Raw genomic sequence first — 56,439 nt, 5'->3', positions numbered from 1 at the left:
TCCTCGAACGTGGTGCCGTCGACGCGGTACCGGGTGCCCACGGCGAACGACGAGTGGCCGTAGTGGCGCACCACCTTGGCCTTGGCGCCGATCCACCAGTCGTTGGTGGTGGAGGAGCCGGGGAACGCGCGCTGGAACACGATGTGCGGCCCCTCGGCGGTGTCCACCTCGACCCGCACCACCACCGGCAGCTGCCGCTGCTCGGCCAGCGCCGCGACGGTGGCGCCGAGCCGCGCGGCGTCGTCGTACGTCAGGTGCGGCAGCACCAGCCGCTCCTCCTGCGCCTCGAGCTCGGCCAGCAGCGCGGGGTCGGAGAACCTCACGGGCGCGGGGGTCGCCTCGGCGGCGGACTGGGTAGCGGCGTCGTCGGTCACGCCGCGACGGTACCCCGACCGGGCACCCGGCCCGTCAGCGGGCGGCGGCGACGGCGATCCGCAGGTCTGCCACCGGGCTGCTCGCCGACCAGCACCAGCGGCGCGTCCGGGTCGCCGGACGAGAAGACGACCTGCGTCGCCGGCGCCCACAGCTCGCAGCCGCGGCAGCCCGGTGCCGCGGCACGCAGCGCCGGGACGTCGCCCTCGGGCGGCACCCACTGCTGCGCGCCGGGTCGCTCCGGCTGCCGGGTCATCCGGCCAGCATCGCCGCCGTCAGGCCAGCACGCTCGGCGAGCCGGTGGTCACCGACAGGGTGCCGGTGTCGTCGCGGTCCACCACCACGGTGTCGCCGTCGTGCACCTGTCCCGAGAGCAGCGAGCGGGCGAGCCGGTCACCGATCTCCTTCTGCACCAGCCGGCGCAGCGGTCGGGCGCCGTAGGCCGGGTCGTACCCCTCGAGGGCCAGCCACTCGCGGGCCGCCGGGGTGACGTCGAGCGTCAGCCGGCGGTCGGCCAGCCGGCGGGCGAGCGCGGCCACCTGCAGCTCGACGATCTGCCCGATCTCGTCGATCGTGAGCGCGTCGAACAGCACGACGTCGTCCAGCCGGTTGAGGAACTCCGGCTTGAACGCCGAGCGGACGGCCGTCATCACGGCCTCGCGCCGGGCGTCGTCGGGCATCAACGGGTCCGCCAGGAACTGCGAGCCGAGGTTCGACGTCAGCACCAGGATCACGTTGCGGAAGTCGACCGTGCGGCCCTGGCCGTCGGTCAGCCGCCCGTCGTCCAGCACCTGCAGCAGGATGTCGAACACCTCCGGGTGGGCCTTCTCCACCTCGTCGAGCAGCACCACCGCGTAGGGCCGGCGCCGCACCGCCTCGGTCAGCTGGCCGCCCTCCTCGTAGCCGACGTACCCCGGAGGGGCACCGACCAGGCGGGCCACCGAGTGCTTCTCGGAGTACTCGCTCATGTCGATGCGGACCATGGCGCGCTCGTCGTCGAACAGGAAGTCCGCGAGCGCCTTGGCCAGCTCCGTCTTGCCGACGCCGGTGGGGCCCAGGAACAGGAACGAGCCGGTGGGGCGGTCGGGGTCGGAGATGCCGGCGCGGGCCCGACGGACGGCGTCGGAGACGGTGGCGACGGCCTTCTTCTGACCGATCAACCGCTCGCCCAGCACCTCCTCCATGCGCAGCAGCTTGGCGGTCTCCCCCTCCAGCAGCCGGCCGGCGGGGATGCCGGTCCACGCGGCCACCACCTCGGCGACCTCGTCGGGACCGACCTTCTCGGCGATCATCGGGGCGCTGCCGGCCAGGTCCTCGTCGACACCCTCCTCGGAGGACTCGGCGGCGGCGATCTCCTTCTCCACCGCGGGGATCTCGCCGTACATCAGGCGGCCGGCGGTGGCCAGGTCGCCCTCGCGCTGGGCGCGCTCGGAGTCGGCGCGCAGCTGGTCCAGGCGGGCGCGCAGGTCGCCGACGCGGTTGTGGCCGGCCTTCTCCTTCTCCCACCGGGCGGTCAGCGACGCGAGCTCCTCGCGGCGGTCGGCCAGGTCGGCGCGCAGCTTGTCGAGGCGGTCGCGGGAGGCGGGGTCGTCGGCCTCCGAGAGGACGACCTCCTCCATCTCGAGGCGGGTGACGGCACGCTGCAGGGCGTCGATCTCGATGGGGCTGGAGTCGAGCTCCATGCGCAGGCGGCTCGCCGCCTCGTCGACCAGGTCGATCGCCTTGTCGGGCAGCTGCCGGCCGGAGATGTACCGGTCGGACAGCGTCGCCGCGGCGACCAGCGCGGCGTCGGAGATCGTCACCTTGTGGTGCGCCTCGTACCGCTCCTTCAGGCCGCGCAGGATCGCGATGGTGTCCTCGACCGACGGCTCGCCGACGAACACCTGCTGGAAGCGGCGCTCGAGGGCCGGGTCCTTCTCGATGCGCTCGCGGTACTCGTCGAGCGTCGTGGCGCCCACCAGGCGCAGCTCACCGCGGGCCAGCATCGGCTTGAGCATGTTGCCGGCGTCCATCGCACCCTCGCCGCCGGCGCCCGCGCCGACGACGGTGTGCAGCTCGTCGATGAACGTGACGATCTCGCCCTCGGCACCGGTGATCTCGGCGAGCACCGCCTTGAGGCGCTCCTCGAACTCGCCGCGGTACTTGGCGCCGGCCACCATGCTGGCCAGGTCGAGGGACACCAGGCGCTTGCCGCGCAGCGACTCCGGCACGTCACCGGCGACGATGCGCTGGGCGAGGCCCTCGACCACGGCGGTCTTGCCGACGCCCGGCTCGCCGATCAGCACGGGGTTGTTCTTGGTGCGGCGGCTCAGCACCTGCACCACCCGGCGGATCTCGGCGTCGCGGCCGATCACCGGGTCGAGCTTGCCGTCGCGCGCCTGCTGCGTCAGGTCGACGCCGTACTGCTCCAGGGCCTTGAACGTGCCCTCCGGGTTGGGGCTGGTGACCCGTGCGTTGCCGCGGACGGTCGGCAGGGCCGCGACCAGCGCGTCGCGGGAGGCGCCGACGGCGGTCAGCGCCTCGGCGATGCCCGACTGACCGGTGGCCAGGCCGATCAGCAGGTGCTCGGTGGACACGTAGTCGTCGCCGAGGGCACGAGCCTCCTTCTCGGCGGCGTCCAGCGCGGTGACCGTCTGCCGGGAGGCGGACGGCTGCGACACCGAGGCGCCGCTGCTGGCCGGGAGCTTGACCAGCATCGCGCGCACCTGGCGGCCCAACGTCGCACGGTCGGCGCCGACGGCGTCGAGCAGCCCGTTGGCGACGCCGCCCTGCTGCTCGAGGAGTGCCGACAGGACGTGCGCCGGCTCGAGCTGCGGGTTGCCTGCGGCCGTGGCGTGCTGGATGGCGGCGCCGAGCGCCTCCTGTGCCTTGGTGGTGAACTTCGCGTCCACGGATCGTGCCTCCCTGGGCGGGGCTGGTTGTCGCCTGCTGGTGTGCCGTTCGGAGCAACTGGCGCGAAGTTGAGTGTATTCCGCTCAACTCTGAGCGCCAGTGCTCCCGGAGCGGCGCGAGGGAGACCTCAGGGTCGTGCGCCCCGATCGATGCGTCGGGGGTCAGCGCTCACCCTCCTCGACGTCAGTGGCCAGCGCCCCCACCGGGGCGAGCGGCATGCGAGAGACGTTGTGCACAGAGGCGCGAAGTAGCACGCGAGTCGAACGTATGTTCGATAGGCTGGTCACGTGAGGACGGGTGACGGTGTGGCGATCGGGGCTGGCGGCGTAACGCTGGCCGACGTCACCTCGTGGCGCGCCCGCCTGACCCGATGGGCTGGTGGGGCCGGCCGCGGGTCGCCGGCCGGTGACCCCACCGAGACATTCGGTGCCCGGGAGCTGGACCAGGCCGACCGCATCCAGCTCGTCGCAGCGCTCGAACAGCTCAAGGCCGCGGCGGCCGCGCTCCAGGCACAGCTGTCGGTGGACTTCGACGCACGTGAACGGCAGCTGCAGCGCGAGGCAGGCGTGCCGCGCGAGAGACGTGGACGCGGCGTGGCGGCCCAGCTCGGGATGGCGCGGCGCGAGTCTCCGCACCGGGCCACGGTTCTCCTCGGGGTGGCCAAGGCGCTCTGCGCCGAGCTGCCCTGCACCTTCGCTGCGCTGGCCGACGGGCGGCTCTCCGAGTACCGGGCGACGCTCGTCGTGCAGGAGACGGCGTGCCTCGAGCGTGAGGAGCGCGCGGAGGTGGACCGACTGCTGTGCGCCGATCCCGGCACCTTGGACGGGGTCGGCACCCGACGGCTCGTCGCGATGGCGCGCGAGCACGCGTACCGGGCCGACCCCGCCGCGTTCGTGTGTCGAGCGGCTCACGCAGAGAACGAGCGCAACGTGACCCTCCGTCCGGCGCCCGACACGATGACGTACCTCACGGCTCTCCTGCCTGTCGCGCAGGGCGTGTCGGCCTACGCCGCGCTGCGACGCGCGGCCGACTCGGCCCGGGCCACCGGCGACGGACGCGGGCGCGGCCAAATCATGGCCGACACCCTCGTCGAGCGGCTGACCGGTCAGGCGACGGCTGTCGCCGTGCCGGTCACCGTGTCGCTGGTGATGAGCGACACCACTCTCCTCGCGTCCGGCCACGGCGCCGCGGTGCTGGACGGTTACGGCAGGGTGCCGGCGCAGGTCGCACGGACGCTCGTCGCCAACGGGCTGGACGCCGACGCCGCCTGGCTGCGCCGGGTCTACACAGACCCGCGGGGCCGGGTGGTGGCCATGAGCTCGCGCGAGCGGTTCCATCCCGAGGGCCTCGCGTCGCTGCTGCGAGTCCGTGACCAGGGCACCTGCCGGATGCCGTACTGCGACGCGCCCGTCCGGCACCTGGACCACGTAGTCCCGGCGGAGCTGGGCGGACCGACGGACGCGGAGAACGGTCAGGGGTTGTGCGAAGCGTGCAACCACGCGAAGCAGGCGCCCGGCTGGCGCCAGGAGACGTCCGAGGGAGCGGTGCGGCACACGGTGGTCACGACGACCCCGACGGGACAGAGGTACCGCAGCGTCGCACCGGAGCCGCCGCCACCGCTGCGACGCTCGGGCGGCGAAGCCGCGGCCGTCGGCCGCCCGCCGGACCTGTGGGAAGCCGCGCGTCCCCCGGGTGGGATCGACGCTGCCTTCGCACGTCTCGTGGTGCTCGCCGCGTGACGGTGTCCGCCTTGCCGGGCCTCGGGCGTCCCGTTCCTGTCCGCTCTGTTCGCCGGACGCTCACCGGCTCGTCGCCGCGCGTCCATCGACCGGGGTTAGCGTCGTCGCGACGACACCTCCGAAAGGGCGACGATGACCCTCACGCTCACGCTCGTGCGACACGGGCAGACCCACTTCAACGCACGCCGGCTGCTGCAGGGCAGCTGCGACTCCCCGCTCACCCGCGTCGGCCGCGAGGGGGTGCGCACCACGGCCCGGCACCTGGCCGACGTCCCGTTCCTCGCGGCGTACTCCTCGCCGTCGGGCCGGGCGGTCTCCACCGCGGTGGAGATCCTGCGGCACCACCCGGACCTGCGGCTGCGCACCGACCCCGACCTGCGCGAGTACGACTTCGGCACGTTCGAACGGCATCCCGAGCGGGACCTCGAGGCGGTGCTGCCGTGGACCGAGCTGGTCCCGCAGGTGCTCGACGGCACGCACCCGGGCTTGCCCAAGGGCGAGCACGCGGCCGACTTCATGGCCCGCACCCGCCGGGCGTTCTCGCTGATCGCCGACCGGCACCCGGAAGGGCACGTGCTGGTGGTCGGCCACGGGCTGGCCCTCGGCGCGTGGTTGTCGACCATCCACCCGGAGGGGCTCGTCGCGCTGCCGAACGCGTCGGTGTCCGAGGTGGAGGTGGAGCCGGACGGGTCGGCCCGGGTGCTGCGCATCGGCGTCGACGTCGCCGGCCAGGGCCTGGTCGCCGCGCGCCCGGTCCCCGCGCGGGAGGATGCGCTGCCGCAGGCGGTGTAGCAGGATCCGGCGCATGGCGGACGACGACGTCACCAGCGAGGTCACCGACGTTCTCGGCGAGCCCTGGCTCGCCCGCACCATCCCGCTGCGACCGGACCGGGTGACCGCCCGCACCGGCATCACGCCGGTGGCCACGCTCGTGCGCCGCGACGAGCCGCCGCGGCGCCGGGCGGTGCTGTACGTGCACGGGTTCGTCGACTACTTCTTCCACCCCCACGTCGCCGCGGCGCTCGCCGAGCACGGCTACGACCTGTACGCCCTCGACCTGCGGGACTACGGCCGCTCCATCCGGCCTGGCCGTCCGCCGAACGACATCACCGACCTCGGCCTGTACTCGGAAGAGCTCGACACCGCCGTCCGGTTGCTGCGACCGCGGTACGAGCGGCTGGTGCTGCTGGGGCACTCCACCGGCGGCCTGATCGCGGCGCTGTGGGCGGACGCCCGGCAGGGGCTCGGTCTGATCGACGCCCTCGTGCTGAACAGCCCGTGGCTGGACCTGCGCGGCAGCTGGGCCCAGCGGCACGTGCTCACCCCGGTGCTCGACGTCGTCGGCCGCGTCGCGCCGACCGCCGTGGTCGCTCGTCTGGACCCCGAGTACGGCAAGGCCCTGCACTCGGCGACAGGCGGCGAGTGGAACTACGACCTGGCGTGGAAGAGCTCGGACTTCCCGGTCACCGCCGGCTTCATCCGCACCGTGCGGCGCGGGCACGCCCGGGTGGCGCGCGGTCTGCACGTCGACGTGCCGGTGCTGGTGCTGCGCTCCGACCGCAGCGGGCCCGACAAGGGGTGGCACGAGGAGCTGGTGACCACCGACTCGGTGCTCGACGTCGAGCAGATCGCCGCCCGCGCGCCGCTGCTCGGACCCGACGTCACCCTGGCGACGGTCCCGGGCGGCGCGCACGACCTGGCGCTGTCCCCCGCCCCGGCCCGTGAGCAGTACCTGCACGAGGTGACCGACTTCCTGGACCGGCGCCTGCCGGCGACGGCGGCACCCGCTACGGCAGCAGCGACGGCTCGTCCGGCTCCGACAACGACAGCACCGCCCCCACCACCGCCGGCCGCTCCCTGAGGGACGCCTCCAACCGGGCGAGGGCGTGCGACGCCTGCTCCTCCGGTTCGTCGCCCACCAGGTCGACCGCGCCGACGACGAGCACCTGGCCGGCCCCCATCACCTCGAGGCGCAGCGACGTCACGCGCGCCACCTCCGGCCGCTCGAGCAGCGCCTGCAGCACCATGCGGTGCACCTGCGGGTCGGCCGTCTCCCCCACCAGGAAGTCCCGGTTCCGCTCGATCAGCACCACGGCGACGACGCCGAGCAGCAGGCCGATCAGGATCGAGCCCACCGCGTCCGGCACCACCGACCCGGTCAGCTGGTGCCCCAGGATGCCTGCCGCCGCGATGACGATGCCGACCAGCGCCGCCGAGTCCTCGAAGAACACCGCCCGCACCGTCGGGTCGGAGGTGCGCAGCACGTGCTCGCGCAGCGTCCGCTGGCGCTTGGCGGCCTGCCCGCGCAGCTGCCGCCACGCCTGCGCGAACGAGGCGCCCTCCAGCACCAGGGAGATCGCCAGGACGGCGTAGGCGACCGTGAACGACGCCGCCGGTTCCGGGTGCATCAGCTCCTGGACACCGTGGGTGACCGAGACACCGGCCCCGACGGCGAACAGCCCGATCGCGGCGAACAGCGACCACACGTACACCTCGCGCCCGTAGCCGAGCGGGTGGCTCGCGTCCGGCGGCCGGTCCGCCTTGCGGTGCGCGATCAGCAGGAACACCTCGTTGCCCGTGTCCGCCCAGGAGTGGGCCGCCTCGGCCAGCATCGAGGCGGCGCCGGTCAGCACGGCGGCGACGGACTTGGCGATCGCGATGAGCAGGTTGGCCCCGAGCGCCACGACCACGGTGGTCAGGGACTCCCCGCCGGCGCGGGACTCGCGGGCCACCTCGTGCGTCATGCCCTCTGGTTAGCACAGCCTCTCCGGTGTCGCGCGTGCGGCGGCGGTGATGTGATGGCGCCATGACGACGCAGCAGGTGCCCTGGTCACCCGGTACGGCGTGCTGGGCGGACATCACCGTGCCGGACCTCGCACGGGCCACCGGGTTCTACGGTCCGCTGCTGGGCTGGCGGTTCGAGACGGGCGGTCCGGAGACCGGTGGGTACACCCAGGCGTTCGTCGGCGACCGGCAGGTGGTCGGTCTGACCGAGCCGATGGGCGAGGACCCGGCTCCGCCGGCTGCGTGGTGCGTGTACCTGGCGACGGACGACCTGGCGACGACCGTGCAGCGCGCCGAGCAGCTCGGCGGCCGCACGCTGCTGGGGCCGATCGACGTGATGGGCTTCGGGTCGATGGCCCTGCTGACCGACCCGACCGAGGCCGTCGTGGGGCTGTGGTCGGGTGGCTCGCACATCGGCTGGGAGGTGGTGGACGAGCCGGGCGCGGTGGTGTGGACCGAGCACATGTCCCACGACCAGGCGAAGGCGCTGGCCTTCTACGACGGCCTGTTCGGGTACGACGTGACGGACCTGTCCGCCCCGGACTTCGCGTACGCGTCGGTGGGCGTGGACGGCGAGACGGTGCGCAGCGGCATCGGCGGGTACGGCGCCGGCGCCGGGGAGCAGGTGCCCGCCGCGTGGACGGTGTACTTCCAGGTGCCGGTGGCCGACGACGCAGCCGCGCGGGTCACCGAGCTCGGCGGCACGGTGGTCAGCCCGCCGGAGGACACGCCGTACGGCCGGATGGTGCTGGTCAAGGGTCCGTTCGGCGAGGTGTTCGCGCTGATGGAGCCGCCGGCCGAGCAGCCGCCGACGGGGACGCCGCCCGCCTGAGGCCATGACCTGGGCCGCCGGGCGGCCGGGTAGCCTGCGGCGCGTGACCGGCGCCTCCCCCGACGACTTCCGCCACGTCGCGGCGGCCCCGCACGAGCCGCTGCGGACCTTCCACCCGCGGCGGGCGGCGCTCGGCCGCGACCGGGCCGACGCCCTGAACCGGCTGTGGTCGCGCTACGGCTTCTCGGTGCACGACGAGGCGCTCGGCCGCGGCCCCCGCACGCCGGACGGCCTGCTCGACACCGACGCCCTGTTCGGCCGGCACGCCCCGCTGGTGCTGGAGATCGGCCCCGGCATGGGCGAGGCCACCGTCGAGACCGCGGCCGACGACGCGGCCCGCGACTACCTCGCGGTGGAGGCGCACCTGCCCGGCGTCGCCAACCTGCTGTCCCTGGTCGAGCGTGCCGGGCTGACCAACGTCCGGGTGGGCCACGGCGACGCCCTGCAGCTGGTGCGCGAGTCGATCGCCCCGGGCAGCCTCGCGGCGGTGCACGCCTTCTTCCCCGACCCGTGGCCCAAGGCCCGTCACCACAAGCGCCGCCTGATCCAGCCGGACCACGTGCGGCTGCTGCGCGAGCACCTGGTGATCGGCGGCCTGCTCCACACCGCCACCGACTGGCCGGACTACGCCGAGCAGATGCGCGAGGTGCTCACCGCCGACCCGTGCCTGGCGGACGCCTCCGCCGACCCGCAGGCAGCACAGCGCCGCACGACGAAGTTCGAGCGGCTGGCCCTGGCCCAGGGCCGGACCGCCGTCGACCTCGTCGTGCGGCGCGTCTGCTGACGTCCCCCTCGAGGGCCTAGAACGAGTGCACCGGCTGCGTGTGCCAGATGCGGTCGATGTAGTCCTGCATCGACCGGTCGGACGAGAAGAAGCCGCTGCGCGCCACGTTGAGGATCGCCGACCGCGTCCACGCCTCGGTGTCGGCGTAGTGCTCGTCGACCCGGCTCTGCGCCTCGAGGTAGCTGTCGAAGTCCGCGAGCGCCATGAACGGGTCCTGGTGCATCAGGTTGTCCACCACCGCGGCGAACATCCCCGGGTTGCCGTTGCCGAACGCACCGGACGCGATCAGGTCGATCGCCGCCTTCAGCCGAGGGCTCGACTCGTAGAACGACATCGGGTCGTAGCCCTGCGCCACCAGCTTCTCCACCTCGGGCTCGAGCATCCCGAACAGGAAGAAGTTGTCGTCGCCCACCAGCCGGCGGATCTCGACGTTGGCGCCGTCGTCGGTGCCGATGGTCAGCGCGCCGTTGAGCGCGAACTTCATGTTGCCGGTGCCGGACGCCTCCTTGCCGGCGAGCGAGATCTGCTCCGAGAGGTCGGCGGCGGGGATCAGCGTCTCCGCGAGCGTCACGTTGTAGTTCGCGGGGAACGCCACGGTCAGCGCGCCCTTCACGCGGGGGTCCGCGTTGATCGTCGAGCCCACGTGGTTGATCAGGCCGATGATCTTCTTCGCCATCTTGTAGCCCGGCGCCGCCTTGGCGCCGAACGCGAACACCCGCGGGGTGATCGACGTGGGGTCGAGCTCACCGGACAGGATCCGCTCGTACAGCGACACGATGTGCAGCACCTTGAGCGTCTGCCGCTTGTACTCGTGCAGCCGCTTGACCATCACGTCGAGCATCGCGCCCTCCGGCAGCACGACGCCGTCGCGCTCCGCCAGGACGGCCGACAGCCGGGCCTTGTTCTCGGCCTTGACCGCGCGGAACCGCTCGCGGAACTCGGGGTCGTCGGCCAGCGGCTCGAGGCCGGACAGCATCTCCAGGTCGGTCACCCAGCCCGGGCCGATCGCCTCGGTGATCAGCTGGGACAGGCCGGGGTTGGCCAGCCGGACGAAGCGGCGCGGGGTGACGCCGTTGGTCACGTTGGTGAACTTGTCCGGCCAGTACTCCGAGAAGTCGGGGAGCACCTTGTCCCGCAGCAGCTGGCTGTGCAGCTCGGCGACGCCGTTCACCTTGCAGCCGGCGACGGTGGCCAGGTACGCCATCCGGACGGCCCGGACCGGCTCCTCCTGGATGATCGACATGCGGCGGACGTGCTCCTCGTCGTCCGGGTACGTCGCACGCACCTCGGCGAGGAACTCGTCGTTGATGCGGTAGATGATCTCGAGGTGCCGGGGCAGCAGCCGGCCGAGCAGCTCGGTGGGCCACACCTCGAGGGCCTCGGGCAGCAGCGTGTGACAGGTGTAGGCGAAGCACTTCTGGGTGAGCGCCCAGGCCTCGTCCCACTCCCAGCCCTTCTCGTCGACCAGGATCCGCATCAGCTCGGGCACCGCGATCACCGGGTGCGTGTCGTTGAGCTGGAAGATGATCCGCTCGTCGAGGTGGTGCAGGTCGAAGTCCTCCGGCAGCACCTCGTCGATGAAGTCGCGCAGCGAGCACGCGACGAAGAAGTACTGCTGCTGCAGCCGCAGCTCCTTGCCCTGCGGCGTGGAGTCCTCCGGGTACAGCACCTTGGAGATGTTCTCGGCGAAGGTCTGGCTGCGCACCGCCTCCGGGTACCGGCCGGCGTTGAACAGCTCGAGGTCGAAGGCGTTGCTGGCGGTGGCGCTCCACAGGCGCAGCGTGTTGACGCGGCCGTTGTGGTAGCCGGGGACCATGTAGTTGAACGGCACGCCCTCGACGCCCCACGCCGGCACCCACCGGGTCCGCGGCCGGCCGGCCTCGTCGACGTACTGCTCGGTGTGGCCACCGAACTGCACCTGCACCGAGTGCTCCGGGTGCGGGAACTCCCACGGCGAGCCGAGGGACAGCCAGCTGTCCGGCTGCTCCACCTGCCAGCCCTCGACGAACGTCTGCTTGAAGATGCCGTACTCGTACCGGATGCCGTAGCCGATGCACGGCACGCTCATGGTGGCCAGGGAGTCGACGAAGCAGGCGGCGAGCCGGCCGAGGCCGCCGTTGCCGAGCCCGGGCTCCACCTCCTGCTCGGCGATCACGTCGAGGTCGAGGCCCAGGTTGGCCATCGACTCGCGCGCGATGTCCTCCAGGTCGGTCGCCAGGAGCGCGTTCTCCAGCTGCCGGCCCAGCAGGTACTCGGCGGACAGGTAGGCCACCGACTTCGCCTGCGCGCGGCGCTGGCGCGTCAGGGTGTCGAGCCACCGGGCCATCAGGTAGTGCCGGACCGCTCGCGCCAGCGCGAGGTACTGGTCGTTGACGGAGGCCCGCGACAGGGTCACGCCCTGCCCGAAGTTGAGCTCGCGGAGGAACTCACGCGTGAACTTCTCGACGGTGTGCTCGGGGAGGATCACCGCGGTCGAGGAGAGAGACTGGTTCTCGGTCACCGGCACACGCTAGCGGGTGCAAGGACTTGCAGGGAATTTCGCAAGGCTGAACCTGGACGGATGTTCAGACGACCGTGGCGAGCGGGCCGCCGCCGAGCCTCAGGACGCACTCCCGGGCGATCGCCATGCCGGCCGCGGCGGCCCCGACCGGGTCGTCCGCGCGCAACCAGGTGGTGAGGAAGCCGGCGCAGAACGCGTCGCCGGCACCGGTCGTGTCGACGGCGTGCACCCGCTGCGCGGGCAGCGCGACGGGCTCCTCGCCGCGGCGTGCGACGACCGCCCCGTCGGCGTCGAGCGTCACCACGACCGTGCTGTAGTGCGCGCACAGCCGGCGCGCCGCCTCCACCGGGTCGGCCGTGCCGGCCAGCAGCGCGGCCTCGTCGCGGTTGGGGAAGACGAGCGACGCCCCGGCCGTCCAGTCGAGGAACTGCTCCGGGCCCACGTCCTGCAGGAACGCCACCGAGCTCGGGTCGACGGACACCGGTACGCCGGCGGCCCGGGCTGCTGCCATGAGGCCGAGCGCCGTGCCGCGCGCCGGCTCCTCGAACAGCGTGTAGCCGGACAGGTGCAGCAGCGCGGCGCCGTCCAGCACGCCCGGCGGGACGTCGTCGGGCGTCAGCGCGACGTTGGCGCCGCGGTCGGTCAGCATCGTCCGGCCGCCGTCCGCATCGACGATCACCACGATCGTGCCGGTCTCCCGGTCGGGGTCCGCGGCCAGGTGCGGGTCGATGCCCAGGCTCGCCAGCCGGGCCGCGTGCAGGTCGTGGTCCAGCGCGCCGACGCGGCTGACGAACGTGACGGCGTCGCCGAGGCTGGCGAGCCAGCTGGCCAGGTTGGCCGCGCTGCCGCCCGGGCGGCGGACGATCTGCGCGCGGGTGTCGGTGTCCGGGGCCACCGGGCCGAGCGGGCGCACCAGCACGTCGTTGATGACGTCGCCGACGACCACCACACGGGGACGGTGTGCCGCGTGCTCGTCGTCCGTCGTCGTGCGCCCAACGGCCACGGCGCTCAGCCCTGCCGACGCGCGGCCCAGGCCGTCGCGATCTGCCCGCCGAGCCGGATGTTGTTCACCACGATGTCGAGGTTCACCTCGAGGCTCGCGCCGTGCGTGTGCGCCTGGAAGTAGTCGAGCAGGAACGGCGTCACCGCCTTGCCGGTGATGCCGCGGCTGTCCACCAGCGCGAGCGCCTCCTCGAGCACCGAGTCGTGCACGGCGGGGTCCAGCTGCTGCTCGGCGGGGATCGGGTTGGCCACCAGCACCGCCTGGCTCTGGCCCAGGGCGTCGCGCGCGGCCATCACCCCGGCGATCTCGTCCGCCGAGTCGACCTTCCAGTCGATCTCGAAGCCGGAGTCCGACAGGTAGAAGCCGGGGTACCGGGTGGTGCGGTAGCCGAGCAGCGTCACGCCGAGGCTGTCCAGCCGCTCGAGGGTCGCGTGGATGTCGAGGATCGACTTGGCGCCGGCCGAGACGACCGTGATCGGCACGCGGGACAGCATCGTCAGATCGGCCGACTCGTCGAACGACTGCGCGGCACCCCGGTGCACGCCGCCCAGCCCGCCGGTGGAGAACACCCGGATGCCGGCCAGGTTGGCCAGCACGGCGGTCGCCGCAACCGTCGTCCCGCCGGTCACGCCCTTGACCATCGCCACCGACAGGTCCCGGCTGGACACCTTCTCCACCGTCTCGTCCTCGGCGATGCGGTGCAGCGCGGCGTCGTCCAGCCCGACGTGCGGCACGCCGTCGACCAGGGCGATCGTCGCCGGCGTCACGCCCGCGTCCGTCAGCGTCGCCTCGAACGAGCGCGCCGCCTCGAAGTTGCGGGGACGCGGCAGGCCGTGGGAGATGATCGTCGACTCGAGCGCGACGACGGGACGTCCGTCGGCGAGCGCCGCGGCGACGGCGTCGGACAGGACCACAGGGCTGGTTGTCACTGCACTGCTCCTCGGTGGGGACGGTGGCCGGCGCGGCTGGTGGTGCGCGCGGATCCGGCCCCAAGGATGCCCCCGTCTGCCCTACCGGCGTGCCACCCGCGGCTCTAGCGTTGATCTCAGCGGACGCCTCGCCACGGTGCGTCGGGGCCGCGCGGGGCCGGAGCGGGATGGACCGCGATCCCGGGCTGGAGGTCGACGATGACACGGCGGGCGAACTTCTACTGGAGGTTCTTCGGAAGACCGGTCGGCCGCCTGGGGAGAGTCGGTACGCGCCTGATGGTGCGGATCAACCGAAACAACTACGCCCGCATGGCCGCGGCGCTGGACCTGCGGCCCGACGACGACCTGCTGGACGTCGGCTGCGGCTCGGCCGTGCTGCTCGCGGAGCACGCGACCCGGGCCCGGCACGTCGCCGGCCTGGACGCCTCCGACCTGCAGCTGGACGTCGCGCGGCGGCGGCTGGCCGACCGCCTCGCGGCGGGCACCGCCGAGCTGGTCAAGGGCGATGTGGCGGCGCTGCCGTGGGCGGACGGCCGGTTCAGCGTGGTGACGTCCATGTTCTGCCTGAAGTTCGTGCCGGACCCGCTGAAAGCGCTCGAGGAGATGTACCGCGTGCTGCGGCCGCACGGTCGCGCCGTGGTGGCGCTGTGCGACCAGCTGCGGGACGAGAAGGCGTCGGGCACCCGCGACGCCTGGGGGCAGTGGGGGTGGAACGCGTCGGACGCGCGCCTGCTGATGGAGAAGGCCGGGTTCGCCGACGTGACGTCGTCGGTGATCGGTAGCCCCGCGTCGCAGCTGGTGCAGGGCGTGCGGGCGGCGTAGCCGCTGGGGTGCAGCCGAGCAGAGGGGGCCTGGCCGTGCGTGCGGCCAGGCCCCCTCTGGTGTCCCCCAGGGCTCAGGTGGTGCGCTGGTAGGTGCGGAACGCGCGCGTCGCCACGCCCGTCAGCACCACGGCCAGCCCGGCGAGCAGGCCGAGGTGGACCAGCACCGTCCCGGCATCGGGGTGCCGGCTCAGGGCCTCGCGGCCCACGACGACCGCCCACTCGAACGGGTTGAACCGGGCCACCGTCGCCACCCAGCCGGCCGACAGTCGCGTGTCCATCAGCGCGGAGCTGAGGAACATCAGCGGGATGGTCAGCAGCTGCGAGAGGCCGATCAGCACCGTCTGGTCCCGGGCCAGCAGGGCAGCCGCGTTCGACAGCGCCGAGAACGCCGCCGTCAGCAGCGCCGCGCCCAGCAGCAGCATCAGGATGCCTCCGGCGCCCCCGCCGAACCTCGCACCACCCAGCCAGGCCACGCCGAGCACCACGACCGTCTGCAGCACGGTGAGCACCGACTGGTAGACCAGCGTGGACACCATCAGCGCCCCGCGGCTGGTGGGCGACGTGAGCAGCCGGTCCATCACGCCGCGGTCCATGTCCTGGATGTAGGCCGTGCCGGCCCAGGCGCTGCCGGACAGCGCCATCATCATCACGATCCCCGGCGTGAGGAACTCCAGGTAGGAGCCCCCGCCGGTGAAGCCGGGGATCTTCACGACGGACCGGAACAGCTGACCGAACAGCAGCAGCCAGATCATCGGCTGGAGCAGGTTCATCAGCACGAACATCGGCACGCGCCGAGCGGCGCGCAGGTGCCGGGCGGTCAGCAGCAGGGTGTGGCGCAGGCCGGTGAACGGCGCACGTCCGGCCCCGACCGGGACTGCCGGCGACCGGGTGGTGGTCACGGCGCTCATGCCGCCACCTCCACGTCAGCGCCGGCGGCGGCGTCGAAGCCGTGCCCGGTGTGCGACCGGTACACGTCGTCCAGGCTCGGGCGGGCGACCGTCGCCGAGGCGACCAGCACCCCCGCCGACTCCAGCGCCGCGAGCGCCGACGGCAGCACCGCGGCCCCGTCGCTCGTCCGGACCCGTACCTGCCGGCCCTCGACGGCCACGTCCGCGGTGCCGGCCACCCGCCGCATCACCTCGGAAGCCCGCACGACGTCGGCGGCCTCCCGCAGCTCCACCGCGACGGCGTCCCCGTGCAGCCCCGCCTTCAGCTCGTCCGGCGTGCCGGACGCCACCACGCGGCCCCGGTCGACGATCGTCAGCCGCCCGGCGAGGTGGTCGGCCTCGTCGAGGTAGTGGGTGGTCAGCAGCACCGTCATCCCCTCCGCGCCGGCCATCCGCTCGATCTCCGCCCACAGCTCGCTGCGCGCCTCTGGGTCGAGGCCTGTGGTCGGCTCGTCGAGGAACAGCACGCGCGGCCGGTGCATCAGGCCGATGGCGACGTCGAGCTTGCGGGCCATGCCGCCCGAGTAGGTCTTCACCTGACGGTCGGCGCTCGCCTCGAGAGAGAAGCGACCGAGCAGCTCGGTCGCCCGGGCGCGCGCCGCCGAGCCGGTGAGACCGTGCAGCCGGCCCGCCAGCTCGAGGTTCTCCCGGCCGGTGTCCATCGGGTCCGCCACCTGCTTCTGCGCGACGAACCCGATCAGCCGACGCACCTGGTCCGGGTGCCGGGCGACGTCCGCACCGGCCACCAGCGCGGTGCCGGAGTCGGGACGCGAGAGGCTCGCCAGGATCTTGACGAGCGTGGACTTGCCGGCCCCGTTGGGTCCGAGCAGACCGAACACGCTCCCCGGCTCGACGCCGAAGCTGACGCCATCCAGCGCGGTGACGCGCGGCTTGCCGCGTCCGCCGGGATAGGTCTTGACCAGCGATCGCGCCTCCAGCGCGAGCGCCGCTCGTGGTGCAGCCATGGTGCTCCTCCTTGCGGTCGGAGCCGTCCCGTCGTGGCCGTGCGGCGATACCATCGCGGCACGGCTCTGAGCAGACTGTTCGCACAGGTTTCAGTTCACGCTGGGACGACTCGGTGCCAGGTGGCTCGGATGTTGGCGCATCCGGGCCACCGCTGTTCTGCGGGCCTCCGGCCGGTCGGTCGGAGGGTGGTGCACCCGGCGGTCGCGTCGACCGTCGGGAGATCGGTGGTCACGGGGCGGGGCGACGGCCCTCCCGTGGTGCGGCGCCCTCGGGAGTGGGCGCGGCGTCGCCGGCGGTGAAGACCGGTGCCAGCTCCGCCGCCAGCTCCTGGTGCGACCGGCCCTGCGCGAGCTGCTCGTGCAGCTGGGCCCACAGCCCGAAGCCGCCCAGCTCGCGGCGCTCGATGCGACCGGCCAGCTGGGCGACGTAGTCGCGCTCGGCCTTGAGCATCGCGATCCGGTAGGTCAGCTCCACGACGAACAGCTCCGGCAGCTGCCGGACGACGTCACCGGCCGCGAGTGCCTCCCGCTCGGCGACGTCCTGCTCCAGCCGGGCGAGCCGCTCGCGCAGCAGCCGGGCGGCCTCCGCCGGCGGCAGCATGGCCAGCAGGGACAGACCGGTCTCGAAGGCCGGGTACTCCTTGACCGGCTGCGCGATCAGCTCGCGCAACCAGGCGTCCGTCTCCTGGCGGCCGGCCGGCGTGATCGCGTAGACGATCCGCTCCGGCCGGTTGCCCTCACGCTCGGTGCGCTCGACCTCGATCAGGTCCTTCTTCACCAGCTGCTGGATGACGGAGTACAGCGACCCGAAGTTGAGCCGGATGCTGTCCTCCTTGCCGCGCTCGCGCAGCGTGGTGGTGATCTCGTACGGGTACATCGGGCGCTCCCAGAGGCAGGCGAGCACCGCCAGCGCCAACGGGTTCGACACGGGCCTGGTGGCCATCACTCACCTCCGGATACTCGCGCCAGAGTATTCGTGCCCGGGTCGTGACGCAAGACGCCCCACCGGATTCCGCACGGACGGCTCGGCGGAGCCGATGGGAAGGGCGAGTCACCCGTCACCGACGGTGAACGACGGCCCGTACCGCCCAGGAGTCCCGATGACCGCGTCCGCCCTTCCCGTGCCCCCCTCGTTGCCCGGCTCGGCACCCAGCACGGCCCCCGCCGCACGCAGCGGCTCCGGCTCGGCGATGGGGCTGTGGGCGGCGCCCGTCATCGCGGTCGCGGGTGGCGTCGCGGCGGTGCTCGTCGGGTCGGCACCGGCGTCCTGGATCGCCGTAGCGGTCGGCGCGGTCCTCGCGCTGGCGTTGGCCGCACGGTCGGTCTCGGGGCTGCGCCGGTCGGTTGCCGACCTGGAGGAGCTGGGGCGGGCGGGACGGTCGGGCGACTTCACCCGCGTCGCCGAGGCGGCGGCCGGTGACGGCACCGGAGTGACGGCGCTGGTGCGCGACGCGTTCAGGCGGCTGACCGGTCCGATGAGCGCCATCACGCCGGAGATTTCGCTGCTGACGATCGCCGGCGAGGAGCTCGGCATCATCGGTCAGACCATCACCGAGGGCGCCCGCGGCACCAGCGAGCAGGCGAGCCGCATCGAGCGGTCGGCCCGCGAGGTGTCCACCAACGTCTCCACCGTCGCGGCCGCGACCGAGGAGCTGCGGACGTCGATCAGCGAGATCGCCAAGACCACGTCCAACGCGTCGCACGTCGCCCGGGAGGCCGTCGGCTCCGTCGCCGCCGCGTCGCAGACCATCACCGTGCTCGGCGAGTCCACCGCCCGCATCGGGGAGATCATCAAGGCGATCACCTCGATCGCCGGCCAGACGAACCTGCTGGCGCTGAACGCCACCATCGAGGCAGCCCGTGCCGGGGAGGCCGGCAAGGGGTTCTCCGTCGTCGCCGCCGAGGTGAAGAGCCTGGCCCAGGAGACGTCGAAGGCGACCGAGACGATCACCGACATGCTGAGCCGTATCCAGGCGGACTCCCACGAGGCCGTCACGGCGATGGCGGACGTCAGCCGGGTCATCGACGAGATCTGCGAGTCGCAGCTGACGATCTCCTCCGCCGTCGAGCAGCAGACCACCGTCACGCACGAGCTGAGCCAGACGGCGCAGGGCGTGTCCGACGAGGCCGAGGCGATCGCCGGCGCGATCGCCACCGTCGTCGACCTCGCCACGGTGAACGCGGACGCCGCGGCACGCAGCGCCGTCGCCGTCGGCGAGCTGACCCGGATGGGCACCGCGATGTCCCGGGAGACCAGCGGCCTGACGCTGACGACCGTCGAGGAGACCGGGTACTTCGACATCAGCTGGGACCGCGCGCAGAACCGCCTGTCCGACGTCTGCGTCGGCATGTGGAGCAAGGCCACCTGCGACGACTACGTGCGGGTGCTGTCCGCGGCCTACCGGGAGAACCGGCCCGGCTGGACGTTCCTGGTCGACTTCAGCGCCCACCCGGCGCAGGCCGAGCAGGTGCAGCGCACCCACGAGGCGATGATGGCCGAGGCCGTGAAGAACGGGCTGACGTGGTGCGCGTTCATCGCCTCGAACCCGCTGGTCGCCATCCAGATGCAGCGGCTGTCGGCCAAGACCGGTTTCCCGGTGACCTACGTCGCCACGCGTGAGGAGGCGCTGGCGGTCCTGGCCCAGCACTAGGAGATCGAGCAGGTCTGGAGAAGCCGCGGGCCACCCTGCTTCCCTACGTTTGGCCACATGACCGACACGAAGAAGACGACCGGGTTCACCGCCGAGGAGCGCGCCGCCATGCGCCAGCGCGCCAAGGAGCTCAAGGCCCAGCAGTCCGCCGCCGAGTCGCTGCAGGCGGTGGTGGACCGGATCGCGGCCCTGGAGGAGCCGGACCGGACCAACGCCGAGCGCATCCACGCGATCGCGCTGGAAGTCGCTCCGTGGCTGCAGCCCCGGCTGTTCTACGGCAGCCCCGCGTACGCGAACGCGGAGGGCAAGGTGCTGTTCTTCTACCAGGAGCGCGCCAAGTTCAAGGTCCGCTACGGCAACCTGGGCTTCTTCGACGGCGCCCAGCTGGACGACGGCTCCCTGTGGCCGACCGCGTTCGCGATCACGGAGCTGTCCCCCGCCGACGAGCAGCGGGTCGCGGAGCTGGTGCGGAGGGCGACGGGCCAGTCGGCCTGACGCGGCACCCGGGCCGGGACACAGGAGAGGCGCAGCACCACGGGGGTGCTGCGCCTCTCGTCTGTGCGCCCGAAGGGACTCGAACCCCCAACCTTCTGATCCGTAGTCAGATGCTCTATCCGTTGAGCTACGGGCGCCCGGCCCGCGAACGGGCCACAGGAGAGGTTACAGGCAGAACCGCGATGCGCCCAAACCGCGGCGAGGCCGTCGTCGACCGCCAGCGAGCCCCGTCCCGGACGCCACGGCGGCGCCCTACTCCTTCGTCGCGCCGCCCGTCGTGTTCATCATCCGACGCTGGAACACGAAGAACAGCACGGCCACCGGGATGGTCATCAGGGTCGCAGCGGCCAGCTTGATCGGGAACTGGGAGCCGGCGCTCAGCGCCCCGGACGCCAGCTGCGCGGTGCCCTTGGTCAGCGTGAACAGCCGCGGGCTCTGGGTGGAGACGATCATCTGCGGCAGCTCGTTCCAGGAGGCCTGGAACGAGAGGATGAACAGGGTGATCAGCGCCGAGCGGGACATCGGCAGCACCACCGACCAGAACCGGCGGAACACCCCCGCGCCGTCGATCCGCGCCGCCTCCTCCACCGACGGGGAGACCGACTCGAAGAAGTTGCGCATGATGAACACCCCGGCGGCGTCCGCCAGCATCGGCAGGATCATCCCCGGGTAGGTGTCGTAGATCCCCAGCTGCTTGATCACCAGGAACTTCGGGATCAGCAGCACCACGCCCGGCACGGCCATCACGGCCACCAGCCCGGCGAACACGGCGTTGCGCCCCCGGAACGGCAGCCGGGACAGCGCGTACCCGGCCATCGAGTCGAACAGCACCCGCCCGGCGGTGACCAGCACGGTGACGATCACGGTGTTGGTCAGCCACAGCGGCAGGTCGGACTGGAACAGCCGCTGGTAGGCCGCCGTCGTGAACGTCTTCGGGATCAGCGAGACGGGGTTGTTGGCCGCGTCCTCGTCCGTCTTGAAGGAGTTGGCCAGGGAGACGACGAACGGGAAGACGTAGACCAGCGCGATCCCGACGAGCAGCCCGTACCGGCCGACGACGCCGAGTGGCGACCGGCGGCGCCGCATCCGCGAGCGCACCGGGGTCCCCGCCGGACGCGCGCGCACGGACACCTCAGCCATGGGACCGCCTCCGCCGCGGCGTCCGCTCCCGCAGCGCGAGGCGCTGCAGCACGGTGAACAGCACGATGATCGCGAACAGGATGAACGCGATCGCCGCGCCCCGGCCCCACGCGTTGTTGATGAACGACTGGCTGTAGGACAGGTAGGCCGGGGTCAGCGTCGTGTTGGCCGGCCCGCCCTTGGAGCCGACGTAGATCTGGTCGAACAGCTGCCAGGTGCCGATCAGCCCCAGCGTCACCACGGTGAACGTGGTGGGTCGCAGCATCGGCAGCGTGACGTACCAGAACCGCTTCCACGGCCCGGCGCCGTCCATCACGGCCGCCTCGTCGATCTCCTCGGCGATCTGCTGCAGCGCCGCGAGGTAGATCAGCATGAACGTGCCGGACGTGGTGAAGATCGCCATCACGATGAAGACGAGCATCGCGGGGCTCGGGCCGGCCACCCAGTCGAACCAGGTCAGGCCCAGGAACCCGTTCCCGGCGGGCGCGTGCACGCCGACCGCCTGCAGCAGCAGCTGCACCACGCCCCGCGTCTCGGTGAACCACCCCGGTCCCGTGCCGCCCAGCCAGCTGATCACCGCGTTGACGGTCCCGGAGGCGGAGAACAGGAACAGGAAGATCACCGTGATCGCCACGGACGAGGTGACGGACGGGAAGTAGTACGCGGTACGGAACACCCCCCGCCCGGCGATCCGGCGGTTCACCAGCACGGCCAGCAGCAGCGACACCGCCGTCTGGACCGGGACCACCAGCAGCACGTACCAGGCGTTGTTCCGCAGCGACGTGCCGAAGTCCGACTGCGCCAGCCCGGGCTTGGCCAGCAGCGCCGCGTAGTTGGCGCCGCCGACGAACTTCACGGTGGACGAGAAGGGGCTGCCCAGCCCGCTCCAGCTCGAGACCGACACCCACGCGGCCATCGCGATCGGCAGCACCAGGAACAGTCCCAGGATCACCAGCACCGGGGCGGTGAACAGCCAGCCGGCTACCCCGTCGCGGCCCCGGATGCCGGGACCGCGACGGGTGGCCGACCTGGCCGGCGCGGACGTCGTGCCCGCCGCGCGCGCCATGGCGGTCTGCATGCCGGTCTGCCTCAGGACAGGCCGGGCAGCGCCTGGAGGTTGGTCTGCACCTTGTCCAGGATCTGCTTGGGGTCGGTGCTGGACAGTCCGTCGAGCTGGGAGTCGAAGTTCTTGATCACGTCGCTGATGCCGGCCACGCTCGGGATCGACTTCGACGACGACGCGCTGTCCAGGAACGCCGTCTGCTCGGGGAACTGCTGCTTCCACTGGTCGGCGATCGACTGCACGCTCGGCATCACGCCGAACGCCTTGGCGAACCCGAGCTGCTGGTCCGGCTGGGTCAGGTACGTGACCAGGTCGAGCGCGCCGCCCTTGTTCTTCGACTGCGACGCCATGCCCCAGCCGCCGTCGTACTGGATGGTGCCCTCGCCCTTGGGGCCGGCGGGCAGCTTGACCACCTTGTACTTGACCGACGAGTAGTCCTTGGTCATCGCACCGGAGATCCAGTTGCCCTCGATGGTCATCGCGGCCTTCTGGGTGCCGAACGCCTCACCGCCCCATCCCGCACCGAGCTGGGAGGAGTACTTCATCACGCCGTCGGACAGCAGCTTCTTGGCGTAGGTCAGCCCCTGCACGTTCGCGTCCGAGCTCGCCGCGGCCTTGCCCTTGTCGTCCACCAGCCAGCCGCCGGCCTCGGCCATGAACACGCCGAGCCGCTCGAACTGGCCGGACACCGCCAGGCCCACGTGCTGGGGCGTCGTCAGCTTCTTCGCCACCGACTCCAGCTGGTCCCAGGTGGTCGGGTAGTCCTTGTCGGTCAGCCCCGCGGCGGTCCACATGTCCGTGTTGATCACCAGGGCCAGCGTCGAGAAGTCCTTGGGCGCGGCGTACTCCTTCCCGTTCACCGTGAACGCCTTGACCAGGGACGGGTAGAAGGAGTCCTTGTTCTTCAGCTGCGTCACGTAGGGCTCGAGCGAGCCGTTGCTCGCGTACGTCGCCACGGAGTCGTTGGTGACGTAGAACAGGTCCGGCGGGTTGCCGCCGGCGAAGCCCTGCGACAGCTGCTGGCCCAGGTCGGAGGCGACGTTCACGGTCGCCTGCGTGCCGGACTGCTTGGACCACGCGGCCACGGCGTCCTTGACGGCGTTGGTCTCCGCGTCGCCGGACGTGCCGATCAGGATGGTGAGCGGCTGGTGGTTGTCGGACGCCACGGCGGAGGACGAGGCCGAGGCGGCGGGTGAGCCGAAGCCGCCGCCGCTGCTGCTGCACGCGGCGAGGGTCGCGGTGGCCGTCAGTGCGGCAGCCGCGGCGAGGAGCGCTCTCCTGGTGATCTTCATCGATGTGCCTCTCTAGCGCGTCGGATGGTGGACGGGTCAGGGGTGCGCGGCCGGCGCCGGCACGGAGCTCTCGCGGACGACGAGCGTCGGCACCAGCAGGCCGGAGTCGGCCGGGTCGCTGGGCCGCCCGTCGAGCTGGGACAGCACGCTGTCCAGCGCCCAGCGAGCCGCCTGCTCCAGCGGCTGGCGCACGGAGGTGATGCCCAGAGCGGCGGCGGTCGGGCTGTCGTCGAACCCGACGACGGCGGCCTGCGCCCCCGCCGCCTGCACCGCGCCCCACGCACCGACGGCCAGGGAGTCGGAGGCGCAGACGAACGCCGTCGCACCCGCCTCGAGCAGGCGCCGCGCGGCCTCGGCACCGGACCGGATGCCGTCCGGCTGCGCGGAGTCCAGGGCGTGCCGGTGCCGCGCCGGCACACCGGCCGCGCTCATCGACTGCTCCCAGCCGCGGCGCCGCTCGTCACCGGTGCCGGAGCCGGCGGGCCAGCCGACGAACGCGATCTGGGTGTGGCCCAGGCTGCGCAGGTGCTCCGTCGCCTGGCTGGTGCCGGCGGCGCCGTCAACATCGGTCCACGCGTGCTGCGACTGCTTGCCCGATGCCTGCCGCGCCCACGGCCGGCCGAAGACGGCGAACGGCACGTTGCGCTCGGTCAGCCACCGGTACCGCGCGTCGTGCGCGTGGGTGCCGACCAGGACGAATGCGTCGACGCTGCGCGCCCGGGTCAGCCGCTCGAACTGACGCAGCTCCGCCTCGTCCGAGTCGGCGGTGTAGAGCATCACGCGGTGGTCGTGGGCCTCCGCGTCGCTGGTCAGCGAGTGCAGGAAGGTGTCGAGCACCAGGCCGCTGATGCCGTCCAGCACCGGGTCGAGGCGGTAGGCCAGCACGCCCGAGCGGGCGGTGCGCATCTGACGCGCGGCGGCGCTGCGGACGTAGCCGGTCTCCTCGATGGCGGCCAGCACGCGCTTGAGCGTGTCCGGCTGCAGGCGCTCGGGGCTGTTGAGGGCGTTGGAGACGGTCTGCCGCGAGACGCCGGCGTGGGCGGCGACGCTCGAGACGGTCGGACGACGCCCGTCGCTGCTGTCCGGCGCCATCGCCAGCTCCTCTCCATCAAGGGCCTTGCCAGGAGCTTTGATCGATCAACTAGGATCGCGACTGCGATTTGATTGATCAAATGCCCGGCGTGAGACACAGAGTCGGCCATCGAGTTCGTACTGTCAAGCGATGCCCGACGGGGAGCCTGAACCATGAGCGAGCACCTGCAGCCCTTCCTGCACGACCTCGAGCTCGTGTTCCGAGCGCCCACCCAGGCGTGGTCCGGGCCGGACGGGCAGATTCGCCGCTCGGCACCCGGCCGGGCCACCGTCCAGGGGGTGCTGCACTCCGACGTCCGGGTGCTCTGCGAGGCGGTGCTGACGGTCGACGGTGCCGAGGCGGAACCGGCCGGCACGCTCCGCGAGGGCGGGACGGTGACGTTCGTCGGTCTCCCCCGGCACGTCGACCAGCCCGGGGCGGACCCCACGGTGCGGCTGCTCCGCACCCGCAGCGCGGAGCCCGGGTCGGTGTCCGAGACCCTCGAGCTCCGGTGCGCCACCACCGAGCCGACCACGGCACGGCTGAGCGTGACGCTGTCGTCGGACATGGCCGCCATGGAGGTCATCAAGTCGGGCGGCACCAGCGACGCGGTGCCCGCGGTGCGCACGCCCTCCGGGCTCGTCTGGACGACGGACGACGTCACGGCCGCGGTTGAGGCCGAGGGTGCCGACGTCGACCTGGCGGACCGCGCTCGGCCCGTGCTGCGGTGGACGCTGACCGCGGCGGCCGGGCGGCCGGCCCGCGTCACCTGGCGGCTGGTGGTGCACGACTCGATCGCGGTGGTGACGGGGGTGCGGACACCGTCGCCGCTGGTCGTACCGGCGATCGACGCCTCCGCCGACCTACGACCCCGGCGGTTCCTCGACCAGTCCCTCGCCGACCTGGACCGCCTGCGCATGGCCCTGCCGTCGCTGCCGGACCAGGAGTTCCTCGCCGCCGGCGCACCGTGGTTCTTCACGCTGTTCGGCCGCGACTCCCTGTGGGCGGCCCGCTTCCTGCTCCCCCTCGGCACCGAGCTGGCGGAGGGGACGCTCACCGTGCTGGCGTCGTTGCAAGGCACCGCCGACGACCCGGCCTCCCAGGAGGAGCCCGGCAAGATCCTGCACGAGCTGCGCCGCGCCGCGCTGACCCTGCCGTCGGACGGCCTCGCCCTGCCGCCCGTCTACTACGGCACCGTCGACGCCACCCCGCTGTGGGTGTGCGTGCTGCACGACGCCTGGCGTGCCGGCATGCCGACCGAGAACGTCGGCCGCCTGCTCCCCCACGCCGAGCGCGCGCTGGCGTGGACCGTGGCCCGTGCCCGCGCCGGCTACCTCGCCTACCAGGACACCACCGGCCACGGTCTGGCCAACCAGGGCTGGAAGGACTCCGGCGACTCCATCCAGCTCCGCGACGGTCGGCTGGCGGAGGGCCCGATCGAGCTGTGCGAGGTGCAGGCCTACGCCCACGAGGCGCTGGTGCACGGGGCGGACCTGTTCGAGGCGTTCGGGCACCCGGGCGTGGACGCGGACGGCACCACGCCGGACGCCCTGCGCGCGGCGGCCGCCGACCTGGCCGAGCGGTTCCGCCGGGACTTCTGGCTGGAGGACGAGCACGGTCCGTACGTCGCCATCGCCCTGGACGGCCGGGGCGCGCCGGTGGACACCGTCACGTCGAACATGGGGCACCTGCCGGGCACGGGCCTGCTGCGTCCCGACGAGGAGGACGTGGTCGCCCGACGGCTGGTGCACCCCGAGCTGAGCTCCGGCTTCGGCCTGCGCACGATGGCCACGTCGAGCGCAGGCTACTGGCCGCTGAAGTACCACGGCGGCTCCGTCTGGGCGCACGACACGGCGATCGCCGTCCGGGGGCTGCTCGCATCCGGCCACCGCGCGCAGGCGCAGCTGCTGGCCGAGGGCCTGCTGCGCGCCGCGGAGTCGTTCGGCTACCGCGTCCCCGAGCTCTACTCCGGCGACCCGGCCACCGGCCCGACCCCGCACGCCCTGCCGTACCCGGCAGCCTGCCGACCGCAGGCCTGGTCCGCGGCCTCCGCCGTGGTGGTGGCCCAGGCGCTCGGGCTGCTCTAGGCGCGGCGGACGCGTGGGCGAGGGCCCGTCAGACCCGCGCGGCCACCGTCGGCACGATCGCGTTCTGCTCGTCGAGCACCACGACCCGCGGCACGTGCCGGTGCGCGTCCTCGTCGCTCATCGAGCCGTACGCCACGATGATCACGCGGTCGCCGACGTCCACCAGGTGCGCCGCGGCGCCGTTGATCTGGATGTCCCGGCCGCCGCGCGGTCCCGGGATGGCGTAGGTCGTCAGGCGGGCGCCGTTGGTGATGTCCAGCACGTCCACCTGCTGGTTCGGCAGCAGGTCGGCCGCCTCCATCAGCTCCTCGTCGACGGTGATCGAGCCGACGTACTCCAGGTCGGCCTGCGTCACCGTGGCGCGGTGGAGCTTGGACAGCATCATCGGCCGCTGCAACGTGCTCATGGCGCGGATCCTATGCGCGATGCCTGACGGCACCCTGGGACGGCCGGGCGCGAGAGAGGCCAGCGCACCGGGTGGTGGCTGGCCTCGTCACGAGCGGAGCAAGAGCGGAGACGGTGGGATTTGAACCCACGGAAGGGGAGACCCCTTCACGGCCTTAGCAGGGCCGCGCACTAGACCTGGCTATGCGACGTCTCCAAGACGGTGGACAGGCTACAGGTGCGTTCGCCGTCCGACCAAAGCGGTGGTGAGGCTAGTGCTCGAAGCCCCACTCACGGTCGGTGAGCATGCGGGCGATGGCGAGCCCGACGGCGAGCGCGGTGACGATCAGCGCGGCCGAGACGCCGTACCCCAGCGCCTGCATCGTGTCGCCGTTGCTGATGTAGTACACGGCGCGGTAGGCCGGGACGCCCGGCACCATGATCGTCACGGCCGGGACGTACACGGTGATCCGGGGGACGTTCATCCTCGGGGCGATCCAGGCGGCCAGCAGGCCGATCAGGCAGGCAGCGACCGCGGCGGCGGCCTGCGGCGGCCAGCCCGCCAGCGTCACGGCGGCGATCCGCAGCGTGTTGGGGATCATCGCGACGAGCGCCGCGACCACCGCCATCCGCCACGGGCTGTTGAACATCAGCGCGAAGCCGAGCACGCCCACCGCGGACGCCAGCACCCGCAGCGCCATCAGCGCCGGCAGCCCCATCGCCATCGCGCGCGGCGGGTCGGGGCTCAGCCCGACGATGATCGACACGCCCCAGATGGCGAACGCGGCGGAGACGAAGATCATCAGCGCCCAGGTCAGCCGCGCCACCCCTGCCGAGAAGTCGAGCTTGGCCAGGTCCAGCGCACCCGTGACCAGCGGGAAGCCCGGCACCAGGAACAGCGCCGCCGCCACGTACCCCGCCTCGTGCACGCCGCCGGTCAACCCCGCCCAGTGCAGCAGCTGCACGAACCACAGGTACACGACGCTCGACAGCGCCGCGGCCAGCATCGTCACGCCGAACTGGTTGAACCCCTTGTGCAGCAGCACCCGACGCAGCCCCTGCCCCACCCCGGCACCGAGGAACGCACCGATGATCTCGATGGGGCCCGCGTTGTTGAGGAAGGCGAACGCCGCGCACGCGAGCGCCGCCCAGAGCGCGTTGAGGACGACGGGGTACAGCGGGGGCTTCGCCGCGATGCGGTCCACCTCGGCGCTGACCTCGTCGATCGTCACCTTGCCGCGAGCCTCGAGGCGCTGGGCCATCCACTCCAGCTCGGCGAGCCGGTCCGTGTTGACCCCGAGCGAGCGGACCTCGGCGACCTCGGTGCGGAACGAGCGGCCGCGGTGCGACGTCGTCGTGATCTCGGTCAGCGTGACGTGGGCCTCGTGGCGGTCGACGTCGAGCGCGCGCGCGACCCGGGCCATCGAGGCCTTCACCCGGTAGGAGCCGGTCCCGGCGGACAGGCTGAGCTTGCCGACCCGCAGCACGACGCCGGAGCGTCGGATCAGGTCGAGCTCGTCGTCGTCTGGCTCGGTGGGCACGGCACCATGATGACGGCCGTCATCGGGCCCCCACGGGACGTCTGGCCCGGCCCGGCCGCCGGTCAGGCGGTCTCCAGCGCCCGCTGCACACGTTCGAGCGTGCGCACGTCCGGCGTCATGCCGAGACAGGTGAGCGCCACCGCCAGCTCGCCCCAGCTGGCCGGCCTGACGGCCGTCGCGCGCACCAGGCGCGCAGCGCGCTGCACCGCGTCCGCCGAGGCAGCCGGCGGCCGCAGTGCGTGCCGACCGTCCCGCTGCATGCACGGGACCGTAGCGGGGCGGTGCCCGTTCCGTCACGTTCGGGGGATTCCTCCCGTCCGGGTGTGCGGGCTACCGCCCGGACGCGGCCGTCGGGACAGCCCACGCCAGTAATCTTCGCCGAGGGGTCGGCGGCCCACCGCCACCGCCCCGGACCCCACCCACGTCGGAGGCTCACGTGCACCACCACGGACCCGCGGAGCCGGGTCACCACCACGGCTCCCCCACCGGTGACCCGCAGCGGATCGCCGCGGTGTGGCCGTGGGTGCGCGGACAGCTGGCACCCACCACCGGCCCGGTGCTCGAGGTGGGCTGCGGGCCCATCGGCGGGTTCGTCCCCGCGCTGCTCGCCGAGGGCCGTGACGCAGTCGGCGTCGACCCGGTCGCCCCGGACGGCCCCGCGTACCGGCAGGTCACGGTCGAGGACGTCGCGCCGGACGGCTCGTTCGGCGCGGTGGTGGCGTGCGCGTCGCTGCACCACGTGCGCGACCTGGACGCCCTGGCCGACCGCCTCGCCGGGGTGCTGCGGCCCGGCGGTCGGGTGGTGGTGGTCGAGTGGGCGTGGGAGCGCATCGACGCCGCGACCGTGCAGTGGTGCTTCGAGCGGTTGCCGGAGGGGTCCGCGGACAGCTGGCTCGGTCGGCAGCGGACGTCCTGGCAGGAGAGCGGTCTGCCGTGGGACGAGTACGTGCGGCAGTGGGCCGTCGCCGAGGACCTGCAGCCGGGCGCGGGGGTGGCTCAGGCCCTGGCACGCCGGTTCCGGACCGTGGTCGAGGAGGACGTGCCGTACTTCCACCCGTACCTGACGGTCGACGAGCCCGCCGAGCGGGCGGCGGCGGCCGCCGGCGAGATCCAGCTGGTCGGGGTCCGGTGGGTCGGCGTGCTGGACGACGGGCTGCGCTGAGGGCAAGGTGGCCGGGATGGGCGTCAGGGGGCGGCGCGGCGTGACACGCGCCTCGGTGGGGCGGGCGGTGGCGATCGTCGCGGTCGCGTCCCTGCTGGTGCTCAGCGCCGCCCAGGGTGAGGGCGCGGTGCTGGCGCCGACGTGGGGCACGTCCGCCGAGGCCGCCGCCACGGTCCCCGCCGGTCCGGTCAGCTGCCACGACGGCGCGATGCAGATCGTGGCGCACGAGGACGACGACCTGCTGTTCCTCAGCCCCGACCTGCTGCACGACGTCCAGTCGGGTCGATGCGTGCGCACCGTCGTCGTGACCGCGGGAGACGCCGCGCAGGGGACGGCGTACTGGAAGTCGCGCGAGCGCGGCAGCCGGGCGGCGTACGCCGAGATGGCCGGCGTACGGGACGCGTGGACGACGACGGACGCCGGCGTGCCCGGGCACCCGATCCCCCTGCTCACGCTCACGGCCGACCCACGCATCTCGATCGCCTTCCTGCGCCTGCCCGACGGCAACCGGCGCGGCACCGGCATGCGGGTGCACGACCACGAGAGCCTGATGCGCCTCTGGCAGGGCGCGATCCCGACGATCACCGCCGTCGACGGCTCGTCGACCTACACCGCCGACACGTTGACCTCGACGCTGACCGCACTGGTGGACGCCTTCGCGCCGACGACCGTCCGCACCCAGGACTGGACCATCCCCTTCCAGACCGGCGACAACGCCGACCACACCGCCACCGCGTTGTTCGTGCGCTCGGCCGACCACGCCGTCACCTCGGCGCACGTGCTGCTCTCCTACGGCGGCTACCCGATCTGGACCCGACCCACCGTGGTCCACGGCGCCGACCTGCGGGACAAGACGGCCGCGTTCGTCGCCTACGCGCACCACGACCCGCTCATGTGCCTGGAGCCGTGGTGCGCGGACTCCGTGGTGGCGGCGCTGCGGCTCAGCCGCCAGTACGTGGTGGCCTCGCAGACCACGGTCGGTCCCGGCGCCGGTTGAGCACGCTCGGCGAACGGTCGCCGGAGAAGCGGCACGGGCGGCGCGTCTAGGCTGCTCCCCTGGGACCGGGGCGCCAGGCGTCCGCACGACGGACGGTCGACGGCCCCGCACACGAACCCGCTCGGACGGAGGCCCATGCTCGACGTCGTCTTCCGCCGGCACCACCGACGGACGAACGTCGTCGTGGCGGCCGGCCTGGCGCTTGCCGTCGCCGGCACGCTGACGGCGTGCGGCTCGGTGTCGAAGAAGCCGACGCAGCCCGAGGCGGCCGTCAGCACCCCGCCGACCAGCACCGGCGACATCGCCGCGGCCATCCACCTGGCCGACCTGCAGAACGCCGAGCGGCCGGACACGGTGTTCTCCGCCGGCGCGACGCCGACGTTCACGCTGGTGGACGGCGAGGCGAAGATCACGCCGCTGCACGGCTCGAACGCCAAGCAGTGGGCGCCGGGCAACTACCGGCTGGTGGTGCGGTGCATCGGCACCGGCACCCTGACCGTGGAGCTGCAGATCGGCGAGTACCTGACCTGGACCACGCTGCCGGCCTGCAGCGCGACGTCGTCGCCCGGGGTCATGGGCCTGACGCTGCCGCGGCGCGGCACCGGGATGTCCGTGACGATCACGCCGAGCGTGGACACCCGCGCGGCGGTCGCCTACCAGGTCCGGCTGATGGCACCGCCCGACTGACGGTCCCGGCGGCCCCGGTCCGGCGACCCGGGTGGTGGTGCGTGGTGCATGGCGGAGGGCAAGGGATTCGAACCCTTGGTGGGTTGCCCCACAACGGTTTTCAAGTCACGGCGCAGGCCTGCGGATGGGTCGAGATCTGTCGGCCCGCGTGCGTGCTATCCGGATCTTCGGTGCTGAGTGAAGCCCGGGAGCGCGCGTCCGTGAAGTTCCCTGGCGGACCGTTGCCTAGCGCGGCCCTAACAAGAGCGCCGCAGTCGCAGGGATGCTCTGGCGCTACTCGCCAGAGCGGTCGCGCCGCTCGATCTCGGCGAGGCGCCCTTGACCCTTGGCGATCGCCTCGGCCTTGCGGCGCGCGAGGTCTTCGGCCCGTTGGTTGTTCTCGACGTGCTGCACGAGCTGGCCGACGACTTGCACGCATCCCAAGATCGCCCAGACCAGGAGGGCGAGGGGCACCCCGGCATCTGCCCATCGAAGGATCGGAGGGGTGTGCGCCAAGGCAGGCCACAGGATCGCGGCAACGAGCGCCGTCACGCTCGCAGCCGCCGAGAGGCCGACGACTTGCCGGTAGGGCACAAGAGTCCCCGCGATGCCGCCCGGCACCCGCGCCAACATGGCGCGGTACGCCGTGCCGAATACGCCCAACAACACGGTCATGGCCGTCAGGACCAGAGCACCCAGAGCAGCGGCGATGCCCGAGGCTGCCAGCAGGACAGTCGTCACCTGGCCGGCAACGTCGGAGTACTTCACCGGCAGGCCGCCGAGCACCAAACCCACGGGTACGCCGACGTAGAAGTCCGGTGATACGAAAAGGGCCACGAACCGCCGCCACCATCGCGGGGCACGCACGGTACCGACCTCAGTCGGTGTCGTGGCCCGGTCGTCCACGCAGATCAGTCTCCTCCCGAACGATGGGGGCGACTAGGCGGCCGCGCAGAACCTCGCGGGACACCTCCCCCGTGCTCGGGTCGGCCTCTACCTCGTCGCTCGTCTCTTCCGTGCCCAACTTCGTGTCGTACACCGTCTCACGGAGCCCCGACACGTCCTCGGCGATCCCTGTGTAGCGAGCCTCGCCGTACCCTCGGTCGACTACGTGGTGCTCGGTCTGGGCGATGAAATCGGCATTGAGGTTCAATCCGCCTTCGTTCCGGAGTTCAAGGTTGATGACCTCGGCCTCGGCCTGTTCCATGACAGTTTGGAGATCAGGCGCGCCGGCCCAGTGCGGATTCGGGATTTTCGCCGTGAATCGGACTTCGGTGATCTTGACGACCGTCGCCTTCCAGTCGGAGAGGGTCATCGGCCGGCCAGCACCGTGGATCGTCCATTTGCCGTCGCCGGTCTCGGCCAACAACTTCTCGAAGGCGCCGATGAGGGAGTTCACCCTGATGGCCGGCGGCCGGACTTGGACAACGGCACTTAGCACAGCGAGGTCAACAGCGAACGGCGCTGTAACCCCCGCCGGGATCGCGTACTCGACGAAGTCGCTGGTTGCGTCGTCCCAGAGCTCGGCGGTACCACCCTCACCGCGGAAGCCGATCCGTCCGCTGAGGACCTCTTGGTCAAGTTCCGTCGGTCCCACGATCCATTCGCGCCCGTAGCGCTCAGTGCGGTTTCCACGAGACAACGCGCGAAGCAGGGCCTCCCTCGGCTCGAAGAACAGGCTTGGCTGGTCTGGCGGTAGCAGCCGCAGTCTTAAGATTCGGCCAGTTCGCCCCCGTGACATGGCTCAGACGCTATCGCCTCGGCAAACGACACCCGAGGATGCTGACCGTCAGCGTTCCTTCCGACACACCGGCAGTGTGCGAGACGTAGCCGCACCCCGCCGCCCACTCCCGTGAATCTCGTTCCGCATCAGTCGGTACCTTCGGTTGCCCCACCTCCCTGGTCGACCGGGTGTGTCCAGGCTGGCTTGAGGCTGCCGTCCCGGTTTCTCGGCTCGATCGTCCGGTCCTCCGTGACGCGCTTGCGAAACCAGGCGAAGAAGATCGGCACTGCGACGACTGCCGCGACTACGAGCAGTAGCGGGATCTCCGCCGGCACGGCGACCTTCGCGGCCAACATGGAGGCGCCTGCAACGCCTCCGGCGAGCGCGACGCACGTCGCGTATGCCCACAAAAACTCGTCTCGCCTGCCGCTCTCCATCCGAGCCAAGATGTCCGTGTAGGCCCGAATGGGGGTGACACCCTTGCGGTAGCAGCGGGCGACGCGGGCGCGTTCGCGGGCCAGGTTCAGACACATCACGAGGCCCTGCACCCCGATGGCCGCTGCTCCAAGCGAGCCGAGTACGACAGCCGCCAGGGATTGGTCCGGTCGCTTGGCGACGAGCAACCAGTAGTTCGCGACCACGGCCATACTGGCGAGCGGGAACAGGGCCGGGCCAGCAAACCTCCACCCCGGCACCGCGTCGCGAGCCAGCAGCCTTCCGACCGTTTCCGTGTGAAGACTCACCAGCACTGCTTTACGTCCATCATCAGGAGCGCTGCTCAGCGCTCCCCGGAGCGTCGCCTCTAGGTTCCTCAGCCGCGCACCGCTCGTCAGGTGCTCGATCCCGAGGATCACCGCCATCAACGAGGCCGCAGCGGCGATGATTGCAGTGACTATCGTCACGCTGTTCCCACCGGTCACGCGTGAATCCTGGCGCACTCGTGCGGCTCACGACGCCAAGCTGGCGTCCCGCTGTTGGGCAGCGCCAGAGCGAGCCCATCCGCGCCTGCGGAGGGACCGCGACGGTTCCCTAGCAGTTCCCCTAGCACCGAGCGACCGGCGAGCCCTCTCCGCGAGGCGGCTACGGGCTCGACAGGTGTCCCACCAGGGCGAACGATGGCGGAGGGCAAGGGATTCGAACCCTTGGTGGGTTACCCCACAACGGTTTTCAAGACCGTCGCCTTCGGCCGCTCAGCCAGCCCTCCAGGTGTGCCGGACGCTAGCAGACCCCTCGACGTGCTGAGGTAGGGCCGTGCCTTCCTGGATCACCGACCTGTGGCGCGCCGCCACGTCCCCGCAGCCCGCGCCGTCCGCGGCCGTCGTGCTCGGCACCGCCGCCGCAGCACTGCTGCTGCTCGGCGTCCCGACGGCCTGGCACGCCCTGCGGCACCTGGTGACGATCGTGCACGAGGCGGGTCACGCGACCGTGGCGGTGCTGGCCGGGCGCCGGCTGTCCGGCATCCGCGTGCACTCGGACACCTCGGGGCTGACCACCTCTCGCGGCGCCCCGCGCGGGCCGGGGATGGTGCTGACGCTGGCGGCCGGGTACCCGGCACCGGCGATCCTCGGGATCGGGGTCGCGGCGCTCGTGGCCCGCGGGTACGCCGTCGGGGCCCTGTGGCTGCTGCTGGTGCTGCTCGCCCTCGTCCTGGTGCAGATCCGCAACCTGTACGGGCTGTGGGCGGTGCTGGCGACCGCCGCGGTGCTGGTGGGCATCACGGGCTGGGCGCCGGTGACGTGGCAGGTGGCGGCGGGCCACCTGGCGGCGTGGGTGCTGCTGCTCGGAGCGCCCCGGGCGGTGCTCGAGGTCGCGTCGTCCCGACGAGGACGGCGGCACGACGGGTCCGACCCGGGACAGCTGGCCGTGCTGACCCATGTGCCCGGCGGGCTGTGGGTCCTGCTGTTCGGCCTGGTCACCGTGGGTGCGGCGGTGCTGGCCGGGCGGTGGTTGCTGGTCGGCAGCCACCTGATCGGCTGACCCGAGCCGACCCGAGCCGGAGCGTCAGCCCGGCAGCCGGTGCGTCAGTCCGGCAGCCGGTGCTCCAGCAGCACGACGTCGCGCCACTGCCCCGCCATCGGGCCGTAGCTCATGCGCCCGAGCCGGCTGCGGGTGCCGACGGTCCGGAAGCCCGCCGCGGCGTGCAACGCGATGCTGGCGGTGTTCTCGGGGAACACCCCCGACTGCACGGTCCACACGCCCGCCTCCGCCGTCGAGCGCAGCAGCCCGTCGAGCAGCGTCCGGCCCACCCCGCGCCCGCGGGCGTCCGGGTGCACGTACACCGAGTGCTCCACGACGCCGGCGTAGACGCACCGGTCGGACACGGGGCTCGCCGCGACCCAGCCGAGCACGGTGCCGTCGTCGTCCAGCGCCACCAGCCGGTGCTCCGCCAGCTTGCCCGCGTCGAACTTCTCCCACGTCGGCGGCTCGGACTCGAACGTCGCGTTGCCGGTGGCGATGCCGGCCGCGTAGATGTCCCGCACCTGCGGCCAGTGGTCGGCCGTCAGCGGGGCGAGGCGGACCGCGGTCATGCCCGTGCGCCCGGCGTGAGCACCTCGGCGATCGCGGCGAGCGCCTCCGGGACCACGGCGTAGTACGCCCAGGTGGAGCGCTTCTCGCGGGTCAGCAGGCCGGCGTCGTGCAGCACCTTGAGGTGGTGGGACACGGTGGGCTGCGACAGGCCCAGGGGTTCGGTCAGGTCGCACACGCAGGCCTCGCCCGCCGGGCTGGCGGCGAGCATCGAGACGAGGCGCAGCCGGGCCGGGTCGGCGAGCGCCTTCATGCGGTGCGACAGGGTGACGGCCTGCTCGGCGGTCAGCGGCGCCTGGGTGAGCGGTTCGCAGCAGGCGGCGGACGACGAGCCCTGGATGACGGGGAGCTGGACGACGGTCACGCGTCCATGATGCCGCAAGGATCGATGGCTGTCACCATTGACATCGGTCGATGGTTGTGTCACCTTCCAAGGCATAGACGGACATCGATCGATGGAGGTTGTGATGAGCCAGACGGGTGCAGAGTCGCTCCGCGCGCAGGTGCGGGCCCACTACGGCCAGGCGGCGACGGAGGCGTCGGCGTGCTGCTCCCCCGCCGCGTCATCGTGCTGCTCGACCCTCGACGCCGGGCCGAGCCCCTTCTACGGCGCCGAGGACCGCGCACAGCTGCCGGTCGCGGCCGTCCGCGCGTCCCTCGGCTGCGGCAACCCGCTCGCCGTCGCGCAGCTGCAGCCCGGTGACCGGGTGCTCGACCTCGGGTCCGGCGGCGGCATCGACGTGCTGCTGTCGGCGCGTCGCGTCGGCCCGACGGGCTACGTCTACGGCGTCGACATGACCCCGGAGATGCTCGCGCTCGCCCGCGCCAACGCCGCCGAGGCGGGAGCGACCAACGTGGAGTTCCGGGCCGGGACCATCGAGGAGCTGCCGCTGCCCGACGCCGCCGTCGACGTGGTGATCTCCAACTGCGTGATCAACCTGTCGGTCGACAAGGCGGCCGTGCTGCGCGAGGCGTTCCGGGTGCTGGCGCCGGGCGGTCGGTTCGGGGTGTCGGACGTGGTCGCCGAGGACCACCTGACCCCCGCGGACCGTGCCGAGCGCGGCAGCTACGCCGGCTGCGTCGCCGGGGCGCTGTCTCGCGGCGAGTACCTGGACGGCCTTCAGGCGGCCGGGTTCGTCGACACCAGCGTCGAGTTCATGGACGAGGCGGCCGACGGCATGCACAACGCCGTCATCCGGGCGCGCAAGCCCGTCGCTCAGGAGGCCGATCAGTAGGCCGCGGGAGCGCCCGTGGGGTCCGCGCCGACCGACTGGACGGCCGGGCCCCCGAGCGCCTCGCCCTCCCACGCCGTGACCAGCCAGCCGTCGGCGCTGCTGCCCTCGAGCACCACCGCACCCGTGTTCGTCAGCGGCCGGGCCGCCGCGAACTCCGCGTCCACGTTGGTCGACCGGCCGGCGACCCACACCCGGATCGCGGTGCCGTGGCTGACCGCGACGGCGCATCCGGCCCCCGCCGCCTCGATGGTCGCCACCGCCTCGTCGTACCGCGCGAAGAACTCCCGTCCCCCCGCCGCACCGGGCATCACCGTGTCCAGCTGCCCGTCCGCCCACCCGAACGCCGTGCCCTGGTAGCGCTCGACGCTGGGACGGTCGGACCGCATCGTCAGGTCACCGGCGTCCACCTCGCGCAGCCCGGGCAGCACCGTCACCGGAAGGCCGCGGGCCGCCGAGAGCGGTGCGACGGTGCGCTGGGTGCGGATCATCGTCGAGGCGAACAGCGCCGCGACCGGCTCGTCGGCCAGCGCCTCGGTCAGAGCGGCGGCCTGCTGCGCACCCAGGGCGGTCAGCTCCGGCCCGGGAGTGGTGGTCTCCAGCTCGCCGCGCACGTTCGCGGCGATCTGGCCATGGCGGACGAGGATGAGACGCAGCGGGATCACTCCAGACAGGTGGCGGCTCGACGATTTTCCCACAGCCGCCGACGGGCCCCTCCGGTCGACGGTCCCGGCCGCCGGTCCCGCACCGCTCAGCCGACCCGCTCCCACCACCGGTCCGGCCAGCCCGGGGACACCACCACCAGCCCGTGCAGCACGCACACGCGCGCCAGGTCCGTGTCGTAGGTCGCCACCGTCCGCACGTCCGGGTGCGCCAGCGCCGCGCCCAGGTGCAGGGCGACGAACGGCGGCAGCACGGCCGAGACCCGGGACGCCGCCTTCAGCGCCTGGTCCGAGAACCGGACGACGTCCACCTGCTCTGTCGCGGCATCGGCCTGGTCCCGCGCCGGCCTACCGAGCAGCTGCGCGACCCGCTTCAGCTCGGTCACGCCGAGCACCGACGTCACCAGGTCGCCCTGCCGACCGGCGACGAACTGCCCCCACGCCGCACGCTCGGGCGCACCCTCGAGGAACCGGCTCAGCGCCGAACCGTCCACGTAGACCAGGTCACGCGGCGGCGCCGGCCGCCCCACCCAGCCGTCCGCCTCGGCGGCCGTGCGCGGGCTCGGGATCACCGCTCCATTCTCGTCCGGCACCGGGCTGCCCCCGGACGGCACCCAGCCGCCTTCGGACGACACCGAGCCGCCTTCGGACGACACGGGACCGTCCCCGGACGACGACGGCCGGCCCCCGGAGGGACCGGCCGTCATGGTCGTGCGAGGTGCGTCGGGCGCTGCGTGCTCAGCGTGCGCGCAGGCGGGCCATCGCCAGCTGCACCAGGGCGATCAGCGCCTGCTTGGTCGCGGCCCGCGAACGCGCGTCGGTGTACAGCACCGGCACGTGCGGCGGGATCGCCAGCGCCTCGCGCACGTCCTCCAGGGCGTGCTTGGCGACGCCGTCGAAGCAGTTGACACCCACGACGAACGGGATGCCACGGCTCTCGAAGTAGTCGACCGCCGGGAAGCACTGGTCGAGCCGGTCGGTGTCGACCAGCACCACGGCACCGATCGCGCCGCGGACCAGGTCGTCCCACATGAACAGGAAGCGGTCCTGCCCAGGGGTGCCGAACAGGTACAGCCACAGGGAGCCCGGCAGCGCGATGCGGCCGAAGTCCATGGCGACCGTGGTGGTGGTCTTCCGGTCGGACACGCCACCGGCGTCGTCGACGCCGACGGAGTGCTCGGTCATCGCGGCCTCGGTGTTGAGGGGCTCGATGTCCGAGATGGACCCGATGAAGGTCGTCTTGCCGACGGCGAAGCCGCCCGCGACGACGATCTTGACGACAGTGGGTGCGGTGGACGCGGCCTGTCCCGTCGGAGCGGCGACGGCGGCGTCAGAGGGCGGAAATGCCATTGAGAACACTCTCCAGCACGCTCAGGGACAGGGCGGGGGACTCACCGGTGTTCACTTCCACCGGCTGCGAGGTGTGCACACGGACGAACTGCTGGTCGGCGAGGTCGGACACGAGGATCCGGATCACGCCGAGCGGGAGGTGGAGCAGGGCCGACAGCTCTGCCACGGAGATGTAGCCGACCGAGGCGTGGTGCAGGATCGCGCGCTTCTCGGGCGGCAGACCGGTGCCGGCGACGGCCCCGGGCATCTGCTCGACAAGGGCTTCCAGCGGCAGGTCGGACCGTGCCGACTTCACCCGGCCACCGGTGACGGCGTAGGGCCGTACCGTCCGGGCCTCGTACTCGAGGTGCTCTGCCATGGTCAGGCTCCGCTCAGGCGACGGGGGCGCGGGTAGCACCGTCGACGGGGAGCTGGCCGCGCATCTCCGAGATCAGCTGCGGCGTGAGCGTCGCCTCGGTACGGGAGACGAGCATCGCCATCTCGTAGCCGATCAGGCCCACGTCGCACGTGGAGTCTGCCACCACGGCCAGGACGGACCCGTTGGACACGCTCATCAGGAAGAGGAACAGGTTGTCCATCTCGACGATGGCCTGCCGCACCTCCCCGGCGTGCAGCTGGCGCGAGGCGCCACGGGTCAGGCTCGACATGCCCGAGACGATGGCCGCGAGCTGGTCGCCGCTGGTGCGGTCGAGCTGCTCGGACATCGCCATGAGCAGACCGTCGGCCGACACCACCAACGTGTGGCGGGTGCCGGGCACGGTCCGGACGAAGTTGTCCAGGAGCCAGCCGAAGTTGGCTGCCTCGGTGCTGAGCGCGGTCACACTTCCTCCTTGATGGTGCAGTCGGGACGGACTGCTGTGCAGCCGACCCCCGGTGTGGTGCGGGGGACGTGGTGGGTGGGTCGAAGGTTCATCGGGCACCGTCCTGGCCGGCGTCACGGCGACCGCGGGCGGTGCCGGACTGGAAGCTGGACAGTCGTGACCGCAGCTGGGCCGGGTCGCGCTCGGCTCCTGCGGCGGCGGTGTCGATCTCGGGCGCCTCGGGGATCGCCGTCGGCACGCGCTTGGTGAGGCGCTCGGCGGCGCCGGACACCACCTGCGGCCGGTAGGCCGACAGCTGGCTCAGCTCGGACAGAGCCTGCTCCTGGATGTCCGACCGCATCGCGAGCATCGCCGCGACGTCGTCGTCCAGGGCGCCGATCCGGGCGACCGGAGCGGGGTTCGGCTGCGGCACCGTGCTCGCCGAGTCGGCGCGCGGCGCCCAGCCGGACGGCGCCCAGCTGTTCGACGCCGGCTCCGGTGCTCCCGACCAGGCCGCCTGGCGCGTGTCGAGCACCGCCGGCATCAGCGGCGCCGGTGCGGGGGGTGCGGCCGGTGCCGGGTGCGGGGCCGGCGGAGCGGCCTGCGGCAGCGGGGCCGGTGCGGCGGGCGCCGGGGAGAACGTCGGCACGGGTGCCGCGAAGGCCGGGGCCTCGAAGCCGGGAGCGGTCGCGAACGCCGTCGCCTGCGGTGCGGGCGGGTTGACGGAGGGCTTGGCAGCCGCGCCGTCCGGCCCCCATACGGTGCTGCGGACCGGGGCCGACGGGGCGGCCGCGACGGGTGCAGCCGGGACCACCGGCGTCTGGCCCGTCTCCGGCGCGGGGCGCCGACGACCGAAGAGACCGCGCTTGCGAGGTGCACGCTCCCGAGAGCGCGCCGGGGCGACCGCTGCCGGGGCGGCGTTGGTGGGGGCCCAGGCGGCCTGCTGCTGCCAGGCGATCGGGGCCGGCTCGACGGGCTCGGCCGGCTCAGGCTCCGGCTGACCTCCGAACGGGGTGGGGGCCGCGAACGGTGCCGGGGCGGGCGCGATGGCCTCCGCGGCCTCGATCGGCGAGAACAGCTGGGTCGGCGCGGACTCCTCCGGCTCACCCTGGACGGGCGGCCAGCCGCCGAACACCGGGTCTGCGACGTCCGGCACCGCTGCGCCGACGGGCTCCGGCAGCGCACGGGCGACCGGCAACGGCTCCGGCTCCGCGTCCGGTGCGAGGCCGACCACCGGCAGCGGCGCCTCGGCGTCCGGCACCGATGCCGCCGGCGCCTGCTCGCTCCAGGGCGACGACCACGTCGGCGGCTGCCAGGCCGGGGACTGCCAGGCCGGCTGGGGCCACTCGCCTGCGGCCTCGTCGGACTGCTCGGTCGGGACCGGCGGCGCCCAGGCCGCGGGCGGCTCCGGCGCGGCCGGCACCGGGGTGCCGGGGAAGCCGATCGGCTCGGGCACCACCGGGATGGTCCCGGTGGTCCACGCCCGCGCCTCGTCCATCGACCGACCGAACGGCAGGTACGCCGCCGGCTCGTCGAGCGGGGTCGTCTCGGTGGTCGGTGCCGTGGTCGGTGCCGACCAGCCGGCGAAACCGCTGTACGAGGTGAAGGCCGCCGGCTCCGGCTCGAACGTCGGCACCTCGTCGGCGGGCGGTGCCCAGCCCGCGAGGTCGACCGCCGGCGCCGCCCAGCTCGGCATCGCCGGCTCGGTGACGGGTTCGGCGAGCGCCTGCGGCGCCGCCTCGGTCACGTCGTGCTCGGACAGCGAGGCGGGGACCCACGCCGGCAGCTCGGCGGGAACGGCGGGCTCGTCGGCTGCGACGTCCGGCTCGCCCGGCGTCTCGGCCGGGGCGTCCGCGAAGGCCGGGCCGTCCGCGAAGGCGGGCGCGTCAGCGAAGGCGGGCGGGTCGGCGAAGGCGGGGGCGTCGGCGAAGGCGGGGGCGTCCTCGAAGGAGGGAGCGTCGGCGAAGGCAGGGCCGTCCGCGTACGCGGCGTAGTCGGCGGGCAGCAGGTCGTCGTCCGGAGCGAGCCCGGGCACCACCATCGGCGCCGGCTCGGGCGTCTCCGGCGCGAGCGGCTCGGGCTGGAAGCTCGTCTGGGCGGGCCGTGCCTGGAAGAAGGCCGCCGCTGCCGGTGCCGCACCGTCACCGGCCCGCCGCAGGCCGGTCGGCGCCTGGTCGACGGGACGGGTGGCGCCGAGGTCCCCGCGTCCGCGGAAGCCGGAGAACAGCCCCGTACGGACGCCGGCGTCGGGGGCCGGTGCCAGCGGCGCGGCTGCCGCGCCGGCCGCACCCTCCGAGGACCACGCCGAGGTCGCGGCACGGGTACGGCTCGGCAGGCCGGAACCCGCCTGCGAGTCCACCACGGCAGGTGCCCAGTCGGGTGCCTCCGCGGACAGCGACGGGGAGAGGGTCGGGGTGGGCGCCTCGGGCAGGACGATGGCGTTCTCGTCGAACGTCTTGCGCGAGCGCTGCGGCAGCCCACCGGGTCGCTGGTCCGCGGCGGCGGGCGCCAGCGGCGCGGCCGGCGGCAGCGGTGCCGAGGCGGCCGAAGGCTGGGCGGCAGGGGTCCGGGTGGGCAGCGAGGCCGGCGGCGCGGCGGGATCGACCCCCGCGCGACGACGAGGCAGGCCGAGCGGCGTCGCGCCGTCCGTGAGCGCTGCGAGGTCCACCGGCTGCGCCTCGGGCGCCTCCTCCAGCTCGGGCACGGGCACCGACGGGACCGCCGGGCCGTAGCTGCCCAGCGCGGAGACCTCGGTCGACTGGAACAGCGTCGACGGGAAGCGCACCACCGTCTCGGTACCGGTCGTGCCACGGCTGCTCTTGCGGAGCTCCACCTCGGCGCCGAGGCGCTGCGCCAGCCGGCCGACGACGAAGAGGCCCAGGCGCTGGGCGCCCAGCGCGTCACCCGCGCCGACCGACCGGATCTTCTCGTTGGCGGCGTCCAGCTCGACGTCGCTCATGCCGAGGCCCTGGTCGATGATGCGGACCTCGACCTGGTCGCCCCGGACACCCGTGGCCACCACGATCGGCGTCTCGGGCTCGGAGAACACGGTGGCGTTCTCCAGCAGCTCCGCGAGCAGGTGCGCGGCCGGCAGGGCGTTGAACCCGAGCATGGCCGGGTCGGCGGTGAGCTCCAGCTCGACGCGGTCGTACTGCTCGATCTCGGACGAGGCGGTGCGGATGACGTCCGACAGCGGCAGCGAGTCGCGCAGGCGTCGGCCGGAGTCGATGCCGGCGAGCACCAGCAGCGACTCCGCGTTGCGGCGCATGCGGGTGGCGAGGTGGTCGAGGCGGAACAGGTTGGCCAGGGTGCTCGGGTCCTCCTCGGACCGCTCGAGCGAGTCGATGAACGACAGCTGGCGGTTGAGGAGCACCTGGTCGCGGCGGGCCACGTTGACGAACATCTCGGCGATGGACCCGCGCAGCGCCGCCTGCTCCTGGGCGACCTGGACGGTGGTGGCGTTCACCGCGTTGAACGCGGCGGCCAGGCGGCCGACCTCGTCGGACGACGTCACGGGGATCTGCGGCAGCTCCAGCGAGGGGCTCTCACCGGGGACCTGCACCTGCTCGACCAGGCGCGGCAGCTCGTCACGCACGTCCGCGGCGGCCGCGGTCAGGCGACGCAGCGGGACGACGATGGTGCGGGAGACGACCACCGCGAAGAAGAAGGACAGCACGGCGGCGCCGATGGCGATGCCGACCGTGATGATGGCGCGCTGGGTCTGCGCGTCGATCGCCCGGGTCGCCACGGTGTGGCCGTTGCTCAGGACCTCGGTGCTGACCGCGCTGAGGCGTCCGGTCTGGTCGGTGACCGCCTTGGCGAACGCTGCCGGGTCGACCAGGGCGAACGCGGCGTTGGTGCCGATGCTGATCGTCGACCGCATCGTCATGAAGTCGGCGTTCGGGTCGGCGTAGCCGATCTCGATGCTCTTGACGCCCAGGCTGGCCACCTGGTCACGGGCCAACGCCCGCTGGTTCTCGGTCTGCGTACCCAGGTTGGCGAACTGGACGGACGAGAGCGAGGAGACGGCCTGCTTGTTCATCAGGGTCAGGCCGGCGACGGCCTCCTGCACCAGGTCGTCCGCCGTCGACGCCACCGCGGCCTGCGCCGAGAGGTACTTGGCGACGTCACGGTTGCTGATCGTCTGCGCCACCAGCTGGACCAGGGCGATCTGGCGGCTGGCGAGGCTGGCGTAGGCGCCCTGGATGATCTCGGGTCGCGCCTGGGTGTCGACGTTCTGCCGCATGGCGGACAGGTCGTTGTCGAAGGACCGCTGCAGCTCGGTGAACTTGCCGACGATGTCCGGCGGGAACTCGGCGAGGTCCAGCTTGGCGGCGACCGGCTTGACGTCGGCGAGCGCCTTGTCGGTCGCCGCGCGGGCCGCCTTGATCTGGTCCGCGCTGCCGTTGGTCGTGGAGACCACGCGCTCCTTCTGGAACGCCTCGTTCAGCGGCTGGTAGGCCTGCACCAGGTCGACGACTCCGCGGGTCGCGCGGTCCAGCCGCAGCTGCGTCAGAGCCGTCGCGGAGATGAACACGCCGGCGGCGAGGATGACGAGCATGGGCACGGCAAGAACCGCCAGAACCTTGGCGCGGATGCCAAGCCGTCGCAGCATGTCGTTCCCTTCCGACCCGGTGCCACGCACGCCTCAGCGCGTCGCGGTGACGTGGACCTCGTTCGGGTGCTATCGGTCGCGGTGGTGCGGACCATGAGGTCGCGGGGCGAGTTTGCCACGGACGTCACCCGCTCGGGGACACCCATTCGTCCGTTCCGGCGTACTTTCACCGGGTGCGAGCGGTCGTGGTGCGAGCCCCCGGTGGGCCGGAGCAGCTGCAGGTGGACCAGGTGGCGGACCCCGTGCCGGGTGCCGGTGAGCTGCTGGTCGAGGTGGGCGCGGCCGGGGTGAACCGCGCTGACGTGCTGCAACGGCAGGGTCACTACCCACCTCCGCCGGGGGCGCCGGACTGGCCCGGGATGGAGATCAGCGGCGTGGTGTCCGCCCTCGGACCGGGCACCGGCGGGTGGTCCGTCGGTGACCGCGTCGCGGCGCTGCTGGCCGGCGGCGGCTACGCCGAGCGTGCCGTCGCGACCGCGGCGCTGTGCCTGCCGGTGCCGGACGGCCTGGCGACCGCGGAGGCGGCGGCGCTGCCGGAGGCGCTGGCCACGGTGTGGTCGACGCTGCAGGCCGCTCGGTTCACGGACGGCGACACGCTGCTGGTGCGCGGCGGCTCGGGCGGTGTCGGGTCCGTCGCCGTGCAGGTCGGGCACGCGCTGGGGCACCGGGTGCTGGCCACCGCCGGGGGTCCCGAGCGGTGCGAACGGGTGCGGGCCCTGGGTGCCGACGTCGTCGTCGACCACCGGCTCCCCGGCGTCGCCGACCGGGTGCTGACCGCGACGGAGGGCCGCGGGGTCGACGTGGTGCTCGACGTGCTCGGCGCCGGCGGCCTGGCCGAGAACCTCGCGGTGCTCGCCGACGGCGGCCGCCTGGCCGTCATCGGCCTGCAGCAGGGCCGCCGTGCCGAGCTCGACCTCGGCCTGCTGCTCGAGCGCCGCGCCACCGTGCTGGGCACCACCTTGCGGTCCCGTCCCCTGGCCCAGAAGGCGGCGATCATGGCGGAGGTCCGGCAGCACCTGTGGCCGCTGGTGGCGGCCGGAGCGGTGCGGCCCGTCGTGCACACGCACGTCCCGTTCGACCAGGCCGCGCACGCGCACCAGCTGATGGAGTCCGGAGCGGCGTTCGGCAAGATCCTGCTGGTGCCGTAGCAGGCGCGGGGCGCCCGGCGGGCGGCACAATGCCCAGGTGAGCCAGGACGACGAGACGACCGTGGCGGACGACGACGTGACGACCTCCGCCGCGCGCCCCGAACCCGACGAGGACCGCGACGAGCAGGTCGGTTCGCTCGTGGAGCAGCCGGCCAAGGTGATGCGGATCGGCACCATGATCAAGCAGCTGCTCGACGAGGTGCGCAGCGCCCCGCTCGACGACGCGGCGCGCAGCCGGCTCGCCGAGATCCACGAGCGGTCGCTGGCCGAGCTCGAGGAGGGCCTGTCCCCCGAGCTGGTCGCCGAGCTGCACCGCATCACGCTGCCGTTCAGCGACGACGCACCGTCGGACGCCGAGCTGCGGATCGCGCAGGCCCAGCTGGTCGGCTGGCTCGAGGGTCTGTTCCACGGGATCCAGACGGCGCTGGTCGCGCAGCAGATGGCGGCGCAGGCACAGCTGACCGGGATGCGCCGCGCACTGCCGCCGGGCGTGCACCCGCAGCAGGCGGGACCGGGCGTCTTCGTGGTCCCGCGCGACCAGGACGACGACGGCGACAGCTCCCGCTCCACCGGCCAGTACCTCTAGCCGGGGTGGTGCCCCGCCGGCCCGACGGCCGACGGGGCCGCGTCCTCACTTGAGCGTGACCACCTGGTTGGCCGGCGGCGCCTGGATGTCCACCGGCTGGCCCCAGCCCGAGAACGTCATCACCTGCTGCTCGCCCTGCACGTCCGACGTCATCTTGCGCACCAGGCCGTCGGCACCGAACCAGTACCGGTAGCTGATCTGGGCCGGCAGCGCCGTCTTCTCGTCGAACTGCTCCGAACGGACGGCGGCGCTGAGCTTCGTGGTGTCGACCACCACGTCGTACGCCTGCGTCGGGACGCCGTCCACCTGCTCGGTGCCGCCCGCCGGCGTCACCGAGACGATCGCGTCCTGGAACGCCGACATCCCCTGGTTCGGGTTCACGGAGTCGAACACCCCGGCCATGCCCGCGAACGGCCCCTTCGGGTCCTTCGGGTCGCCCTTGACGAACTTGCCGCCCGTCAGCTCGCCACCGCTGATGTACCAGGTACCGGCCACCACGCGCAGGTCGATCGACCCGGTGCCCGAGGTGGTCATCTTCATGGCCAGCTCGCTGGTCTTGTCCGGCAGCACGCGCAGGGCGCCGTCCGCCGTGATCGTCTGACCGTTCGTCGCGACCTGGAGGGTGAACGTGCAGCTCGTGGCCTTGGCGGCCGCCGCCTGCATCGCCTGCGCGAACGTCGCGGAGGTCAGGGTGTAGACCGCCGTCGGCGTGGGCGTCGGGGTCGGTGTCGGCGTCACGACCGCCTCCGAGGCGCCAGCGGCGGGAGCGGCGGCCTGCGGCGCCGAGGCGCCGCACCCGGTGAGGACCACCGCGATCGCGGCGACGGACGAACCCACGACAAGACGGCGCTGCAACGACATGTGAGCCCCCCGCTCAGGTGGCGCCGATACGTCGGCGCACATCCCGGTGACGGCCGGGCGGCGCGATCATCGCAGCCTGTGCCCGGGCTGAGTGGCCGTTTCGAGGGCGAATCCCCCGGTCAGCCCAACCCGTCACCCCGACCCGTCGTCCGGGGCGGGTTCGGTGCGGCTGCGGGCCGCGCGCACCACCGGCGGCTCGCGGCGAGCGGTCAGCGCGATCGCACCGCAGACGGCGGCGAGCCCGACGAGGTCCACCGGATGAGGCAGCTGGCGCAGCACCACGGCACCGACCACGGCCGCGCTCGCCGGCAGGAGTGCCAGCAGCACGGCGAACGTCGCGGCGCTCACGCGGCGCAGCACCACCTGCTCGATGCCGTACGGCACCACCGACGAGCACACGGCCACCGCCACCACCGCGGCGGCGAGCCGCACCTCGTGCAGCGCGGGCCCCGCGGCACCGGCGAACCCGGGCGCCAGGACCACCGCACCCGTCGTCATCCCGACCGCCAGGCCCGACAGGCCCGACGCCTGACCGGCCACCCGCCGGCCCAGCAGGATGTACCCGGCCCAGAAGGCAGCCGCCGCACCGATCGCCAGCAGCCCCACGCGGGCCGACCCACCGGTGTGCAGCGACACCCCCGCGAGCAGCACCACACCCACCGCCGCGACCGCGATCGCGGCGCGCTCCCGCCACCCGGACCCGGTCACGGCGGCCACCGCCACGGGTCCGACGAACTCGATCGCCACCGCCGTGCCCAGCGGCAGGTGCGCGATCGCCACGTAGAAGCTGACGTTCATCGCCGCGAGCACCACGCCGAACGCGGCGGTGGTGAGCAGCCGCCGACGGTCCCACGGACCACGCCGCCACGGCCGCGCCCACACCAGCAGCAGCACCGCCGAGACGGCGATCCGCAGCCACGCGACGGTGGCCGGTGGCAGCACGCCGAACAGCCGCACGGCCACCGCGGCACCGAGGTACTGGGTCAGCCCCGACAGCAGGAACAGCAGCGGGGCGGGCACGCGGGTCAGGCTATGCCTGCACCGCGCACCCGCCCCGTCGCGTCCGGATCAGCCCTTGACCGACCCCGCGAGCAGCCCTCGGACGAAGTAGCGCTGGAGGGCGAGGAACACGATCACCGGGACGACGATCGTCAGGAAGCCGGCCGGTGCCAGCAGCTCCAGGTGCGAGCCGTAGCTGCCGGTCAGGCTCTGCATCCGGGCGGTGACCGGTTGCAGCGCAGGGTTCGAGCCGCCGAAGGTCTTGGCCACGAGCAGGTCGTTCCACACCCAGAGGAACTGGAAGATGGAGAACGACGCGATCGCCGGCATGGACAGCGGCAGCACGATCGACCGGAACACCCGCAGGTGCGAGGCGCCGTCCACCCGCGCCGCCTCGATCAGCGACGACGGCAGCTGCGCGATGAAGTTGTGCAGCAGGAACACCGCCAGCGGCAGCGAGAACATCGTGTGCGACAGCCAGATCTGCGCCAACGTTCCGTTCACACCCGGTGACGGCAGCACCGTCACCCCCGCGATCCGCAGCCCGTGCACGTAGTACTGCTGCAGCGGCACCAGCGCCATCTGGAGCGGCACCACCTGCAGGGCGAAGAACGTGAAGAAGATCGCGTCGCTGCCCCGGAACCGCATCCACGCCAGTGCGTACCCGGCCATCGAGGCGACGAAGATCGGGATGATCGTCGCCGGGATGGTGATCGCCAGGGAGTTCACCAGCGGGATGAACAGGCCGCCCTGCCCGGTGAGCACCTGGCGGTACCCGTCGAGGCTGAAGCTGGGGTGGACGAAGAACATCCACCAGCCTGTGGTGGCCGCGTCGGTCTTCGACCGGAACGAGTTGACGAACAGACCGAACGTCGGGATGGTCCACAGCACGCCGATCGCGATCGCGACGATCGAGGCCGCCGGGCTGCTGAACGCCGACCGGACGGCCTTGGTGGCCGCCGGACCGGTGAGGGGCTTCTTGACGTCGGTCGTCGCCGTGCCGGTCGCGCTCATCGGGTCGGTGGTGGCGCTCATCGGATCTCACGCTCCCTGCGCAGCTGTCGGACGTTGTAGAGCACCAGCGGCAGGACGGCGAGGAACAGGATCACGGCCAGCGCGCTGCCGCGAGCGACCTGGCTGGTGACGAACATGTCCGCGTACATCTGGCGGGCGAGCACGTCCGTCTTGAAGTTGCCGTTGTTGATGGTGAAGACGATGTCGAAGACCTTCAGCGTGGTGATCATCACCGTCGTCAGCACCACGACCAGGGTGTTGCGGATCATCGGGATCTGGATGGTGCGGAACAGCCGGAACCCCGAGGCACCGTCCATCCGCGCCGACTCGATCACCTCGTCGGGGATCGCCTTGAGGGCGGCGCCGAGCACCACCATCGCGAACCCCGCCTGGATCCAGATCATGATCACCATCTCGAGGAAGGTGTTCAGCGGCGGGGTGATCAGCCAGTTGGGCGGGTTGTGCCAGCCGAGCTTGATGACCACCTGGCTGAGCAGACCGGTCTGCGGCTGCGACGGCGTCACGTAGTTGTAGACGTACGACCAGATGACGGCCGCACCCACGAACGAGATGGCGGTCGGCAGGAAGACCATCGTCTTGGGGATCGACGCGTACTTCATGCGGTCCACCAGGAGGGCGACCAGCAGGCCGACGCCCACCGCGACCGCCGGCACGATCACCAGCCACAGCACCGTCCGCACGATGGTCTGCTGGGTGTACGGGTCGGTGAACGCGAAGACGTAGTTCTTCAGACCGACCTTCTTGGTCTTCTGCTGGCCGAGGAACTGCTGGTTGGTCAGGCTGTTGTTGATCGTCGTGATCGCCGGGATCACCAGCCCGAGGGCGACCAGGAACAGGGCCGGGCCCAGGCAGATGATCACCGCCAGCGGCTTCTCGAGCCGCCCGGTCGCCCGGCCGGCGACGTAGAAGACGATCGCGAGGATCGCGACGAAGCCGGCGACGGCTTCGACGGCGCCGAGCAGGGTGGTGGCCGCCTGGCCGGCCACGCTCGACGCCAATGAGACGTAGGTAGCGCTCACCACAGACCCCCTTGTCTGTCTCGCTTCGAACAGGGTGCCACGGTCGGGCAGAAAGGGTGCTCCGGCCCGCGGGACTCGCCCGCGGGCCGGAGCACCTCAGATCTCAAGCAGGTGGAACAGGTGGGGTCGGTCAGCTCGGCCAGGCCGCGTCGATCGCCTTGGCGACGTCCGCCGCGGACTTGCCGCTGCCGAACCAGTCGACCATCCCGGTCCACTCGGCACCGGCACCGACGGCCGCCGGCATGGCGTCCGAGGCGTCGAACCGGAACGTGGCGTTCGGGTCGGCGAGGTACTTGGCGGACAGCTGGTCGATCGGGTCGGTGTACAGGCTCTGGTCGACCTTCTCGTTCGCGGAGACCCAGCCCGGTGCGACCTTGATCCGGCTCTCAGCCCACTGCGGGCTGCTCAGGTAGTTCTGCACCGCCTGCACGGCCGGGTCGTCGGAGAACGCGGTCACGAACTCGCCGCCACCCTCGACGGGCGTCTTGATCGACGGGTCGACGGCCGGGAGCTTGAAGGCCATGACGTCGCCGTCAGGTCCGACCTTGGTGCCCTTCGGCCACTGCGCCTCGTAGAAGGACGCCTGCTGCAGCATGCCGCACTCGTTCTTCAGGATCGGCAGGCCCGCGTTCTGGAACGTGGTGGTGGCGATCGTCTTGACGTCACCGACGCCGCCGTTGACCCACTTCGGGTTCTGCAGCCAGTCGCTGACGACCTTCATCGCGTCCTGGATCTGCGGGTCGGAGAACTTGACCTTGTGGCTGATCCAGTCGTCGTAGACCTGGCCGCCGTACTTGCCGAGGACGACCTCCTCGAGCCAGTCGGTGGCAGGCCAGCCGCTCGCGGTGCCGGAGCCGATGCCGCCGCACCACGGCTTCGCGGCGCCGGTCATCTTCGACGCCATCTGGTCGGACAGCGACATCATGTCGGCCCACGTGGTGGGGACGGTGAAGCCGTTGTCCTTGAAGTACTTCGGCGAGTACCAGACCAGGGACTTCATGTTGGCGCTCATCGGGGCCGCGTAGAACTTGCCGTCGACCGAGCCGTAGCCCTTCCAGGCGGCGTTCCAGTTGTCCTCGTTCTTGACGGTCTGGGCCGGCGGGTCCTTCACCGCGCCCGTCGCCACCATCTGCGCGAGCAGACCGGGCTGCGGGATGATCGCGAGGTTCGGGGCGTTGCCGCCGTTGACCTTCACCGGCAGGTCGGACTCGAAGGTGTTGGAGCCCGTGTACTGGATGGTGATGCCGGTGCACTTGGAGAAGTCGGCCCACGAGGAGTTCAGCGAGTCCGACTCGGGGCTGAGGATCGACCCGAACATCGTGACGGTCTTGCCGCTGTGGCCGGCGTAGTCCTGGTACTGCGCGCAGTCGCCGGTCAGGGCGGCCGCCGAGCCGCCGCTCGAGCTCGAGGTTCCGGACGAGCCGCCGCTGGAACACGCGGCGACGGTCGCCAGTGCCGCCACGCCAGCGGCAGCAGCGGCGAATCGTGAGGTTCGCTTCATGTCTGTCCTTCCCGGTCACAACTTCGTTGATGCGACAGGTGGCTGGTGTCTGCAAACGCTTACAGACCGGCTTGATCTTGACATTCGCCGCCCGGGAGCCGTCAAGCACCCCGACGTCACGATTTCGTCACGTAGCGAGATGCGCCACCGGAGCGGCGGTGGAGGTGCGCACCACCAGCTGGGTCGGGAAGATCACCTGCTCGGGCGCCGGGGTGCCGGCGATCATGCCCAGGAGCAGCGTCGCGGCGGCGGTCCCCTGGTCCTCGGCGGACTGCGCCATCGTGGTCAGGCCCACGAGCTCACCGAGGTCGTGGCCGTCGATGCCGATCACCGACAGGTCCTCCGGCACCCGCCGGCCCAGCTCGCGGGCGGCGAGGATCGCCCCCATCGCCATCTCGTCGGACGCCGCGAAGATCGCCGTCACGTCGGGGCGCCGCGCCAGCAGCCGGCACGTGGACTCCCGGCCGCCCTCGACGTCGAAGTAGCCGTTCACCTCCAGCTCCGGGCTCGGCTCGGCGCCCGCGCGCGTCATCGCCTCCTTCCACCCGGAGCGGCGGTCGATCGGCGGCGCCCACGGCGCGTTGTCCTGCGGGGACCCGGTGATGTGCCCGATGGTGCGGTGGCCCAGGCGCAGCAGGTGCTCGGTGGCCTCGGTGGCGGTGCGCAGGTCGTCCACCCGCACGGTGACCTGGCCGGGGGCACCGGTGCCGATGAAGATCAGCGGGTGGCCCAGGCCGACCAGGGCGGCGACCTCGTCGCGGTCCAGCGGCATGCCGACGACGATCACGCCGTCCACCCGTCGGCGGAGCACGTCGGGGTCCACCTGACGTCGGCGCAGGTCGCGGGAGATCTCGAACGTGTACAGCAGCGCGTCGAAGCCCTGGGCGCGCAGCGCCCGCTCGGCACCGTCGATCACGTTGGCGAAGAACCAGTGGTTCACCCACGGCGTCAGCAGGCCGATGGTGCGGGTCCGCCCCGAGGCGAGGCTGGCGGCCGACGGGGAGGCGACGTAACCGAGCTCGCGGGCGACCTCACGCACCCGGTCACGGGTCTGCGAGGACACGTGCGGGAGGCCTCGCAGCGCGCGAGAGACGGTCGCCGTCGAGACACCGGCGGACCGCGCCACGTCCTCGATGCGCGCCACGGGGGCCGATTGTGCACCGCGGACCGGCGGTGGTCCACCGCGACTCGGGTCGGCGCAGCAGCGGGCGAGCCCGACCGGCGGCGCGGGAGCGCTCCCGCGAAACCGCAGGCCAGCGTGCTGGAACGGGTCGGTGGTCCTGCCGCTCGTCGCCTCTGAGCAGGCCGGATGCTGCCGGCGGTCAGTGCAGCAGCGACCGCAGCACCGGCAGCAGGCCGTCGTCGTCGATGGTGCCGGTCACCTCGTCGGCCGCGGCGCGCACCCGCTCGTCGGCGTGGCCCATCGCGATGCCACGGGCCGCCCACTCGAGCATCTCGGTGTCGTTCGAGCCGTCGCCGACGGCCATCGTCGCGAACGGCTGCACCCCGAGCTCGCGGCGCACCTGCTCCAGGGCGCTCGCCTTGGAGACGCCGCCGGGCGTCAGGTCCAGCCAGGCGCTCCAGCCGACGGCGTAGGACACCTCGTGCAGCCCGACGCGCTCGACGAGGGCGTGGAACTCGTCCGGCGTGCTGTCGGGGCTGCGGATCACCACCCGGCTGGCGGGCGCCGCGAGGAGCCGCTCGAACGGCACGACCTCGGTCTCGCCGCTCAGCTCCCCCGGCGGGAAGTCCGCGCTGACCAGGAAGCCGACGCCGAGGTTCTCCACCGCGTACAGCGCGTCCGGCAGCTCGATCGCCAGGGCGCGCAGGGCAGGTGCCGGGTCGAAGGTGACCACCTGGTGCAGCTCGTAGCCGTCGTCCAGGTCCGAGTCGAGGCGGGCGATGACCGCGCCGTTGGAGCACACCAGCCAGCCGTCGGTCAGGTCGAGCGCGGCGGCCGCCTGGGCAGCGCCCTGCAACGAGCGACCGGTGGCGAGCACGACGTGGACCCCGGCCTGGACCAGGGCGGACACGGCGGTGCGGACACCGTCGGACACGACGCCGTCGTACGTCATGACGGTGCCGTCGACGTCCAGGGCGAGCAGGCCGACCCGGCCTGCGGTCCCGGTCATGCCGTCGCCGCCGGGTGCAGCACCTCCACGCCGCCCAGGTACGGGCGCAGGCCCTCCGGCACGCGGACCGACCCGTCCTCGAGCTGGTGGTTCTCCAGGATGGCGACGAGCCAGCGGGTGGTGGCCAGGGTGCCGTTCAGCGTGGCGACGGTGCGGACGGAGCCGTCCGCCGTGCGCTCGCGGATGCCGAGGCGGCGGGCCTGGAACGTGGTGCAGTTCGAGGTGCTGGTCAGCTCGAGGTAGCGCTGCTGGCTGGGCAGCCAGGCCTCGCAGTCGAACTTACGAGCGGCCGACGAGCCGAGGTCGCCGGCGGCGGTGTCGATCACGCGGTACGGCAGCTCGACGAGGCCGAGCATCTCCTTCTCCCAGCCGAGGATCCGCTGGTGCTCGTCGGCCGCGTCCTCGACGGTCGTGTAGCTGAACGCCTCGACCTTGTGGAACTGGTGCACGCGGATGATGCCGCGGGTGTCCTTGCCGTACGAGCCGGCCTCGCGGCGGTAGCACGCGCTCCAGCCGGCGTACCGCTTGGGGCCGGCGGACAGGTCGATGATCTCGCCCGAGTGGTAGCCGGCGAGGGCGACCTCGCTGGTGCCGACCAGGTACAGGTCGTCCGCCTCGAGGCGGTAGATCTCGTCGGCGTGGGCGCCGAGGAAGCCGGTGCCGGCCATGATCTCGGGCTTGACCAGGGTGGGCGTGATCACCGGGGTGAAGCCGGCGGCGAGCGCGCGGTCGACGGCGGCGTTCAGCAGCGCCAGCTCGAGGCGGGCGCCGATGCCGGTCAGGTAGTAGAACCGGGCGCCGGACACCTTGGAGCCGCGCTCGGTGTCGATCGCCTGCAGGCCCTCGCCGAGCTCGAGGTGGTCGCGGACCCGGAAGCCGTCGCCGTACTCGGCGGCGAAGTCGCGCGGCGTGCCCACGTGCTCCAGCACGACGTAGTCGTTCTCGCCGCCGGCGGGGACGCCGTCCGCCACCACGTTGCCGATGCGGCGGGCCAGCAGGTCCGCCTGCTTCTCGGCGTCCTCCGCGTCCGACTGGCGCGCCTTCACCTCGTCGGCCAGCTGCCGTGCCCGGGACAGCAGGTGCTCCTTGTCGGCACCGGCGGCCTTCGCGACGTCCTTGCCGAGGGACTTCTGCTCGGCGCGCAGCGTCTCGAACGCCGTCAGCGCGGAGCGGCGGCGCGCGTCGGCGTCGAGGATCTCGTCCACCAGGTGGGGGTCGTCACCACGCGCGACCTGGCTGGCGCGCACCACATCGGGGTCCTCCCGCAGGAGCCGCAGATCGATCACGGCTGCCAGCCTATCGACCGGCCGGCACCGTCACCCGCGGCGTGGCCTGTCGGCGAGCGCCGTCCTCACCCGCCCCGACCGCGCGACGTCGCAGGTGGATGCGTAGATTGCCGGACATGACATGGCACGACTGGCTGGGGCTGACGGCTGCGGTGCTCGCGCTGGTCGCGATCGTGCTGGCGGTGTGGGTGGCCCGTCGGCAGGCCGCCGGACGGCTGGGTCACCCGGGGGCAGCCGGTGCGCCGGCCGCCGCTGCGGAGGTGCTGACGGGGCCGGACGACGAGGAGCGGCCGCTCGTCGCCTTCGTCGCCAACCCGTCCAAGCCTGACGTCGCCGCGCTGCGCACCCAGGTGGTCAAGGCCTGCTCCGAGCGGTACCTGCCCGAGCCCCTGTGGCTCGAGACCACCGTCGAGGACCCCGGCGTGGGGCAGGCGCGCGAGGCGGTGGAGCGCGGCGCGAAGCTCGTCGTGGCGGTCGGTGGTGACGGGACCGTGCGCGCGGTCGCCGAGGCGCTGGTGCACACCGACGTACCGATGGCGCTGCTCCCCCTCGGCACGGGGAACCTGCTGGCGCGCAACCTCGACATCCCGGTGGGCGACCCGGCGGCGGCGATCACCGCGGCGCTGGACGGCAAGGACCGGACCATCGACGTCGGCTGGGTGGCCGTGCAGCGGTGGGCGGCTGCGGACGCCGAGGACCCGGACGAGGAGGTGACCGGCCCGGCCGCCGACCCCGATCCGGACCGCGAGCACATCTTCCTGGTGATCGGCGGGGTCGGGTTCGACGCCGCGATGGTGGCCAGCACCGACGAGGACCTCAAGGCCAAGGTCGGCTGGATCGCCTACTTCGTCGCCGGGGTGCAGCACCTGCACGGGCGGCGCAGCCGGGTGCGGGTGAAGCTGGACGGCCGGGCGTGGCAGGAGCTGCGGCTGCGCAGCCTGCTGGTGGGCAACTGCGGGAAGCTGCCCGGCGGCCTGCAGCTGCTGCCGGACGCGGTGCTCGACGACGGCTGGCTGGACATCGCCGCGATCGACACGCGCGGCGGGGTGGCCGGCTGGGCGCAGCTGCTCGGCGAGGTGGTGCTGCAGGGGTTCGGGCTGCGGAACCCGCTGCCGGCGCGGATCGGGCGGATCGACCACACCCGGGCGCGGTCGGTGGAGATGCAGCTGTCCGGGGGCGAGCACGTGCAGCTGGACGGGGACGTGCTGGGACAGGTGGCAGAGCTGGCGGCACGGGTGGACCCGGGCGCGCTCGTCGTGCGGGTGCCGGCACCCGCGAGCTGATCGGACCCGGGTCGGGACGGCCGGGCGCAGGCCCGGGTCCAGCCCGCTCGAGGGGCTGGGTCAGGACGTCGGCTCGTGGCCGGTGGGGGCGTCGCGCCACTGCGCCAGCCAGCGGGCCGGCGGCAGCCCGGTGGCGGTGCGGAAGAACACCGAGAAGCTCGTCGCGTCCGGGAAGCCCAGCTCGCGCGCGCAGCGGGCGGCCGTGACGCCGTCGTGCGCGAGCAGGCGCTCCGCCTCGAGGACCACGCGCTCGGTCAGGTAGGCCTTGGCGGTGCCGCCCGTGGCGCGCTGGACCGCCCGGGACAGCGTCCGGGGTGCGTAGCCGAGTGCCCTCGCGTAGTACCCGGCGTCGCGGTGCGTACGGAAACCCTCCTCGACGCGGTCCCGGAACAGCGCGAACAGCGAGTCGTCGGGCTCGGGGTCCCGGCCGGGCGGGTCCAGCCGCAGGAGGAGGGCCGACAGGAGGAGGGCGGCGAGCTCCGACGGTCCGGCAGCGGCCTCGAGCTCGAGGTGGTCGAGGGCCGCGGTGAGCAGGGGCCAGTCCGGTCCGACCGTCCACG

The 56,439-nt window shown here is 72.6% G+C and carries 54 protein-coding genes and 3 tRNA genes (2 of these 57 only partly in view); 17 read left to right on the top strand and 40 right to left on the bottom strand.

Annotated features, from left to right (window positions below):
* The 3 genes in view from N0B34_RS10045 to clpB are tightly spaced (at most 19 nt apart) and all read right to left on the bottom strand, a layout consistent with a single transcriptional unit that may run on beyond the window.
* A protein-coding gene (locus N0B34_RS10045) for a heme-degrading domain-containing protein (RefSeq protein WP_263731230.1) crosses the window boundary here: on the bottom strand, window positions 1–374 show its 5' portion. Its footprint begins 157 nt before the window's first position; only the first 374 of its 531 coding nucleotides appear in the window; the start codon lies at window positions 372–374; the stop codon falls past the left edge of the window.
* A complete protein-coding gene (locus tag N0B34_RS10040) occupies window positions 371–628 on the bottom strand; it encodes a hypothetical protein (RefSeq protein ID WP_263731229.1) in 258 nt (85 codons plus the stop codon). The genes N0B34_RS10045 and N0B34_RS10040 overlap by 4 nt, the downstream gene beginning before the upstream one ends.
* Before the next feature lie 19 nt (window positions 629–647).
* A complete protein-coding gene (clpB, locus tag N0B34_RS10035) occupies window positions 648–3,263 on the bottom strand; it encodes an ATP-dependent chaperone ClpB (protein ID WP_263731228.1) in 2,616 nt (871 codons plus the stop codon).
* 288 nt (window positions 3,264–3,551) lie between these two features.
* On the opposite strand from clpB, the gene N0B34_RS10030 reads away from it, so the two are divergent.
* The 3 genes from N0B34_RS10030 to N0B34_RS10020 all read left to right on the top strand — a co-directional run bounded on the left by N0B34_RS10030 (window position 3,552) and on the right by N0B34_RS10020 (window position 6,864).
* Entirely contained in the window at window positions 3,552–5,003 is a 1,452-nt protein-coding gene (locus N0B34_RS10030; protein WP_263731227.1) for an HNH endonuclease, read from the top strand.
* A 153-nt stretch (window positions 5,004–5,156) separates the two neighbouring features.
* Window positions 5,157–5,795 carry a histidine phosphatase family protein gene (locus N0B34_RS10025; protein WP_263731226.1) on the top strand — a complete coding sequence of 213 codons (639 nt, stop codon included), beginning with the start codon at window positions 5,157–5,159 and terminating at the stop codon, window positions 5,793–5,795.
* A gap of 13 nt (window positions 5,796–5,808) precedes the next feature.
* The gene (locus N0B34_RS10020) at window positions 5,809–6,864 is read left to right on the top strand and encodes an alpha/beta hydrolase (protein ID WP_263731225.1); all 1,056 of its coding nucleotides are present in this window, start codon (window positions 5,809–5,811) and stop codon (window positions 6,862–6,864) included.
* Here the strand turns inward: N0B34_RS10020 and N0B34_RS10015 are convergent.
* Complete coding sequence (locus N0B34_RS10015; protein ID WP_263731224.1) at window positions 6,791–7,747, bottom strand: cation diffusion facilitator family transporter; 957 nt, start codon at window positions 7,745–7,747, stop codon at window positions 6,791–6,793. The genes N0B34_RS10020 and N0B34_RS10015 overlap by 74 nt on opposite strands.
* A 62-nt stretch (window positions 7,748–7,809) precedes the next feature.
* On the opposite strand from N0B34_RS10015, the gene N0B34_RS10010 reads away from it, so the two are divergent.
* Both N0B34_RS10010 and trmB read left to right on the top strand, forming a co-directional pair.
* Window positions 7,810–8,619: a VOC family protein gene (locus tag N0B34_RS10010; RefSeq protein ID WP_263731223.1), complete on the top strand. Its 810-nt coding sequence runs from the start codon at window positions 7,810–7,812 to the stop codon at window positions 8,617–8,619.
* A gap of 43 nt (window positions 8,620–8,662) precedes the next feature.
* Window positions 8,663–9,403, top strand: a complete 741-nt coding sequence (gene trmB, locus N0B34_RS10005) for a tRNA (guanosine(46)-N7)-methyltransferase TrmB (protein WP_263731222.1) — start codon at window positions 8,663–8,665, stop codon at window positions 9,401–9,403.
* A gap of 16 nt (window positions 9,404–9,419) precedes the next feature.
* Here the strand turns inward: trmB and N0B34_RS10000 are convergent, their stop codons facing one another.
* The 3 genes from N0B34_RS10000 to N0B34_RS09990 form a co-directional block, all read right to left on the bottom strand.
* On the bottom strand, window positions 9,420–11,903 hold the full coding sequence (locus tag N0B34_RS10000; RefSeq protein WP_263731221.1) for a glycogen/starch/alpha-glucan phosphorylase: 2,484 nt from the start codon (window positions 11,901–11,903) through the stop codon (window positions 9,420–9,422).
* 64 nt (window positions 11,904–11,967) lie between these two features.
* The gene (locus tag N0B34_RS09995; RefSeq protein ID WP_263731220.1) at window positions 11,968–12,852 is read right to left on the bottom strand and encodes a carbohydrate kinase family protein; all 885 of its coding nucleotides are present in this window, start codon (window positions 12,850–12,852) and stop codon (window positions 11,968–11,970) included.
* A gap of 59 nt (window positions 12,853–12,911) precedes the next feature.
* Window positions 12,912–13,835, bottom strand: a complete 924-nt coding sequence (locus N0B34_RS09990; protein WP_263731219.1) for a pseudouridine-5'-phosphate glycosidase — start codon at window positions 13,833–13,835, stop codon at window positions 12,912–12,914.
* Window positions 13,836–14,114: 279 nt separating this feature from the next.
* Between N0B34_RS09990 and N0B34_RS09985 the strand changes: the two genes are divergently transcribed.
* Window positions 14,115–14,657: a class I SAM-dependent methyltransferase gene (locus N0B34_RS09985; RefSeq protein ID WP_263731218.1), complete on the top strand. Its 543-nt coding sequence runs from the start codon at window positions 14,115–14,117 to the stop codon at window positions 14,655–14,657.
* A 73-nt stretch (window positions 14,658–14,730) separates the two neighbouring features.
* Here N0B34_RS09985 and N0B34_RS09980 read toward each other — a convergent pair whose 3' ends face one another.
* From N0B34_RS09980 to N0B34_RS09970, 3 genes are all read right to left on the bottom strand, one after another.
* On the bottom strand, window positions 14,731–15,567 hold the full coding sequence (locus N0B34_RS09980) for an ABC transporter permease (protein ID WP_263731217.1): 837 nt from the start codon (window positions 15,565–15,567) through the stop codon (window positions 14,731–14,733).
* Window positions 15,564–16,571, bottom strand: a complete 1,008-nt coding sequence (locus N0B34_RS09975) for an ATP-binding cassette domain-containing protein (RefSeq protein WP_263731216.1) — start codon at window positions 16,569–16,571, stop codon at window positions 15,564–15,566. The genes N0B34_RS09980 and N0B34_RS09975 overlap by 4 nt, the downstream gene beginning before the upstream one ends.
* A 229-nt stretch (window positions 16,572–16,800) precedes the next feature.
* Complete coding sequence (locus N0B34_RS09970; protein WP_263731215.1) at window positions 16,801–17,514, bottom strand: PadR family transcriptional regulator; 714 nt, start codon at window positions 17,512–17,514, stop codon at window positions 16,801–16,803.
* A gap of 157 nt (window positions 17,515–17,671) precedes the next feature.
* Between N0B34_RS09970 and N0B34_RS09965 the strand changes: the two genes are divergently transcribed.
* Complete coding sequence (locus N0B34_RS09965; RefSeq protein WP_263731214.1) at window positions 17,672–19,222, top strand: methyl-accepting chemotaxis protein; 1,551 nt, start codon at window positions 17,672–17,674, stop codon at window positions 19,220–19,222.
* A gap of 57 nt (window positions 19,223–19,279) precedes the next feature.
* Complete coding sequence (locus tag N0B34_RS09960) at window positions 19,280–19,717, top strand: DUF1801 domain-containing protein (protein ID WP_263731213.1); 438 nt, start codon at window positions 19,280–19,282, stop codon at window positions 19,715–19,717.
* Window positions 19,718–19,781: 64 nt separating this feature from the next.
* Here the strand turns inward: N0B34_RS09960 and N0B34_RS09955 are convergent.
* The 5 genes from N0B34_RS09955 to N0B34_RS09935 form a co-directional block, all read right to left on the bottom strand.
* Window positions 19,782–19,854 (bottom strand) — tRNA-Arg (locus tag N0B34_RS09955).
* Between the two features lie 115 nt (window positions 19,855–19,969).
* Window positions 19,970–20,857 carry a carbohydrate ABC transporter permease gene (locus tag N0B34_RS09950; RefSeq protein ID WP_412175723.1) on the bottom strand — a complete coding sequence of 296 codons (888 nt, stop codon included), beginning with the start codon at window positions 20,855–20,857 and terminating at the stop codon, window positions 19,970–19,972.
* The gene (locus tag N0B34_RS09945; protein ID WP_263731212.1) at window positions 20,850–21,935 is read right to left on the bottom strand and encodes a carbohydrate ABC transporter permease; all 1,086 of its coding nucleotides are present in this window, start codon (window positions 21,933–21,935) and stop codon (window positions 20,850–20,852) included. The genes N0B34_RS09950 and N0B34_RS09945 overlap by 8 nt, the downstream gene beginning before the upstream one ends.
* 11 nt (window positions 21,936–21,946) lie before the next feature.
* A complete protein-coding gene (locus tag N0B34_RS09940; RefSeq protein WP_263731211.1) occupies window positions 21,947–23,212 on the bottom strand; it encodes an extracellular solute-binding protein in 1,266 nt (421 codons plus the stop codon).
* Window positions 23,213–23,248: 36 nt separating this feature from the next.
* A complete protein-coding gene (locus N0B34_RS09935) occupies window positions 23,249–24,304 on the bottom strand; it encodes a LacI family DNA-binding transcriptional regulator (RefSeq protein ID WP_263731210.1) in 1,056 nt (351 codons plus the stop codon).
* A 153-nt stretch (window positions 24,305–24,457) separates the two neighbouring features.
* On the opposite strand from N0B34_RS09935, the gene N0B34_RS09930 reads away from it, so the two are divergent.
* Window positions 24,458–26,371, top strand: a complete 1,914-nt coding sequence (locus tag N0B34_RS09930; RefSeq protein WP_263731209.1) for a glycogen debranching N-terminal domain-containing protein — start codon at window positions 24,458–24,460, stop codon at window positions 26,369–26,371.
* A gap of 28 nt (window positions 26,372–26,399) precedes the next feature.
* Here the strand turns inward: N0B34_RS09930 and panD are convergent, their stop codons facing one another.
* The 4 genes from panD to N0B34_RS09910 form a co-directional block, all read right to left on the bottom strand.
* Window positions 26,400–26,777 carry an aspartate 1-decarboxylase gene (panD, locus tag N0B34_RS09925; RefSeq protein WP_263731208.1) on the bottom strand — a complete coding sequence of 126 codons (378 nt, stop codon included), beginning with the start codon at window positions 26,775–26,777 and terminating at the stop codon, window positions 26,400–26,402.
* A 105-nt stretch (window positions 26,778–26,882) separates the two neighbouring features.
* Window positions 26,883–26,972 (bottom strand) — tRNA-Ser (locus N0B34_RS09920).
* Between the two features lie 55 nt (window positions 26,973–27,027).
* Window positions 27,028–28,296, bottom strand: a complete 1,269-nt coding sequence (locus N0B34_RS09915; protein WP_263731207.1) for a threonine/serine ThrE exporter family protein — start codon at window positions 28,294–28,296, stop codon at window positions 27,028–27,030.
* Window positions 28,297–28,358: 62 nt separating this feature from the next.
* Complete coding sequence (locus N0B34_RS09910; protein WP_263731206.1) at window positions 28,359–28,556, bottom strand: hypothetical protein; 198 nt, start codon at window positions 28,554–28,556, stop codon at window positions 28,359–28,361.
* 176 nt (window positions 28,557–28,732) lie between these two features.
* Here N0B34_RS09910 and N0B34_RS09905 point away from each other — a divergent pair, with 176 nt between their 5' ends.
* From N0B34_RS09905 to N0B34_RS09895, 3 genes are all read left to right on the top strand, one after another.
* Entirely contained in the window at window positions 28,733–29,458 is a 726-nt protein-coding gene (locus N0B34_RS09905) for a class I SAM-dependent methyltransferase (RefSeq protein ID WP_263731205.1), read from the top strand.
* A gap of 16 nt (window positions 29,459–29,474) precedes the next feature.
* Window positions 29,475–30,455, top strand: coding sequence for a PIG-L family deacetylase (locus tag N0B34_RS09900; protein WP_263731204.1), 981 nt, complete (start codon window positions 29,475–29,477; stop codon window positions 30,453–30,455).
* A gap of 135 nt (window positions 30,456–30,590) precedes the next feature.
* Window positions 30,591–31,142: a hypothetical protein gene (locus N0B34_RS09895; protein WP_263731203.1), complete on the top strand. Its 552-nt coding sequence runs from the start codon at window positions 30,591–30,593 to the stop codon at window positions 31,140–31,142.
* 273 nt (window positions 31,143–31,415) lie between these two features.
* Here the strand turns inward: N0B34_RS09895 and N0B34_RS09890 are convergent, their stop codons facing one another.
* The 4 genes from N0B34_RS09890 to N0B34_RS09875 form a co-directional block, all read right to left on the bottom strand.
* Window positions 31,416–32,027: a hypothetical protein gene (locus N0B34_RS09890; RefSeq protein WP_263731202.1), complete on the bottom strand. Its 612-nt coding sequence runs from the start codon at window positions 32,025–32,027 to the stop codon at window positions 31,416–31,418.
* Window positions 31,999–32,718 (bottom strand): hypothetical protein, encoded by a 720-nt coding sequence (locus N0B34_RS09885; RefSeq protein WP_263731201.1) that lies wholly within the window; start codon window positions 32,716–32,718, stop codon window positions 31,999–32,001. The genes N0B34_RS09890 and N0B34_RS09885 overlap by 29 nt, the downstream gene beginning before the upstream one ends.
* Before the next feature lie 272 nt (window positions 32,719–32,990).
* A complete protein-coding gene (locus tag N0B34_RS09880; RefSeq protein ID WP_263731200.1) occupies window positions 32,991–33,764 on the bottom strand; it encodes a hypothetical protein in 774 nt (257 codons plus the stop codon).
* Window positions 33,765–33,960: 196 nt separating this feature from the next.
* Window positions 33,961–34,048: transfer RNA gene (locus N0B34_RS09875), tRNA-Ser, on the bottom strand.
* A gap of 47 nt (window positions 34,049–34,095) precedes the next feature.
* Between N0B34_RS09875 and N0B34_RS09870 the strand changes: the two genes are divergently transcribed.
* Window positions 34,096–34,821 carry a M50 family metallopeptidase gene (locus N0B34_RS09870; RefSeq protein ID WP_263731199.1) on the top strand — a complete coding sequence of 242 codons (726 nt, stop codon included), beginning with the start codon at window positions 34,096–34,098 and terminating at the stop codon, window positions 34,819–34,821.
* Window positions 34,822–34,865: 44 nt separating this feature from the next.
* Here N0B34_RS09870 and N0B34_RS09865 read toward each other — a convergent pair whose 3' ends face one another.
* Both N0B34_RS09865 and N0B34_RS09860 read right to left on the bottom strand, forming a co-directional pair.
* Complete coding sequence (locus N0B34_RS09865; RefSeq protein WP_263731198.1) at window positions 34,866–35,372, bottom strand: GNAT family N-acetyltransferase; 507 nt, start codon at window positions 35,370–35,372, stop codon at window positions 34,866–34,868.
* A complete protein-coding gene (locus N0B34_RS09860; protein WP_263731197.1) occupies window positions 35,369–35,734 on the bottom strand; it encodes an ArsR/SmtB family transcription factor in 366 nt (121 codons plus the stop codon). The genes N0B34_RS09865 and N0B34_RS09860 overlap by 4 nt, the downstream gene beginning before the upstream one ends.
* 103 nt (window positions 35,735–35,837) lie before the next feature.
* On the opposite strand from N0B34_RS09860, the gene arsM reads away from it, so the two are divergent.
* Entirely contained in the window at window positions 35,838–36,605 is a 768-nt protein-coding gene (arsM, locus tag N0B34_RS09855; protein ID WP_263731196.1) for an arsenite methyltransferase, read from the top strand.
* Here the strand turns inward: arsM and N0B34_RS09850 are convergent.
* The 6 genes from N0B34_RS09850 to N0B34_RS09825 all read right to left on the bottom strand — a co-directional run bounded on the left by N0B34_RS09850 (window position 36,599) and on the right by N0B34_RS09825 (window position 44,029).
* Window positions 36,599–37,267, bottom strand: coding sequence for a histidine phosphatase family protein (locus tag N0B34_RS09850; RefSeq protein WP_318529981.1), 669 nt, complete (start codon window positions 37,265–37,267; stop codon window positions 36,599–36,601). The two genes, arsM and N0B34_RS09850, sit on opposite strands and share 7 nt — an antisense overlap.
* An 86-nt stretch (window positions 37,268–37,353) precedes the next feature.
* Window positions 37,354–37,836 carry a type II toxin-antitoxin system VapC family toxin gene (locus N0B34_RS09845; RefSeq protein ID WP_263731195.1) on the bottom strand — a complete coding sequence of 161 codons (483 nt, stop codon included), beginning with the start codon at window positions 37,834–37,836 and terminating at the stop codon, window positions 37,354–37,356.
* A 166-nt stretch (window positions 37,837–38,002) separates the two neighbouring features.
* Window positions 38,003–38,614 (bottom strand): GTP-binding protein, encoded by a 612-nt coding sequence (locus N0B34_RS09840; RefSeq protein ID WP_263731194.1) that lies wholly within the window; start codon window positions 38,612–38,614, stop codon window positions 38,003–38,005.
* Window positions 38,595–38,972 (bottom strand): DUF742 domain-containing protein, encoded by a 378-nt coding sequence (locus tag N0B34_RS09835; RefSeq protein WP_263731193.1) that lies wholly within the window; start codon window positions 38,970–38,972, stop codon window positions 38,595–38,597. The genes N0B34_RS09840 and N0B34_RS09835 overlap by 20 nt, the downstream gene beginning before the upstream one ends.
* A 13-nt stretch (window positions 38,973–38,985) precedes the next feature.
* On the bottom strand, window positions 38,986–39,435 hold the full coding sequence (locus N0B34_RS09830) for a roadblock/LC7 domain-containing protein (protein WP_263731192.1): 450 nt from the start codon (window positions 39,433–39,435) through the stop codon (window positions 38,986–38,988).
* A gap of 88 nt (window positions 39,436–39,523) precedes the next feature.
* Window positions 39,524–44,029, bottom strand: coding sequence for a sensor histidine kinase (locus tag N0B34_RS09825; protein ID WP_263731191.1), 4,506 nt, complete (start codon window positions 44,027–44,029; stop codon window positions 39,524–39,526).
* Between the two features lie 173 nt (window positions 44,030–44,202).
* Here N0B34_RS09825 and N0B34_RS09820 point away from each other — a divergent pair, with 173 nt between their 5' ends.
* Together N0B34_RS09820 and N0B34_RS09815 are read left to right on the top strand one after the other, a co-directional pair.
* Window positions 44,203–45,177, top strand: coding sequence for an NAD(P)H-quinone oxidoreductase (locus tag N0B34_RS09820; protein WP_263731190.1), 975 nt, complete (start codon window positions 44,203–44,205; stop codon window positions 45,175–45,177).
* A 61-nt stretch (window positions 45,178–45,238) separates the two neighbouring features.
* Window positions 45,239–45,763: a bacterial proteasome activator family protein gene (locus tag N0B34_RS09815; protein ID WP_412175728.1), complete on the top strand. Its 525-nt coding sequence runs from the start codon at window positions 45,239–45,241 to the stop codon at window positions 45,761–45,763.
* A gap of 45 nt (window positions 45,764–45,808) precedes the next feature.
* Here N0B34_RS09815 and N0B34_RS09810 read toward each other — a convergent pair whose 3' ends face one another.
* From N0B34_RS09810 to serS, 8 genes are all read right to left on the bottom strand, one after another.
* The gene (locus tag N0B34_RS09810) at window positions 45,809–46,600 is read right to left on the bottom strand and encodes a hypothetical protein (protein WP_263731189.1); all 792 of its coding nucleotides are present in this window, start codon (window positions 46,598–46,600) and stop codon (window positions 45,809–45,811) included.
* A gap of 156 nt (window positions 46,601–46,756) precedes the next feature.
* Window positions 46,757–47,644 carry an EamA family transporter gene (locus N0B34_RS09805; RefSeq protein WP_263731188.1) on the bottom strand — a complete coding sequence of 296 codons (888 nt, stop codon included), beginning with the start codon at window positions 47,642–47,644 and terminating at the stop codon, window positions 46,757–46,759.
* Between the two features lie 48 nt (window positions 47,645–47,692).
* Entirely contained in the window at window positions 47,693–48,658 is a 966-nt protein-coding gene (locus N0B34_RS09800) for a carbohydrate ABC transporter permease (RefSeq protein ID WP_263731187.1), read from the bottom strand.
* Window positions 48,655–49,677 carry a carbohydrate ABC transporter permease gene (locus tag N0B34_RS09795; protein ID WP_263731186.1) on the bottom strand — a complete coding sequence of 341 codons (1,023 nt, stop codon included), beginning with the start codon at window positions 49,675–49,677 and terminating at the stop codon, window positions 48,655–48,657. The genes N0B34_RS09800 and N0B34_RS09795 overlap by 4 nt, the downstream gene beginning before the upstream one ends.
* A 130-nt stretch (window positions 49,678–49,807) precedes the next feature.
* Window positions 49,808–51,178 (bottom strand): ABC transporter substrate-binding protein, encoded by a 1,371-nt coding sequence (locus N0B34_RS09790; protein ID WP_263731185.1) that lies wholly within the window; start codon window positions 51,176–51,178, stop codon window positions 49,808–49,810.
* 127 nt (window positions 51,179–51,305) lie between these two features.
* Entirely contained in the window at window positions 51,306–52,322 is a 1,017-nt protein-coding gene (locus tag N0B34_RS09785) for a LacI family DNA-binding transcriptional regulator (RefSeq protein ID WP_263731184.1), read from the bottom strand.
* A 178-nt stretch (window positions 52,323–52,500) separates the two neighbouring features.
* Complete coding sequence (locus N0B34_RS09780; RefSeq protein WP_263731183.1) at window positions 52,501–53,310, bottom strand: HAD family hydrolase; 810 nt, start codon at window positions 53,308–53,310, stop codon at window positions 52,501–52,503.
* On the bottom strand, window positions 53,307–54,596 hold the full coding sequence (gene serS / locus N0B34_RS09775) for a serine--tRNA ligase (protein ID WP_263731182.1): 1,290 nt from the start codon (window positions 54,594–54,596) through the stop codon (window positions 53,307–53,309). The genes N0B34_RS09780 and serS overlap by 4 nt, the downstream gene beginning before the upstream one ends.
* A 116-nt stretch (window positions 54,597–54,712) precedes the next feature.
* Between serS and N0B34_RS09770 the strand changes: the two genes are divergently transcribed.
* The gene (locus N0B34_RS09770) at window positions 54,713–55,879 is read left to right on the top strand and encodes a diacylglycerol/lipid kinase family protein (protein ID WP_263731181.1); all 1,167 of its coding nucleotides are present in this window, start codon (window positions 54,713–54,715) and stop codon (window positions 55,877–55,879) included.
* 60 nt (window positions 55,880–55,939) lie between these two features.
* Here N0B34_RS09770 and N0B34_RS09765 read toward each other — a convergent pair whose 3' ends face one another.
* A protein-coding gene (locus tag N0B34_RS09765) for an AraC family transcriptional regulator (protein WP_263731180.1) crosses the window boundary here: on the bottom strand, window positions 55,940–56,439 show its 3' portion. The gene runs 337 nt beyond the window's last position; 500 of the gene's 837 nt are visible here — the last part of the coding sequence; the start codon falls outside the window, past its right edge; it ends in the stop codon at window positions 55,940–55,942.

Source organism: Cellulomonas sp. SG140, assembly GCF_025770785.1.
Taxonomy (GTDB): Bacteria; Actinomycetota; Actinomycetes; order Actinomycetales; family Cellulomonadaceae; genus Cellulomonas.
This window is presented reverse-complemented; position numbering and strand designations above follow the sequence as displayed.

Bases quoted from the DNA above. Each gene is read 5' to 3' on its own strand.
- N0B34_RS10040 (WP_263731229.1), bottom strand. From the start codon at position 628: ATGACCCGGCAGCCGGAGCGACCCGGCGCGCAGCAGTGGGTGCCGCCC.
- N0B34_RS10020 (WP_263731225.1), top strand. From the start codon at position 5,809: ATGGCGGACGACGACGTCACCAGCGAGGTCACCGACGTTCTCGGCGAG.
- N0B34_RS10015 (WP_263731224.1), bottom strand. From the start codon at position 7,747: ATGACGCACGAGGTGGCCCGCGAGTCCCGCGCCGGCGGGGAGTCCCTG.
- N0B34_RS10010 (WP_263731223.1), top strand. From the start codon at position 7,810: ATGACGACGCAGCAGGTGCCCTGGTCACCCGGTACGGCGTGCTGGGCG.
- N0B34_RS09980 (WP_263731217.1), bottom strand. From the start codon at position 15,567: ATGAGCGCCGTGACCACCACCCGGTCGCCGGCAGTCCCGGTCGGGGCC.
- N0B34_RS09975 (WP_263731216.1), bottom strand. From the start codon at position 16,571: ATGGCTGCACCACGAGCGGCGCTCGCGCTGGAGGCGCGATCGCTGGTC.
- N0B34_RS09970 (WP_263731215.1), bottom strand. From the start codon at position 17,514: ATGGCCACCAGGCCCGTGTCGAACCCGTTGGCGCTGGCGGTGCTCGCC.
- N0B34_RS09965 (WP_263731214.1), top strand. From the start codon at position 17,672: ATGACCGCGTCCGCCCTTCCCGTGCCCCCCTCGTTGCCCGGCTCGGCA.
- N0B34_RS09960 (WP_263731213.1), top strand. From the start codon at position 19,280: ATGACCGACACGAAGAAGACGACCGGGTTCACCGCCGAGGAGCGCGCC.
- N0B34_RS09950 (WP_412175723.1), bottom strand. From the start codon at position 20,857: ATGGCTGAGGTGTCCGTGCGCGCGCGTCCGGCGGGGACCCCGGTGCGC.
- N0B34_RS09945 (WP_263731212.1), bottom strand. From the start codon at position 21,935: ATGCAGACCGCCATGGCGCGCGCGGCGGGCACGACGTCCGCGCCGGCC.
- N0B34_RS09940 (WP_263731211.1), bottom strand. From the start codon at position 23,212: ATGAAGATCACCAGGAGAGCGCTCCTCGCCGCGGCTGCCGCACTGACG.
- N0B34_RS09935 (WP_263731210.1), bottom strand. From the start codon at position 24,304: ATGGCGCCGGACAGCAGCGACGGGCGTCGTCCGACCGTCTCGAGCGTC.
- N0B34_RS09930 (WP_263731209.1), top strand. From the start codon at position 24,458: ATGAGCGAGCACCTGCAGCCCTTCCTGCACGACCTCGAGCTCGTGTTC.
- panD (WP_263731208.1), bottom strand. From the start codon at position 26,777: ATGAGCACGTTGCAGCGGCCGATGATGCTGTCCAAGCTCCACCGCGCC.
- N0B34_RS09910 (WP_263731206.1), bottom strand. From the start codon at position 28,556: ATGCAGCGGGACGGTCGGCACGCACTGCGGCCGCCGGCTGCCTCGGCG.
- N0B34_RS09900 (WP_263731204.1), top strand. From the start codon at position 29,475: ATGGGCGTCAGGGGGCGGCGCGGCGTGACACGCGCCTCGGTGGGGCGG.
- N0B34_RS09895 (WP_263731203.1), top strand. From the start codon at position 30,591: ATGCTCGACGTCGTCTTCCGCCGGCACCACCGACGGACGAACGTCGTC.
- N0B34_RS09865 (WP_263731198.1), bottom strand. From the start codon at position 35,372: ATGACCGCGGTCCGCCTCGCCCCGCTGACGGCCGACCACTGGCCGCAG.
- arsM (WP_263731196.1), top strand. From the start codon at position 35,838: ATGAGCCAGACGGGTGCAGAGTCGCTCCGCGCGCAGGTGCGGGCCCAC.
- N0B34_RS09840 (WP_263731194.1), bottom strand. From the start codon at position 38,614: ATGGCATTTCCGCCCTCTGACGCCGCCGTCGCCGCTCCGACGGGACAG.
- N0B34_RS09835 (WP_263731193.1), bottom strand. From the start codon at position 38,972: ATGGCAGAGCACCTCGAGTACGAGGCCCGGACGGTACGGCCCTACGCC.
- N0B34_RS09825 (WP_263731191.1), bottom strand. From the start codon at position 44,029: ATGCTGCGACGGCTTGGCATCCGCGCCAAGGTTCTGGCGGTTCTTGCC.
- N0B34_RS09800 (WP_263731187.1), bottom strand. From the start codon at position 48,658: ATGAGCGCCACCACCGACCCGATGAGCGCGACCGGCACGGCGACGACC.
- N0B34_RS09790 (WP_263731185.1), bottom strand. From the start codon at position 51,178: ATGAAGCGAACCTCACGATTCGCCGCTGCTGCCGCTGGCGTGGCGGCA.
- N0B34_RS09780 (WP_263731183.1), bottom strand. From the start codon at position 53,310: ATGACCGGGACCGCAGGCCGGGTCGGCCTGCTCGCCCTGGACGTCGAC.
- N0B34_RS09770 (WP_263731181.1), top strand. From the start codon at position 54,713: ATGACATGGCACGACTGGCTGGGGCTGACGGCTGCGGTGCTCGCGCTG.